The sequence below is a fragment of the Flavobacterium aquaticum genome, assembly GCF_003259835.1.
In the GTDB taxonomy this organism is placed as follows: domain Bacteria; phylum Bacteroidota; class Bacteroidia; order Flavobacteriales; family Flavobacteriaceae; genus Flavobacterium; species Flavobacterium aquaticum.
In genome coordinates, this window is sequence record NZ_QLMI01000007.1 from 1 (window position 1) to 57,671 (window position 57,671).

At 33.0% G+C, this 57,671-nt stretch carries 55 protein-coding genes; 20 read left to right on the plus strand and 35 right to left on the minus strand.

From position 1 onward, the window contains the following. Positions 1–94: 94 nt before the first annotated feature. From B0I03_RS10805 to B0I03_RS10825, 5 genes are all read right to left on the minus strand, one after another. On the minus strand, positions 95–1,135 hold the full coding sequence (locus B0I03_RS10805; RefSeq protein WP_111567457.1) for an ATP-grasp domain-containing protein: 1,041 nt from the start codon (positions 1,133–1,135) through the stop codon (positions 95–97). 2 nt (positions 1,136–1,137) lie between these two features. After that, a complete protein-coding gene (locus tag B0I03_RS10810; protein WP_111567458.1) occupies positions 1,138–1,812 on the minus strand; it encodes an NRDE family protein in 675 nt (224 codons plus the stop codon). Next, positions 1,800–2,288 carry a DinB family protein gene (locus B0I03_RS10815; RefSeq protein WP_111567613.1) on the minus strand — a complete coding sequence of 163 codons (489 nt, stop codon included), beginning with the start codon at positions 2,286–2,288 and terminating at the stop codon, positions 1,800–1,802. Before B0I03_RS10815 ends, B0I03_RS10810 begins: the two co-directional genes overlap by 13 nt. 4 nt (positions 2,289–2,292) lie before the next feature. After that, positions 2,293–2,769: a peptide-methionine (R)-S-oxide reductase MsrB gene (gene msrB / locus B0I03_RS10820; protein ID WP_111567614.1), complete on the minus strand. Its 477-nt coding sequence runs from the start codon at positions 2,767–2,769 to the stop codon at positions 2,293–2,295. Positions 2,770–2,839: 70 nt separating this feature from the next. Next, positions 2,840–3,283, minus strand: coding sequence for a DUF4268 domain-containing protein (locus tag B0I03_RS10825; RefSeq protein WP_111567459.1), 444 nt, complete (start codon positions 3,281–3,283; stop codon positions 2,840–2,842). Between the two features lie 70 nt (positions 3,284–3,353). On the opposite strand from B0I03_RS10825, the gene B0I03_RS10830 reads away from it, so the two are divergent. Together B0I03_RS10830 and B0I03_RS10835 are read left to right on the plus strand one after the other, a co-directional pair. Next, on the plus strand, positions 3,354–4,007 hold the full coding sequence (locus B0I03_RS10830) for an NUDIX hydrolase (RefSeq protein WP_111567460.1): 654 nt from the start codon (positions 3,354–3,356) through the stop codon (positions 4,005–4,007). Positions 4,008–4,112: 105 nt separating this feature from the next. Continuing rightward, positions 4,113–4,922 carry a lysophospholipid acyltransferase family protein gene (locus B0I03_RS10835; RefSeq protein WP_111567461.1) on the plus strand — a complete coding sequence of 270 codons (810 nt, stop codon included), beginning with the start codon at positions 4,113–4,115 and terminating at the stop codon, positions 4,920–4,922. Positions 4,923–4,964: 42 nt separating this feature from the next. Here the strand turns inward: B0I03_RS10835 and B0I03_RS10840 are convergent, their stop codons facing one another. From B0I03_RS10840 to B0I03_RS10850, 3 genes are read right to left on the minus strand one after another with little or no spacing between them, the layout of a single operon-like run. Continuing rightward, positions 4,965–5,819, minus strand: a complete 855-nt coding sequence (locus tag B0I03_RS10840) for a TraB/GumN family protein (protein ID WP_111567462.1) — start codon at positions 5,817–5,819, stop codon at positions 4,965–4,967. Beyond that, positions 5,819–6,460, minus strand: a complete 642-nt coding sequence (locus B0I03_RS10845; RefSeq protein ID WP_111567463.1) for an ABC transporter ATP-binding protein — start codon at positions 6,458–6,460, stop codon at positions 5,819–5,821. The genes B0I03_RS10840 and B0I03_RS10845 overlap by 1 nt, the downstream gene beginning before the upstream one ends. A gap of 2 nt (positions 6,461–6,462) precedes the next feature. Next, a complete protein-coding gene (locus B0I03_RS10850) occupies positions 6,463–6,957 on the minus strand; it encodes an RNA polymerase sigma factor (protein ID WP_111567464.1) in 495 nt (164 codons plus the stop codon). A gap of 131 nt (positions 6,958–7,088) precedes the next feature. Between B0I03_RS10850 and B0I03_RS10855 the strand changes: the two genes are divergently transcribed. After that, positions 7,089–8,393, plus strand: a complete 1,305-nt coding sequence (locus B0I03_RS10855) for an NAD(P)/FAD-dependent oxidoreductase (RefSeq protein ID WP_111567465.1) — start codon at positions 7,089–7,091, stop codon at positions 8,391–8,393. Positions 8,394–8,445: 52 nt separating this feature from the next. On the opposite strand, the gene B0I03_RS10860 is transcribed toward B0I03_RS10855, so the two are convergent. Then, a complete protein-coding gene (locus B0I03_RS10860; RefSeq protein WP_181452385.1) occupies positions 8,446–9,504 on the minus strand; it encodes a DUF3810 domain-containing protein in 1,059 nt (352 codons plus the stop codon). A 35-nt stretch (positions 9,505–9,539) separates the two neighbouring features. Here B0I03_RS10860 and B0I03_RS10865 point away from each other — a divergent pair, with 35 nt between their 5' ends. Genes B0I03_RS10865 through B0I03_RS10875 form a run of 3 tightly spaced genes read left to right on the plus strand, consistent with a single transcriptional unit; the run spans position 9,540 to position 11,649 of the window. Continuing rightward, positions 9,540–9,833 carry a nucleotidyltransferase family protein gene (locus tag B0I03_RS10865; protein WP_111567466.1) on the plus strand — a complete coding sequence of 98 codons (294 nt, stop codon included), beginning with the start codon at positions 9,540–9,542 and terminating at the stop codon, positions 9,831–9,833. After that, positions 9,823–10,131, plus strand: coding sequence for a HepT-like ribonuclease domain-containing protein (locus B0I03_RS10870; RefSeq protein WP_111567467.1), 309 nt, complete (start codon positions 9,823–9,825; stop codon positions 10,129–10,131). Before B0I03_RS10865 ends, B0I03_RS10870 begins: the two co-directional genes overlap by 11 nt. 51 nt (positions 10,132–10,182) lie before the next feature. After that, positions 10,183–11,649 (plus strand): aminoacyl-histidine dipeptidase, encoded by a 1,467-nt coding sequence (locus tag B0I03_RS10875; protein WP_111567468.1) that lies wholly within the window; start codon positions 10,183–10,185, stop codon positions 11,647–11,649. Positions 11,650–11,752: 103 nt separating this feature from the next. Here B0I03_RS10875 and B0I03_RS10880 read toward each other — a convergent pair whose 3' ends face one another. The 7 genes from B0I03_RS10880 to B0I03_RS10910 form a co-directional block, all read right to left on the minus strand. Further along, a complete protein-coding gene (locus B0I03_RS10880) occupies positions 11,753–12,742 on the minus strand; it encodes an AbiH family protein (protein WP_181452386.1) in 990 nt (329 codons plus the stop codon). A gap of 136 nt (positions 12,743–12,878) precedes the next feature. Further along, positions 12,879–13,430, minus strand: a complete 552-nt coding sequence (locus tag B0I03_RS10885) for a PepSY-associated TM helix domain-containing protein (protein ID WP_111567470.1) — start codon at positions 13,428–13,430, stop codon at positions 12,879–12,881. A gap of 17 nt (positions 13,431–13,447) precedes the next feature. After that, positions 13,448–15,682 (minus strand): TonB-dependent siderophore receptor, encoded by a 2,235-nt coding sequence (locus tag B0I03_RS10890; protein WP_111567471.1) that lies wholly within the window; start codon positions 15,680–15,682, stop codon positions 13,448–13,450. Positions 15,683–15,959: 277 nt separating this feature from the next. Next, positions 15,960–18,173 (minus strand): hypothetical protein, encoded by a 2,214-nt coding sequence (locus B0I03_RS10895; protein WP_111567472.1) that lies wholly within the window; start codon positions 18,171–18,173, stop codon positions 15,960–15,962. 207 nt (positions 18,174–18,380) lie between these two features. Beyond that, positions 18,381–18,728: a DUF6686 family protein gene (locus B0I03_RS10900; protein WP_073583815.1), complete on the minus strand. Its 348-nt coding sequence runs from the start codon at positions 18,726–18,728 to the stop codon at positions 18,381–18,383. A 4-nt stretch (positions 18,729–18,732) separates the two neighbouring features. Then, positions 18,733–19,905: a PepSY-associated TM helix domain-containing protein gene (locus B0I03_RS10905; protein WP_111567474.1), complete on the minus strand. Its 1,173-nt coding sequence runs from the start codon at positions 19,903–19,905 to the stop codon at positions 18,733–18,735. Between the two features lie 63 nt (positions 19,906–19,968). Beyond that, positions 19,969–22,143 carry a TonB-dependent siderophore receptor gene (locus B0I03_RS10910; RefSeq protein ID WP_111567475.1) on the minus strand — a complete coding sequence of 725 codons (2,175 nt, stop codon included), beginning with the start codon at positions 22,141–22,143 and terminating at the stop codon, positions 19,969–19,971. Between the two features lie 186 nt (positions 22,144–22,329). On the opposite strand from B0I03_RS10910, the gene prfA reads away from it, so the two are divergent. The 4 genes from prfA to B0I03_RS10930 all read left to right on the plus strand — a co-directional run bounded on the left by prfA (position 22,330) and on the right by B0I03_RS10930 (position 26,034). Then, a complete protein-coding gene (prfA, locus tag B0I03_RS10915; protein WP_026725104.1) occupies positions 22,330–23,403 on the plus strand; it encodes a peptide chain release factor 1 in 1,074 nt (357 codons plus the stop codon). Between the two features lie 138 nt (positions 23,404–23,541). Continuing rightward, a complete protein-coding gene (pyrF, locus tag B0I03_RS10920; protein ID WP_111567476.1) occupies positions 23,542–24,366 on the plus strand; it encodes an orotidine-5'-phosphate decarboxylase in 825 nt (274 codons plus the stop codon). Positions 24,367–24,404: 38 nt separating this feature from the next. Next, entirely contained in the window at positions 24,405–25,193 is a 789-nt protein-coding gene (locus B0I03_RS10925; protein ID WP_394338073.1) for an ABC transporter substrate-binding protein, read from the plus strand. Positions 25,194–25,251: 58 nt separating this feature from the next. Then, positions 25,252–26,034 carry an alpha/beta fold hydrolase gene (locus B0I03_RS10930; RefSeq protein ID WP_111567617.1) on the plus strand — a complete coding sequence of 261 codons (783 nt, stop codon included), beginning with the start codon at positions 25,252–25,254 and terminating at the stop codon, positions 26,032–26,034. A 10-nt stretch (positions 26,035–26,044) separates the two neighbouring features. On the opposite strand, the gene B0I03_RS10935 is transcribed toward B0I03_RS10930, so the two are convergent. Together B0I03_RS10935 and B0I03_RS10940 are read right to left on the minus strand one after the other, a co-directional pair. Beyond that, positions 26,045–26,407, minus strand: a complete 363-nt coding sequence (locus B0I03_RS10935; RefSeq protein ID WP_111567477.1) for a hypothetical protein — start codon at positions 26,405–26,407, stop codon at positions 26,045–26,047. A 110-nt stretch (positions 26,408–26,517) separates the two neighbouring features. Next, positions 26,518–26,967 carry a DUF1456 family protein gene (locus tag B0I03_RS10940; RefSeq protein ID WP_111567478.1) on the minus strand — a complete coding sequence of 150 codons (450 nt, stop codon included), beginning with the start codon at positions 26,965–26,967 and terminating at the stop codon, positions 26,518–26,520. 72 nt (positions 26,968–27,039) lie between these two features. Here B0I03_RS10940 and B0I03_RS10945 point away from each other — a divergent pair, with 72 nt between their 5' ends. Next, complete coding sequence (locus B0I03_RS10945; protein WP_111567479.1) at positions 27,040–27,441, plus strand: excinuclease ABC subunit B; 402 nt, start codon at positions 27,040–27,042, stop codon at positions 27,439–27,441. Here B0I03_RS10945 and B0I03_RS10950 read toward each other — a convergent pair. The 8 genes from B0I03_RS10950 to B0I03_RS10985 form a co-directional block, all read right to left on the minus strand. Further along, positions 27,438–27,875: a VOC family protein gene (locus B0I03_RS10950; RefSeq protein WP_111567480.1), complete on the minus strand. Its 438-nt coding sequence runs from the start codon at positions 27,873–27,875 to the stop codon at positions 27,438–27,440. The genes B0I03_RS10945 and B0I03_RS10950 overlap by 4 nt on opposite strands. A 107-nt stretch (positions 27,876–27,982) precedes the next feature. Beyond that, positions 27,983–28,876 carry a DUF6252 family protein gene (locus B0I03_RS10955; protein WP_111567481.1) on the minus strand — a complete coding sequence of 298 codons (894 nt, stop codon included), beginning with the start codon at positions 28,874–28,876 and terminating at the stop codon, positions 27,983–27,985. 100 nt (positions 28,877–28,976) lie between these two features. Next, entirely contained in the window at positions 28,977–29,450 is a 474-nt protein-coding gene (locus B0I03_RS10960; RefSeq protein WP_111567482.1) for a DMP19 family protein, read from the minus strand. A 117-nt stretch (positions 29,451–29,567) separates the two neighbouring features. After that, complete coding sequence (gene uvrB / locus B0I03_RS10965; protein ID WP_111567483.1) at positions 29,568–31,556, minus strand: excinuclease ABC subunit UvrB; 1,989 nt, start codon at positions 31,554–31,556, stop codon at positions 29,568–29,570. A 79-nt stretch (positions 31,557–31,635) separates the two neighbouring features. Next, the gene (locus B0I03_RS10970) at positions 31,636–31,992 is read right to left on the minus strand and encodes a four helix bundle protein (protein WP_111567484.1); all 357 of its coding nucleotides are present in this window, start codon (positions 31,990–31,992) and stop codon (positions 31,636–31,638) included. Positions 31,993–32,081: 89 nt separating this feature from the next. Further along, positions 32,082–32,744, minus strand: coding sequence for a thiamine diphosphokinase (locus B0I03_RS10975; protein WP_111567485.1), 663 nt, complete (start codon positions 32,742–32,744; stop codon positions 32,082–32,084). Positions 32,745–32,802: 58 nt separating this feature from the next. Further along, positions 32,803–33,627: a DUF4249 domain-containing protein gene (locus B0I03_RS10980; RefSeq protein WP_111567486.1), complete on the minus strand. Its 825-nt coding sequence runs from the start codon at positions 33,625–33,627 to the stop codon at positions 32,803–32,805. A 98-nt stretch (positions 33,628–33,725) separates the two neighbouring features. Then, positions 33,726–36,098: a TonB-dependent receptor gene (locus tag B0I03_RS10985; protein WP_111567487.1), complete on the minus strand. Its 2,373-nt coding sequence runs from the start codon at positions 36,096–36,098 to the stop codon at positions 33,726–33,728. A 121-nt stretch (positions 36,099–36,219) separates the two neighbouring features. On the opposite strand from B0I03_RS10985, the gene B0I03_RS10990 reads away from it, so the two are divergent. After that, the gene (locus B0I03_RS10990) at positions 36,220–36,882 is read left to right on the plus strand and encodes a hypothetical protein (RefSeq protein ID WP_111567488.1); all 663 of its coding nucleotides are present in this window, start codon (positions 36,220–36,222) and stop codon (positions 36,880–36,882) included. 48 nt (positions 36,883–36,930) lie between these two features. Here B0I03_RS10990 and B0I03_RS10995 read toward each other — a convergent pair whose 3' ends face one another. Then, on the minus strand, positions 36,931–39,153 hold the full coding sequence (locus B0I03_RS10995) for an NADP-dependent isocitrate dehydrogenase (RefSeq protein WP_111567489.1): 2,223 nt from the start codon (positions 39,151–39,153) through the stop codon (positions 36,931–36,933). A 197-nt stretch (positions 39,154–39,350) separates the two neighbouring features. Here B0I03_RS10995 and B0I03_RS11000 point away from each other — a divergent pair, with 197 nt between their 5' ends. After that, a complete protein-coding gene (locus tag B0I03_RS11000) occupies positions 39,351–43,559 on the plus strand; it encodes a CARDB domain-containing protein (protein ID WP_181452387.1) in 4,209 nt (1,402 codons plus the stop codon). Positions 43,560–43,758: 199 nt separating this feature from the next. Here the strand turns inward: B0I03_RS11000 and rplS are convergent, their stop codons facing one another. The 3 genes from rplS to B0I03_RS11015 all read right to left on the minus strand — a co-directional run bounded on the left by rplS (position 43,759) and on the right by B0I03_RS11015 (position 45,758). After that, the gene (gene rplS, locus B0I03_RS11005) at positions 43,759–44,115 is read right to left on the minus strand and encodes a 50S ribosomal protein L19 (protein ID WP_026725064.1); all 357 of its coding nucleotides are present in this window, start codon (positions 44,113–44,115) and stop codon (positions 43,759–43,761) included. A gap of 138 nt (positions 44,116–44,253) precedes the next feature. Beyond that, positions 44,254–44,931: a tRNA (guanosine(37)-N1)-methyltransferase TrmD gene (trmD, locus tag B0I03_RS11010; protein ID WP_111567491.1), complete on the minus strand. Its 678-nt coding sequence runs from the start codon at positions 44,929–44,931 to the stop codon at positions 44,254–44,256. A gap of 17 nt (positions 44,932–44,948) precedes the next feature. Next, positions 44,949–45,758 carry a class I SAM-dependent methyltransferase gene (locus B0I03_RS11015; RefSeq protein WP_111567492.1) on the minus strand — a complete coding sequence of 270 codons (810 nt, stop codon included), beginning with the start codon at positions 45,756–45,758 and terminating at the stop codon, positions 44,949–44,951. Positions 45,759–45,832: 74 nt separating this feature from the next. Here B0I03_RS11015 and B0I03_RS11020 point away from each other — a divergent pair, with 74 nt between their 5' ends. From B0I03_RS11020 to B0I03_RS11035, 4 genes are all read left to right on the plus strand, one after another. Further along, complete coding sequence (locus B0I03_RS11020; RefSeq protein ID WP_111567493.1) at positions 45,833–46,765, plus strand: peptidylprolyl isomerase; 933 nt, start codon at positions 45,833–45,835, stop codon at positions 46,763–46,765. 85 nt (positions 46,766–46,850) lie between these two features. Then, a complete protein-coding gene (locus B0I03_RS11025) occupies positions 46,851–47,135 on the plus strand; it encodes a c-type cytochrome (protein ID WP_111567494.1) in 285 nt (94 codons plus the stop codon). A 70-nt stretch (positions 47,136–47,205) separates the two neighbouring features. Next, positions 47,206–47,709: a hypothetical protein gene (locus tag B0I03_RS11030; RefSeq protein ID WP_111567495.1), complete on the plus strand. Its 504-nt coding sequence runs from the start codon at positions 47,206–47,208 to the stop codon at positions 47,707–47,709. 6 nt (positions 47,710–47,715) lie between these two features. After that, entirely contained in the window at positions 47,716–48,063 is a 348-nt protein-coding gene (locus B0I03_RS11035) for a hypothetical protein (RefSeq protein WP_111567496.1), read from the plus strand. A 30-nt stretch (positions 48,064–48,093) separates the two neighbouring features. On the opposite strand, the gene B0I03_RS11040 is transcribed toward B0I03_RS11035, so the two are convergent. The 3 genes from B0I03_RS11040 to B0I03_RS11050 form a co-directional block, all read right to left on the minus strand. Next, positions 48,094–48,477, minus strand: a complete 384-nt coding sequence (locus B0I03_RS11040) for a GreA/GreB family elongation factor (protein ID WP_111567497.1) — start codon at positions 48,475–48,477, stop codon at positions 48,094–48,096. A 6-nt stretch (positions 48,478–48,483) separates the two neighbouring features. Continuing rightward, the gene (locus tag B0I03_RS11045; RefSeq protein ID WP_111567498.1) at positions 48,484–50,049 is read right to left on the minus strand and encodes an FMN-binding glutamate synthase family protein; all 1,566 of its coding nucleotides are present in this window, start codon (positions 50,047–50,049) and stop codon (positions 48,484–48,486) included. A gap of 256 nt (positions 50,050–50,305) precedes the next feature. Continuing rightward, positions 50,306–50,860, minus strand: coding sequence for a thioredoxin family protein (locus B0I03_RS11050; RefSeq protein WP_111567499.1), 555 nt, complete (start codon positions 50,858–50,860; stop codon positions 50,306–50,308). A 159-nt stretch (positions 50,861–51,019) separates the two neighbouring features. Between B0I03_RS11050 and B0I03_RS11055 the strand changes: the two genes are divergently transcribed. Then, positions 51,020–52,039 (plus strand): quinone-dependent dihydroorotate dehydrogenase, encoded by a 1,020-nt coding sequence (locus tag B0I03_RS11055; RefSeq protein WP_111567500.1) that lies wholly within the window; start codon positions 51,020–51,022, stop codon positions 52,037–52,039. Between the two features lie 19 nt (positions 52,040–52,058). Beyond that, positions 52,059–52,922, plus strand: a complete 864-nt coding sequence (locus B0I03_RS11060) for a hydroxymethylglutaryl-CoA lyase (protein ID WP_111567501.1) — start codon at positions 52,059–52,061, stop codon at positions 52,920–52,922. Here B0I03_RS11060 and B0I03_RS11065 read toward each other — a convergent pair. Then, positions 52,919–55,420: a cation-translocating P-type ATPase gene (locus B0I03_RS11065; protein ID WP_111567502.1), complete on the minus strand. Its 2,502-nt coding sequence runs from the start codon at positions 55,418–55,420 to the stop codon at positions 52,919–52,921. The genes B0I03_RS11060 and B0I03_RS11065 overlap by 4 nt on opposite strands. Before the next feature lie 113 nt (positions 55,421–55,533). Between B0I03_RS11065 and guaB the strand changes: the two genes are divergently transcribed. Then, entirely contained in the window at positions 55,534–57,006 is a 1,473-nt protein-coding gene (gene guaB / locus B0I03_RS11070) for an IMP dehydrogenase (protein ID WP_111567503.1), read from the plus strand. Positions 57,007–57,136: 130 nt separating this feature from the next. On the opposite strand, the gene B0I03_RS11075 is transcribed toward guaB, so the two are convergent. Then, positions 57,137–57,646: a CAP domain-containing protein gene (locus B0I03_RS11075; protein WP_111567504.1), complete on the minus strand. Its 510-nt coding sequence runs from the start codon at positions 57,644–57,646 to the stop codon at positions 57,137–57,139. Positions 57,647–57,671 lie beyond the last annotated feature (25 nt).

Here is a 57,671-nt window from a genome sequence, read left to right on the forward strand (position 1 = left end):
AAGCTCGTGTGTAGCAATTGTTTGAGCTCTTACTTAAAATACCTCAGGATTTTAAGTAAAGCGAGTGCGGATAGCCCGACCCTTAGGGAACGCCCTAAAACTCAAGAATAGTATCGTAATGTTTGTGGTGATTTTTAAATTCTTCTACACCTTCTTTAAAAGTCAGGTATTTTGCACCACTTTTATGGTTGTTTTTACTGATTAAATACATGTAATGGAAATGACGAGTGAGTTCTTTCCAGCCGAATAAAAGCGAATGTTTTGGGTCGTACATGTGTGTGGGCTCGCTGATGGCACCGTTGATTTCTACGATTTGAAAGTTTTTTCCTTGTGCTAAATCTTCATAAGAATGGTACATAATGTCCATTCTTCCGAAATGAAAACCATTAATTTGACTACAAATAGTGTTGAAACTTTCCATCATTTCAGAGGTGATTTCGTGACTAGCATCGACAAATTTTGTACCGCGACAATGATTTCCATAAGGAACTAAATTTATGGTTTCTCCTTCGTTTAAAATTGTGTTTAGTTTGTCTTTGTATTCTTCTTCAAGTACTTCTAATTGTAGTAGATAGCGTTTGTCTTGATGAAGTAATTCGCGAAGGGTGTTTTTTCCGTTTCCAGTTAGAATCATGAATTCTTTGGAAACAATTCCGGTTATTTTTCCTGGTTGGTTTGGTAATTTTACGTAGAAAAGTCCGATTTCATTTTCGTACGGAATCAAATCTTGTATTAAAATAGCAAATTTTGCTTTTTTGAGATAATTTTCTAGTTCTTCTGTGTTGTGGATTTTTTTTACGGCAGTTCCTCTTAAACCAATATCGGGTTTAGCAATTAAAGGGAATTGAATATTTTCGGAGTTAATTCTTTCTAAAATAACTTCTAAATTTTCATTTGGGCTAACTAAAATAGTTTTTGGATAATATTGTGGCGGAATCAAATCGTAAATCTCTTTTTTCGATTCCATAAAAAATCCTCCGTTTTTAATTGTTGGATTTGAAGCATTAAAGAAAAAAAATGATCGTGTTCTAATCACATAATACAAGTATTGGAAATAAACAGGCAAATACACTACTTGATATGGCCAATATTCCCAATGGGTTAACTTATGTAGGAAAAGATTCAGTTTTGTCATTTTTATTCGAATAAATCAAGATAGTCCATTTTTATTGTATCGTTTGTAACCTTGCATTGCGTTATACTGATGGTTTTCAATACATCGTTGCGATTAATCTGTAATCCAAATTCTTTATTCTCTGATTCTGTAAATTGATGAAAATGTAAAATTTCTTCTGATGTTGGACAGTTTTTACTTTTTATAAAATCTTGAAACCATTCTTTTCTTTGTTCTCTAATTTCTTTAGAATATAGAGTAGAAGAGGACCAAATATGAAATTGCTTCGCATCAAATTCTGTTGTGCTTTTTTCAGCTTCGTTCCATTGCAATTGCGTTAATTTATTGTTTTCAATTAATACAATTGTGAACGGTTCAATGTCAGACAAATCAATTTTTTCCCAATAATCTATGGTCTTTTTAGCGGTCATCAAATCTAAGACGATTAAACCTCTACTTTTTCGGTATTTTACTTTTGGAATGTGTTTTTCTTGCGCTCCGTTAAGTAGAACAATAATTTTAGTTTTATTGTGCGCTACCCAAGTTCCGCCTGCTTTTGGATCTTTTGGGAAGATTATCTTTTTTCCATCAATTAAATATTCTTGTGGCGAAAGTGCTTTTTCGCGAGTAATTTTTTCATCTCTGTTGGATGTAATTATACAACCTTCAGAAGTTGGAATATATGTTACTGTGCACATTGTTTGCGATATTCTAGTGTTGAAGGCGCTATTCCGAAAGAATCGGATATTCTAATGTGAGGCAAACTATGTAACGCTACTTTTATCAAAGCTTGATGATGAATGCAGTGTTCTAAATTGTAAATCAATTCTCTAAAGTAGTTGGTTTCAAGCATTTCTGTATCACTGAAACAATTGTGTACTAGTGATAATTGTTTGTTCGGTTTATCAAGTTCAAAACAATATTTTTCTAAAATTTTTATGGCTTCTGTTTTATCGGTTTGAAGCATTATATCTCTTTTTCGTTTATCATAATTGATAAGACCATTTTCATAATTATCCAAGAGCGAACCCAAAAGTTCAATACTATGGCGCATGTGTTCACCAATCGTAGCATTGCCCAATTCTGGGAATGACAATGTTATTTCTTCATTAGTTAATTGATGAAGAAGGTTAATGTTTTCAGAGAGATTATTTCTTAAACTTTGTATCAGCATGCCTTTACTTTGTTTCTGGAACAAATTTTATAGAAACCGAATTCATACAATAGCGTTGACCAGTAGTTTCTTTTGGTCCATCATCAAAAATATGTCCTAAATGACCATCACATTTGGCACATAAGACTTCCGTTCTAACCATTCCGTAGCTCAAATCTTGTTTGTATACAACTGAGCCTTTTATTGATTTATCAAATGATGGCCAACCGCAGTGCGAATCAAATTTAGTGTCTGAAGTAAATAAATCATTTCCACAAGCAGCACAAACGTATTTTCCTTTTTCAAAATGATCCCAATATTCTCCCGTAAAGGCTCTTTCGGTTCCTTTGTTTCTTAAAACTTCATATTGCTCAGGTGTAAGCTCTGCTTTCCATTGCGCTTCGGTTTTTTTGGAATTTGAATTCATAGTTTTAGGTTCTTTAGTTTGTGATTGACACGACTGGAATGTGATTACTAAAAGTAATAAAAATAAGTTTTTCATAGCTAACATTTTTTCAAATTTAAGAGTAAGAATTCAAATAAAGTGTTAACAATGTTACAAAGTATTTGAATTAAGTATTGATTTCTAAATCTTTAATATAATCCTCATTTTCATAGAAGAATCGCTCAAAAGCATCCATTTTTTCGGCAAAGAAGTCAAAAATTTCAGGCCAAGTATTTTTGTTATTTATGCTAATTCCTGTTTTTTCTACCCAAACACGACTGATAATTTTTCCGGTTTCTAAATAAAAATTACGTTCAAAAATAACATCATCTAAATAGTCTTCTAAAAGAATGGTTTTTAACGATTCTACTTTCTCATAATATATCTTACGTTTTTCTTCGTCTTTTGGTTCTATATCAAGTAAAACTTGTGCTTTTTTATTGTCAACATAAAATTTGAAGGTTACATCTTTTATTTTTGTATTGTATAACAACCATTTACGCGGATATTCTTCGGCAAATGCTATCCAAAAATCTTTTTTTATCTGTAGTGCTTCTTCTTTACTGAACATATTATTGAATTAGAATGTTATTTTGTTTAAAAAAAAATAGCTACCTTTAAGTTTGCTAAATTGTAATGGTATGCTTTTTAATGATTTTATAAAATATATTCCAAAGATAGAAAAAGAAACCCTTCTTTCTACGGATGCGCATGCAAAAATGGCACCTTTAGAGCGTATTTCTTATTTAAAAGAGGAAAATTATATCGATAAAAATCCAAGGAAAGCAGCGGTCTTAATGCTGTTTTATCCTAAAAATTCGATTACACATTTGGCTTTAATTGTTCGGAATTCGTATCCAGGAGTTCATTCCTCGCAAATAGGTTTTCCTGGTGGAAAAGTAGAAGAATACGACGCTGATTTGGAAGAAACTGCGCTGAGAGAAACGCATGAAGAGGTTGGGATTCATCCAGAAAAAATTCAAATCATAAAGCCGTTTAGCGAAATTTACATTCCGCCAAGTAATTTTTTGGTAGCTCCATTTATGGGGATTTCGCATGAAGAATTAACTTTTATTCCTGATTTGGATGAAGTTAAGAGAGTGTTAGAATTTTCGATTGCCGATTTTTTAGATGAAAAAAGTATCACGAAAGTGAAGATGTCAACGTCTTACGCAACTGATATTGAAGTTCCTGCTTTTATGGTAGATAAATATGTAGTTTGGGGAGCTACTGCTATGATGATGAGTGAGTTAAAGGAGACGATTAAATGTGCTTTGGGTAAATGCAATTTTTAGCGATTTCAAATTATAACGTTATATTGTGATTTTAAGCTGTTTTTCTTTCTAAAATCACCTATTTTACTACTTTTGCGTTCTTGTTTTGTAAAAAATAAAAAAATTATGGGATTATTTAAGAGAAATCCTTTCGGACATATATTGTTTTTAAAGACTTGGTTAATTCGTATTGCGGGTTTTTTAACACACCGTCGTTATCGTTATTTTAACCAATTGCATATTGAAGGCTCTGAAATCATAAGAAGTTTGCCTGATACTAATGTTTTGTTTATTTCAAATCATCAAACATACTTTGCTGATGTTGTAGCTATGTTTCACGTTTTTAATGCAAGTTTAAAAGGAAGAGAAAACAACATTAAAAATGTAATGTATTTATGGAATCCTAAATTAAACTTGTATTATGTTGCTGCCAAAGAAACCATGCAAGAGGGATTATTACCTAGAATACTAGCTTATGCTGGCGCAATTACCGTTGAAAGAACTTGGAGAGCAAAAGGAAAAGACGTAACAGAAAAGAAAGAAGTTAATCCAAACGATACTGAAAATATTAAGATAGCCTTAGAAGACGGTTGGGTAATTACTTTTCCACAGGGAACAACACGTTCTTTTAAACCAGTACGAAAAGGAACAGCTCATATTATTTTACAGCACAAACCAGTTGTGGTGCCTATTGTAATTGATGGTTTCCGTCGTTCTTTTGACAGAAAAGGATTGATGATTAAGAAAAAAGGAATCTTACAATCGATGGTAATTAAAGAACCTTTAAAAATTGATTACGAAACAGCAACGGTTGATGAAGTAGTAGAAATGATCGAATTTGCAATAGAACAACATCCTTCTTTACTAAAAGTAATTCCTGCCGAAGTTCTAGAAGAACAGGCTAAATTAGATGTAGAAAGAAAATGGCGCTATTAAATAAAAAAAGGTTCTGAATTTCAGAACCTTTTTTTATTAGTTTTATTTTACAGCTTCAACTTTGTAACCTTGCTTTCTTAGAAGTTTAATAACTCCTTCTTCACCAGCTAAATGTCCGGCGCCAACACCAAAGAATGTTGGTTTGTCTTTTATAGTTTTAATGATAATTGGAATCCAGTTTTTATTTCTGTTGTTCAATAAAACATCTTGATTTTCAGAAGTTATTTTATTGTCTGAATCGTCCATCATTTTAAGCATACCCTCGATGTCTTTACTTTTATAAATTTCCATCATTTTAGCTAACTCTACTTTGTCTTTATCTAAACCGCTTTTTGCCGTTTTTACTAATTCCTCAGCTTGAATTTCATAGGAAATATTATCAAAAACTTTCATTTGGTCTTCTACTGTTTCTAAACCAAAAACCTCTTCGTTTTGTTCTTTGGTTACTTTCATCAATTCACTTTCAACCGATTGAAATGGACAATCCAGCATTTTTGGATACAACATGGTGGTAATCATAAAAGGCTTAAAGCTATCGAACATCTTCGCAGACATGTTCATATTTTTCTTTAAAAATTCATCTACGGTTTTAAAATCGTCAGCATTTAATAAAGTAGATAATTTTACACCATCTTTCATCATCATATACTTCATCATTTGCATTTGCATAGATTTCTCATCCATATCAAGCTCAAGATATAATTGCTTAGTATTTTCAAGCGCTTTTAAAGTATTTTCATCTAACGTTGCATCGCAAGTAATATGGATAGTTCCAAACAAATACGATTCGTGTTTTAATCCATTCCCAGAGATTTTCCATAACAGACTTTTCTCTAATTCTTGAGAAAAGGATAATCCGGTAACTAAAGTTAAAAGCGAAATAAAGAATTTTTTCATTAGTAGTCTATTTTTTTAAGTTCGTCGTAGTTTTTTTGAAGTCTTCTCATTAAAATGCCATAAAGTAATCTGTAGAATAACCAAATTAATCCAATAAAAACAACAATCACTACAGCATAAACCAAAAGCATGATGCAGTAAAATGTTTTTGGATCGATATTAGAAGATGCATTGTCTATCATTTTATTTATAGAAGGATCATATAAAAATTGAAATATAAAAACAATAATCATCGAAATTGCTGTCATTGCTAAATTATACCAAACATAATATTTCACCGTTTTACGAGTCTTTAAAATGTTTTGCATCAATTGTTTTACATTATCTGTAGTGTTAATGGCTTTGTAGTTTTTGAAAAATAAGAAGATAAAAAACAAGATAACACCATAGCTTATGATAGACATAATAGGCATAAATGTATCTAAATGATATAATTCTAAAGTTTTAAAATATTGATCATCTGCGGTTAAAAACGAAATGCTTAACCATAAAAGTAACTCTAAAACACTGATAATCATAATCCACTTCACAATAGAAGACGAACCTTTATGCAGCATTCCATAAATTTCTTTTTCACTTATTTGATGGAAAGAACCTTCTTGTTTTTTCCAGTCTTTTTTTAATAATTCTAATTCATCCATATTTACGGATTTAATATTTTTTTTAATTTTCCTTTAACACGATTCATTTTTACTCGTGCATTCACTTCACTAATCCCTAACGTTTCTGAAATTTCGGTATAATCTTTATCTTCTAAATACAAAAAAACTAAGGCTTTTTCAATATCATTTAATTCGCTAATTGCACTGTATAAAAGCTTTAATTTTTCTTCTTCCTCAAAGTTATAATCGTCTTGTGTTACTTTATGAAAAGTACTATCAAACTCAATGGTGTCAATACTTCGCTTCTTTTTTCGATAAAGTGTAATTGCTGTATTTAATCCTACGCGATACGCCCAAGTAGTAAATTTAGAATCGCCTCTAAAGTTTGGGAATGCTTTCCATAATTGTATCGTAATTTCTTGAAACAAATCGTTATGCGCATCCTCATCAGTAGTATATAATCGACAAATTTTGTGGATTATATTCTGATTCTCTTTGAGTTGTTTTACGAAAAGTGCTTCCGATTCTGATTTCATATTCAATAAGTAGTCTTTTGAACGAATTTGTTACAAGTTTACTATTTCAAATTTAAAGAATCATTAACTATTTTACGAAACATTCAATTCTTTTTCTTCTTATCTTTGAAGTGATTAATTTATAATGATAAATGAACATACCTCGTAGTAGTTTTCCAAGAATTGTCATCATAGGTGGTGGTTTTGCAGGAATTTCTTTAGCGAAAAGACTTCGCAATAAAAACGTACAAGTTGTTTTACTAGACAAGCACAATTATCATAATTTCCAACCTTTAATGTATCAAGTAGCAACAGGCGGTTTAGAACCTGATTCGATTGCTTATCCAATAAGGAAAATCGTTCAAGAATATAAAGATTTTTATTTCCGATTGGCCGAAGTTCGCGATATTGATGCAGAAAACAATACCATTTACTCCGATATTGGCGAATTAAAATTTGATTATTTAGTTATTGCTACCGGTTCGAAAACCAATTATTTTGGTAATAAAGAAATCGAACGCAATAGTATGGCGATGAAAACGATTCCACAATCGTTGAATATTCGCAGTTTGATTTTAGAGAATTTCGAACAAGCGTTGCTTACCAATGATATCGACGAACGTCATAGTTTGATGAATTTCGTATTAGTAGGTGGTGGTCCAACAGGAGTAGAGCTAGCAGGTGCTTTAGCCGAAATGAAAAAAGCAATTCTTCCAAAAGATTATCCCGATTTGGATGTTCGAAAAATGGAAATCAATCTAATTCAAGGAAGCGACAGAGTTTTAGATTCGATGAGTGAAAATGCTTCCGAGAAAGCAGAAAAATTTCTGTTAGATTTAGGAGTAAGCGTTTGGAAAAACGTTCGTGTAACAGGTTACGATGGAAAAACGGTTACTACCAATTCCGATTTGTCTTTTGATTCGGCAACGGTGATTTGGACAGCCGGAGTGCAAGGTGCTTTGCCTCATGGTTTAAAAGCCGATAGTTTTATCAAAAATGTAAACCGAATCAAGGTGAACCAATTCAATCAAGTAGAAGGTTATGAACATTTATTTGCAATTGGCGATATTGCCGTAATGGCTCTAGAAAATTACCCACAAGGACATCCTATGATGGCGCAACCTGCGATGCAACAAGGACGATTATTAGCCGATAATTTAATTAAAATCATTAATAAAAAAGCACCTAAACCATTCGAATACAAAGACAAAGGCTCGATGGCAACGATAGGAAGAAACAAAGCGGTTGTCGATTTGCCAAAATTCAAATTCAGTGGTGTTTTTGCTTGGTTTGTTTGGATGTTTGTGCATTTGTTTTCGCTAATAGGATTCAAAAATAAAGCCGTAGTTTTCTTAAATTGGGTTTACAATTACATTCGCTTTGATAGAGAAGCAAGGTTAATTATGCGTCCATATAAAAAGAGAAATCAAGTTAGTTTTACGAGTGATGAAGTTTGATTTTAGTGATAAGTGAAAAGTAATTAGTAATTAGTAAAAAGCTTATCACTATTTACTTTTTACTTATCACTTCTCCATACCCAATCGCCAATCCCACAAATTTATTATACCCTTCCATGCCGTCTTTTTGTTGGTTTGCTTTTAAGAAATTGTCGTAGAAATATTCGAAAAAGGTATTGATTGGTGTTTGGTATTGGTTCCAAAAGATTTTATTTTCATCAAAGTTTTTCAAAACTCCTTTGTTGATTTTTTTTATGTAAACATCCGAACTTCCTTCTTGCATCATCTCCAAATTATGTAATGCATAGCGCAACGCAAAACTGTATGCCGAATATTGGAAATACAAGTCATCATTTTTGGAAGCCGTTACAAATCCGATGAAATTGCATTCACTTTCGCTTCCAATTCCCGTTTGATGTGCCATTTCGTGGCAAGTGGTTAAAGGTGAAGTATATTTTGGTTTTAAATAATTCACTTGTGCTTCATTGGTAAACGGATTCAAATACCCACCAAATCCCATATAACTCAACGGATAACTAAATAACGATGATTTGATACTTTTTACTTCGTAACGGAATTCTTCTAAATCTGTTGGGATGTTTTGGTATCCTTTCAAAGCCAAATTATAAATTTCTTCATCCGAATACGGAATCACAACGGCAACCGAATCATTTTTAGTGATTTGCAATTGTAGAGCATTGGTTTTTACCAACGTTTTTTCAATAAAAACTTTCAATTGATCTACCGAATATTCTTTTTCAATCTGTAATTTTTCATGCAACGGAATTCTGTAATAGTTCATTCCCCAAAGCAAATGAAAGAAAAAATAAAACACCGAAACCCAACTCAATATCGCTAATCCGTTATTTTTCCATTCTTTAAAAAATCCGATTCGATGTTTCCAAATCCAACGCAATAAAAGTAAAATCAGTATGAAATAGATGACATCGCCAACCGAAAACGGCAACCAACCGAATACTTTTCTCGATACAAAAGCCAATTTCGGATAAAAACCTTTGCTGTACCAATTTTCTACAAAATCAGGAAACAAACCAATCGTTTTCACTACGATGATTTGGATAATTAGGCTAAAAGCAATAATTTTTTTCATATCGTAAATATAAAAACTCTTCTTATATTTGTAGTATGCAATTAGGAAAATCTCAAATATTAAAAATCTCAAACTATTTCAAAACAAAACCCGTTTTGAAAGCGTATCTTTTTGGCTCTTATGTAAGAAATGAGGCTGAAAATGATAGCGATGTAGATTTGTTAGTTGAATTAGATTATTCTGAAAGAATTGGACTTCAATTTGTTCAAATGAAATTCGATTTAGAACAATTATTAGGTAAAAAAGTCGATTTGGTTTCTTCAAATGCTGTTTCTAAATATATAAAACCCATCATTGACAGCGAAAAAACATTGATTTATGCCAAGTAATCCCAAAGATTTTATAAGATTACAGCATATTTTTGATGCAATTGAAGAAATTGAAAAATACACTTCAGATGTTAGCTTTTCTGATTTTGAACAAAATTCAATGATGTTACATGCTTCTGTTAGACAACTTGAAATTATTGGAGAAGCTTCAAATCATTTATCAAAAGAAATAATAGCTACTTATCAAACTATTGAATGGAAACAAATTATCGGTTTTCGAAATTTACTAATTCACGAATATTTTGGAGTAGATATTGCCGTAGTTTGGAATGTAATTCAATTTGATTTACACATTTGAAAAACGAGATTATCATAATTATATCAGATTTAAAAAATAATAAATAAAACAATGAGCCAAGAAATAAGAAATTTAGAGCCAAAAGCACTTTGGAACAAATTTGCCGATTTGAATGCCGTACCGCGTCCATCTAAGAAAGAAGAGCGTGTGATTGCGTTCATTATGGAATTCGGTCAAAAATTAGGATTGCCAACTGTGAAAGATCATGTGGGGAATGTGATTATCAAAAAACCAGCGACTCCAGGAATGGAAAATCGCAAAACCATCGTAATGCAATCGCATTTGGATATGGTACACCAAAAAAACAACGACACGAATTTCGATTTCGATACACAAGGAATTGAAATGTATGTTGATGGTGATTGGGTTCGTGCTAAAGGAACTACACTTGGTGCTGATAACGGTTTAGGAGTAGCAACCATTATGGCTATTTTAGAAAGTACTGATATTCCACATCCAGCAATTGAAGCGTTGTTTACGATTGATGAAGAAACGGGAATGACAGGAGCAATGGGCTTACAAGGTGGCATGCTTGACGGAGAAATTTTATTGAATTTAGATACAGAAGAAGACGATGAAATCGATATCGGATGCGCGGGTGGAGTAGATGTAACAGCTACAAGAAGCTATAATGAGGAAGAAACTCCAGAAGGTTCAGTTGGTTATACCATTACAGTGAAAGGCTTAAAAGGCGGTCACTCGGGAATGGATATTCACAAAGGATTAGGAAATGCAAACAAAATCATGAACCGTTTGTTATTTGACGGATTTGAGAATTTTGGTCTGCAAATTGCTGAAATTTCTGGTGGAAGTTTACGTAATGCGATTCCAAGAGAAAGTGTTGCGAAAGTAATCATCGCTGCGATTTATGACGAAGCTTTTGTTTTTGATATGCAAGAAATCATCAACGAAATCAAAGCCGAGTTCAAAACAATGGAGCCGAATTTAACGATTGAAATTGTTAAAAGTGATTCAACTCCAGCAAAAGTGATGGATTTAGGCGTGCAAGAAGGCTTGTTACGAGCGATTTATGCAGCACACAACGGCGTTTACAGAATGTCAGCTGATATGGCTGATTTAGTAGAGACATCAAATAATATTGCCAGAGTAATTGTAAAAGATGGCGAAATTTCGATTCAGAATTTAACGCGTTCCTCTGTGGAGAGTTCTAAATTTGATTTAGCGAATGCGTTGCGTTCGGCTTACGAATTGTTTGGTTGCGAAGTTGAATTTGGAGGAAGTTACCCAGGTTGGACACCAAATGTAAAATCAGAAATTTTAGATGTATTAACTTCTATTTACGAAAAACAAAACGGTGCTAAACCAAATGTAGTAGCTTGTCACGCAGGATTAGAATGTGGTATCTTAGGAACGAATTATCCAAACATGGACATGATTTCTTTTGGACCAACGATTCACGGAGCACACAGCCCAGATGAAAGAGCATCGATTAAATCGTCTCAGAAATTTTGGAAGTTTGTTTTGGAAATTTTAGAGAATATTCCGGTTAAGAAATAAGAATATAGCATAAAGATGAAATCCCGAGTTAGCTCGGGATTTTTTTTGTTTTTATTAGCTTTACTTTGTGATCACGAGCGTGACGCTTGCACTAGCTAGGGAATTACTTTTTTAATATTTCTCTAAACATTCCAGTGTCTATGGCTACAAAAATATTATTACTTATTTTTTCAATTTCTTCATTTGACAAATTTGTTTTTTTTAAAAAGTAGTTTGTCATTTTTCTTTTCGTTCTATTGTTTTTATAACCAATTCTTGGAGAAATTACTTCTTCCCCTTTTGTGAAAATAATAATTGGTATATTTCTTTCCTTTAATATATTTCCAATTGATTCCCACCAAATATTGTCTGTATCACCTAATGAGGAACCAAAAATACAAATCATATCTGCTTGTTTAATTTTTGTTTTGAACTGACTATCTATAGTGTGTCCATAGGCAATATTACATTGCTCTTTGATAATAGCTTCCAATACATCAACATTTTTATGAAATTCTTTGTTTTTTAATTGTGAAACATCATTTATTCCTAAAACCATTCTATTATCAACATAGCCATGAATATGTTCTACACTTCTTAAAGTGACCGCATGAGTTTCTTTAACATGATTACCAATTCTAATGTTTTTCTTTTCTTCAATTATTTTTTCAATAATTGTTGTGTAATTGAACGTGAATATGTCAACTGTCCATGCATTGCTAGAAAAATTACTTTTAAATGTATTTATTTTATTTGTATCTGCTACTGGAAGGTAAATTTCCGGTTTTACAAGATTTTCAAAAAATTTTTCTTTATCAACCTCAGTAACGTTAAATTTTGCTTCTTCGTTTTTCAAAAATTCAGCAAGTTGTTCTCCAATATCTTCTATAACTTCATCAAATTCATCGACTGTTTTAAATTCTTCTGTATATTGTCCCAAAGCAAGCTCTAAATCAGACCAATTTTTGTAATTATTTGAAATATTTGTTTTTAATTTATTGACGCTATTCTTTGTTGATTCAAGATTTTTATAAAAATCATAGAAATCTTTATAACTTGTTTTTAAACCAAGATTCAAGTCAAATCCATTTCCGATTATATGTAGTATTTTCAATATTCTATTTTTTTGTCTTATTATGAATTATTCCCATTTCAAACAAAATAGGATTTAATTTTGATTTCCAAATATAATAAAATAGTTACAATTTTCTAAAACAAAAAAGGCTCACTTTCGTGAACCTTTTCGTTTATTAACTCAAAATAATTAAAACTAAGATGGGGAAAATAATTCCGGCTACGGCTAATTTCCAACCTCGGCGTTTAAAAGTGTTTTTGCCGTGGGTTACCATTAAAGTTCCCGTGATGGCAATAAGTATTAAGGAGATTCCAAAAATATCAGAGTAATAAATCCACCAGTTAGAAGTAGTTTTGTGCAACTTCATTGTTTGGCTGATAATTGGTGTTTTATTGAAAGCAACAATTTCACCTTTTCCGGTTTTCATGTCGATTTCTACATCGTGCTTTTCAAACGAAATTTTAAATGTGCCTTTTTTTACGTTATGGCGGCGCATTTTATCATCGATGCCTAATTGTTTTCCTAAGTTTTCAGCGAATTCCTCAGTAATTTGGCTTTCTTCTGGTAATTGTACTTTGATGTTTTTGGTTTCAATCGTGTATTTTTCAGGATGCCAATGTTCTCTGTGGTTCATTAAAATTCCCGAAAAAGCAAACGAAATAATTAATCCTACGTAGAAGTAACCAAAATCGCGGTGAATGTCTCTAACTAATTTTTGTTGTTTCATTTTTTTTAATTGAATTCTTAAAATTTATAACGTAACGAAGTTAAAATTTGTCTTGGAGCAATTGGATTTACACTGTAATTTTCGTGCATCGTATAATTTAACTCGTTGGTAATATTAGATAATTTGCAAAGTAATGAAAATTGCTTCCAATTGTAACCCAATGATACATCAATAGTTGTGTAACCATTAACTGGAATTTCTCTATCCCAAACGTTGTTTGGATATGCAGGATTTACCTGATTGTTCCATCCTCCAACTCGGTCTCCAATGTAGTTTCCAATCGCTCCAACAGATACATTTTTAAACATTCCTGTAGGAACAGTATAGAAGAAACTTAAGTTAGCAGTATGTTGAGGCGTTCTTACTAAACGATCACCTTCTATAAAACTTCCAGTTAATCCAGTTGTTTCTGTATAACGCATATCGTTGTAGCTGTAACCTGCCATAATATTGAAATCGTCAATAGGTTTGTAGGTAATATCCAATTCGATTCCTTTACTAGTAGTTTCACCGCTTAACGCTTTAAGATTTGGATTTGTATTGATGTTTCCGTTTGCGTCAAATTCTGCCGTTTGTACTAAATTGCTGTTTACAATTTGGTATAAAGTAACGTTTGTAGTTAATTTTCCTTTCCAGAATTCGTTTTTAATTCCGGCTTCAGTTTGGTCAATAATCGAAGGTTTTAAAGCTTCGTTATTAATATCTATTCCAGTATTTGGTGTAAACGAGTTGGAATAACTAGAGAATAAAGTAATGCTTTTTGTAGGTTGGTAAATTAATCCCACTTTAGGTGAGAAAGCTCTGTCGTTGCGAATTTTTTCTTCAGTAATTGTGTTGTTAACTTTATTATGAGTTTCTGGTTTTGCTTCTTGGTACGAATAACGAATACCTAATAATGCTTTGAATTTGTCAGAGAACGAAATCAAATCTTGTGCATAAACTCCTAAACGAGTAGTTTCTGTTTTTACGATTCTTGTTACTTCAGATGGCATAATTGGACCATCGTAAGTTGCATCATATAAAACAGGATCAAAGATGTTTACAGGATTAGTTGGATCTCCATAAATAGTTACAGTTACTGGATCGCCATTCACATCTAACACATCAGGATTGAAAAATCTAAACGTATACGCATCGGCATACGAAATTTCTGTATCGATTCCTGTGAACAATTGGTGTTTGATTTTACCTGTTTTAAAGTTTCCTTGTAAACTAATTTGGTTAGCCAAAATTTGTTCTACTGCTTTATTTCTTCCATACGGACGATTCCAATCGCCATTTGCAGCGGGTTGAATACGTTCTGTACCTATAGATTCTCTGTCGTAATCTTGGAAAGAAGAATTAAAATTTAGTTTCCAATTTTTATTGAATTCATGGTTTACCAATATCGAAGCGGTTGCTTGTTTTGTGTTTCCGTTTGACCATTTTGCTCCTAAATAGGCGTTTCTTGGTACATCGGCAATTTCTTTTCCAATAGAACCTGTTCCAAAATCAGGTGTCCAATCGTCGCTTAAATAATCCGCTTGTAAGGTGATTTCGGTTTTATCACTCACTTTAAAAAGTAGGGAAGGGTTTACGTAGTAACGTTCTTTAGTAACATAATCTCTAAAGCTTTCCGAGTTTTCATACGAACCATTGAAGCGATACGCAATCGAATTATTAAAAGCACCATACACATCAGCCGAAGGTTTGTAGAAATTATAGCTTCCAGCTTGCATAGTGAATTCGCCACCGGTTTTAAAGTTAGGTGTTTTGGTTACCATGTTCATAATTCCTCCAGGCGCTACATTTCCGTATAAAAGTGCGGCACTTCCTTTTAAAATTTCTACTTTTTCTAATGAAGAAACTTCTGGAATAGAACCGCTGTTAAAACGGAAACCATTTTTAAACATGTTGTTTGCCGACATATCATAACCTCTTGACCAAAACGATTCTTGTGCGCCACCGCGAGCCGAACCCACATACACACCATTGGCATTTTTAACCACATCACTCAAACGAACCGATTGTTGTTGTTGGATAATTTCTGTTCCAATAACTTGAACCGCTTGAGGTAAATCTTTTTCTTTGATTCCTGCTCTGTTTACTGAAGATTTTGATGGATTGTTTTTTGCGGTAACCACTACTTCTTTTAGTTTTTTTACGGTATCGTTTACGGTAAAATAGTTTTCGCTAACATCATTAGGGTTTTCTTGGGCAATTGCCTGTAGTGAAGACAATAGGACTATAGTTTTTAAAATGTTTTTATACATCTTATTTAGATTTAATTAAAATAATGATGCAAAAATATAAAGTCAAAATGAATTCACAAAGTTTATTTAGATTTATTTTAAATAAAATTTATAACGAATTGAAATTCAAATGGTAGGTTGAAAAGTTTTTTTTAAGAGGTAGGAGATTGGAGAATAGAATAAAGAAGAAATCCCGAGGGAACTCGGGATTCTATTTGTTTATGATTTATAAATTTGCGAGTAGTAATAAACAGTTTTTTGATTTGGTTATTAAGGTCACGCCGGCTTTGTGCTGGTTTTAAACTTTCTTTTGTTTAATTGAAAAAGCACTTCCATCTTTTACTTGATCCCAATTAACTAGACTTATTACTCCAATTCCACTTTCGTTAATCATGATGTAAACTTCCTTTTCAGGGTCATCAATTGGTTTAGTATATTGATATTCTTTGGGAAGAATTCCTATTGCTAAGTTACCATTTGAATCAAGGATTATTGCTCCATAACGATGTCCTTCATTATATCTTTTAATAAGTTGTAATTTTAATTTTTTCCAATCTTTGGTAATAAATGAGACATCATTAAAAGACACTAAGGGATGAAATACTTCAAAATAAACATTGTCAAGAAGTAATAGAAAGGCATTGTCAAAGTAGTTTAATATTTTTTCTTCCTCTATGGATTCGATAAGATTAAATAACTCTTTTCTAGATTCCACATTTTTTAATTTTTCAACAGAATTAAAATAGACAGAAATAATATCAAAAATTTTATCACCAAAGAATGATGATTTTGAAATTATTTCTCCTTCTAAAATAGCAAACATGATAGTTTTACAATATCCAACTATTTCTTTTTTGATCTTTGATTCAACTACAGAATCTATAATCATTTCAGAATCCATATAAATTGAACACCAGTTTATTGAATTAGAAAAAAATTCCTGATGTATAGGGTTGTTTTTTAAGAAATGGGAAGTAAACCATCTTATGTTTTCGGTAATATTATCAACGGTATCTTCATAAGCTTCATAAAGATCGATTCGTAATGGTGTGGGTTTTTCAAGTTCTACATCAATATAATTTAATCTATATTGTATCTCTCTTGAAGAGGCAAGTACATCAAGAGTTGCAAAGTATAATCTAGGCTCTAATAGTTCCTTTTTTTGATTTCCTTTTTTTGTTTCTATGTACCAATTGGAAATATTCAATAATTCTCTAAGTTGCTTTGCATATTCAAATAGTGATGTGAAATTATAAACTCCATTTTCAAATAACGTATTTCCTGATATTCTGTTAATTAATTCTATACCGAACACAGGATCTTTATAGAATAAAGGAGAATTAAGTTGTTTATCTGAATAAAAGCCATTTTTTAAGGATGGATGAAAGAAATAATATCTAACATAATCCCCAATATTTCCCCAAGAATTAAATGTCATTGGAAGTGCTTGGCTTCTGAAATTAGAGCCACGATAAATGTGGTCAGTCCAACTCGAAAAATCTTCGTAACTAGTATCGAAGTATTGGTCTAAAAATTTCTTAACTTCTTTAGCAACATTCATTAAACTTTCAGGATGATAATATTCATTATCACTATAATTATCTAATATATATTTGCACAAAGGTTCATTTGTATTTAGAGTGAAGTTGTTTTCTAATGAAGCTTTTAAAAACACAAATGGGTTTATTTGGTATAAAGAAATACAGAAGCTTGCAGGACTTTCAAAATGTGTAATGTTTTTCCATATAACAAAGAAACCGTGTGAATTATTCTTTGCTCCATTGAAAGAGATCAAATCATCTATTATTTCGAACAAAAAAATCTCTGGTGGAGTTTCTTTCTTTTTGTCATATTGATATGGAACTAAGGAAACACTTGAAAATGCGTACTCTGGCAAAGTATTTTGCCAGATATCTGTCCAACTATCTGGAATATGGATTTTTAGTGCTAGTTTCTTATCAACGAAGTCGGCCTTTAATGCTAAAATGTTGAATTTTGTGCCTAAAATTAAAGAGCTAATTGAGTGGTCTAAAAGTGTATTGAATTTTGTAGAAATTATTACAAGATTTATATCCGAATCAGCAATGTTAGGTAGGTGGTTTTTTACTTCTATTGCATAAGCAAAAAGTTCAGTAATTGCTTCTCTTTCAGTTTGATAATCTTTTTTCAACTCTAATATGGAAAAATTACTTCTCTCAGAGTTAGCAATTAATGCATCTGGATATAATCGCTCTTTTTTTGCTTTTGTGTCTTTCTGTATTGATATGTTTTTAATTTCTTCACCAGAAATTATTTCATAAAAAGTAAATGAGTCTAAAACCTCTTTTGCTTTTTTACAATATAGTGTTCTTAACTGAAAATCTATTTGAAATCCTGGAATAAATTTATCATTAATTTCTCTATTTAAATGATCATCTAATTCATCAATTCCTGCTATAGTTTCTAAAATTTTATCTTTTTTTAATGTGTCAATTATTAAATTTTGGAGATGACTTTCTGATTTAAAATCCATAATTTTTTATTTTAGAAGATTTAGTTAGATAAACTTGCACATAACTTGTTTATATGCGAAAATTTCTGATAAGTTTTATAACATTTGGGCAAGATTGTCGAAAGTTTCGAGCATTTTATTTCACTTATTTTTAAATGAAATCAAATATAATAAAATATTTACAAATTCGTAAAAATCTACAAATAAAAAAGCCCACCTAAGTGAGCTTTAATTCCAAAATATTCCATTTTTTAAATCGTTATAACTTAACATTTCGTTTGTGTTTTCGAAGTTGATGAGTACGAGTAATTCATACAATTCTAATCGATTAATGAGAATAATGAAATTGCTTTGCAACGTTGGTATGGGAATTTTCTTTTTATAAATGGAGTGTTCGTATTCCTTTTCCCAATAGTCGATATCAATACGTTTTAGGTAATTTGCAAACGCAATTAATTCGTCTTCGGTAAGGCTAAAGTTGAGGTTATTGAAGGTTAATTGGTAATTGCCACAACCTTTCAAGAAAATCAGCATGCCGTTTTGGGTTTGTTTTAAAATGGAATAATTGCAACACATAGTTTTACTTTTTATTTCGTTTTCCCCACCAAATAAAGAACCCTGTAACCGGTAATGACGCGCAAACTAAACTAATAATCAACGCTAAAATCTTGCTCCAAATGCCAAAAATAGCTCCAATGTGAATATCATAATTCGCAGCAACCGCTTTTTCGCCCAAGTTCTTGTCGTGATGTGAATGTTGGTGCAATAATTCTCCCGAATTTTCATCAAAAATCAAACTGTGATTCACATGATACGAGTAGGAGAGTTGCTTCACAAACACATCATAATTTGGATGTTCGTGGTCGTCTAAATGTTCGTAACCAAAATCCAAACTGTATTGAAACGCATTTGGATATAATTCCTCGACTTTTTTTCCAATTTTATCCAACGTGTGTTCATCTCGCATTTCGATTGGTGCTTTGGTTTGAATGTGCGAAAAATCAGGATACGTAGTGCTTCCACCAGAAAATACGAAGTATAAAATCGCTTGAATGAAGAAAAACGCATAAAACAATCCCGTAAAGGCAACCACAAAAGCTAAAGACGAAACATAAAATCCTAAAATGTTATGCAAATCGTAGTTTTTGCGTTTCCAACTTTTTACGTTTTTCCAATTAAAAGCAAAACGTTGTTTTCTGGCGTTTTTGTTTTTGGGCCACCACAAAATAATACCCGAAATCAGCATGAAAACAAAAATCAATGTAGGAATTCCGCAAACATAAGTTCCCCAATCGGTTTTCAGCATAAAACTATAGTGAATCGATTTGATGATGTTGAAAAAATCTGTCGTTTCATCATAAACACCACGAATTTCACCCGTAAACGGATTCACATAAACCGATTTGTAAACGAAATATTCTTCGTAAAAATTCCAACCCTCTGGATTTCTTTCATAGTAATAGAAAATGTAGCTTCGGCTTTTATCGATAGGAACCGTTACCCAATGAATCGGATATTTTTCATTGGTAAACGCATCTACTTTTTGTTCTAACACTTTAAGTGAAAGCGGTTGTTTGTTGGCAATATTTGCTTCGTGATGATAAATGGCATCTTTTCGAAGGTAATTGGTAATTTCTTCCTGAAAAACATAAATCGCACCTGTAATCGAAATGATAAAAACGATTAAACCGGTAGATAAACCCAACCAAAGATGTAATTTTCGAATGCCTTTTTTGAAACTTGATTTTTGCATGTGATTACGATAAAAACTCCCCACCGAAATGAGGAGCTTACTTTAAACTAAACAGAAAATAAACTAAAATTTATAAGTAACACCAGCGGTAATGCTGCGTAAACGTTGTGGTGTAACCGTTGACCAACCCGAATAATATTTTTCGTTCAACATATTATTCAATTTTAAGGATACGTTAAACTTGTCGTTGTCATACGATAAAGCCGAATTTAAAACCGTGTAATCAGGTAAAGCGAAAGTTCCTGTATTGGCTCTGTTCAAAGTTTTGTATTCGCTAGCGTAGTTACCACCAAAACCAATTCCGAAACCTTTCAATTGTCCTTCTGTTACCGTATAATTTGCCCATAAATTCACTAAAGTTTCAGGTCCAGCTTCTTCTGGACGTAATCCTAAATAACCATCGCCAGGAGATTCTTTTGTAACTTCAGCATCATTATGACTAAAACCTGCAATAAGGTTTAATCCTTTAATTGGATTGGCAACGATGCTTACTTCAACACCTTTGCTTTCAACTTCACCACCTTGAATCGAGTTATTGATATTGTTTGGATCAGTAATTACGCGGTCTTTCACACGAATGTCATAATAACTCACCGAAGCTGAAATAATGTCTTTGTATAAGCTTGTTTTTAAACCCACTTCAAATTGATTTGCTTGTTCTGGATCGAATTCTTTAGTTCTTGGATTGCTTCCGTCGATATCAGCAACGGTTGTTGGAGCAACATTTTTAAATCCGTTCATGTAATTTCCAAAAACAGAAACTTTGTTTTCTACGATTTGATACACGGCACCAAATTTTGGAGATAAAGCCACTTGACCTTTTGTTTCTACGCCATCATATTGCGAAGTTTTTCCGTCAAAATAATCCAAACGTAAACTTGCCATTACTGATAATTTGTTGGTAACATTCAACACATCAGAAACGTATGCACTCATGATTTCTTGGTTGGCTTCTGTATTTCCTGCAAAACTTCCAATGGCATTATCTACACCCGCTTGTGTTAAAACTGTTGGGATTGGATTACCACCTAAATCAACTCCGTTTGTATCGGTTCCATTAACTAACGATACAACTCCATAACCTGCCCAGCCCGTTCCTCCATTCAATAATCTCGAATTGTAATAATCCAATCCAGCTACTAAACGATTTCTCATGTTTTCGATTTTGAAATCTCCAATGAAATTTTGTTGGATATCGGTAGTGTAGAAGGTTCCATCTGCTTTAGAAATATAACGTGTGAATTCATCGCCATTAGCAGAATCCCATAAATACTGATAGTAACCGTTTGTTTTGGTTGAACTTTTAGATAAAACCGTTTGCGAAGTCCAATTGTTTGATAATTTGTACAACGCCTGCATTTGCATGTTGAACGAATTGTTGTTCATAGTTAAATCATTTGAAGTAAAAGATTTTTTGTAGTTTTTGTCAAACAATTCCATTGAATCAAATGAAAGCGGTGAGTAGCGACTCAAGAAAATCATACTCGCTTTTGCTGAGGTATTTTTGTAAAATTCCGTGTTTACTAAGAAAGTCAATTTGTCGTTAACTTCATATTTTAAAGAAGGCGCTAAAAAGAATGAATTTGAAAATCCAGCATCTTGAAACGATTCTTCGGTAGTGTAAGCCGAGTTAATTCGAACGGCAGCTTTCTCATTAAGCGGAAGGTTAACATCAGCAGTTACGCGATTGCTTCCATAGGTTCCGTTGTTGTAGCTGATTTCTCCACCAAATTGTTGATGAGGTTTTTTAGTTACTACGTTGATTAATCCACCATACGAAATCACACTACTTCCAAACAATGTTCCTGAAGGACCTTTGATGACTTCGATGTTGTCGATGTTAATTGGGTCAATTGTAGTATTCGTTAAAGCAGGTAAGCCATTTACCATAGATGGTTGAACTGCAAAACCACGCATTGAGTAATATTCTGCTCCATCTCCATTACGACCAGTAGATTCCCAAAGTCTAGTTACACCTGTTGCATTTTTAAGCGCATCGTTAAAGTTGGTTACCACTTGTTCTTTCAAAAGATTAGCTGGAATAGAATTGTACACTTGCGGATTTTCAATATCCTTCAAAGGCATTTTAGAAACGGTTGTACTGCTTTCCTTTTTGTACTTGTTTTCTCTTGTGCCTTCAACGGTAACCTCTTTTAAGACTTTAGTTGAATCCGCTTTTTCTTGACTAAAACAAAGTAGCGATGACAACAAAAGTGTTGATAATACTATTTTATTCATGTTATTTAGATTTAATTAAAATAATAAAGCAAAAATATTAAGTCGAAATGAAACGACAAAATTTATTTAGACTTATTTTAAATAATATTTTCAATGCATTGATTTTGAAGGCAAAACTTTTAAACACAGAAACTTTTAAACTTTCAACTAAAATTGTAACTTTGCACTCCAAAATAAATAACAGCTATGTTAGATAGATTACAATATGTAAAACAACGTTTTGACGAAGTATCAGATTTGATTATTCAGCCTGATGTAATTGCCGATCAAAAGCGTTATGTACAATTAAATAAAGAATACAAAGACCTTAAAGCTTTAGTAGATAAACGTGAAGAATACATTAATCTTGACGGAAATATTAAAGAAGCTAACGAAATTATTGCTGATGGTTCGGATGCCGAAATGGTAGAAATGGCTAAAATGCAATTAGACGAAGCTAAAGAACGTTTGCCTCAGCTAGAAGACGAAATCAAATATATGTTGATTCCTAAAGATCCTGAAGATGCGAAAAACGTAATGGTGGAAATCCGTGCTGGAACTGGAGGAGATGAAGCTTCTATCTTTGCTGGTGATTTGTACCGTATGTACACTAAATATTGCGATTCTAAAGGTTGGAGAACATCTGTAGTAGATGTAAGTGAAGGAACTTCTGGAGGTTTCAAAGAGGTAATTTTTGAAGTAACAGGAGAAGATGTTTACGGAACTTTAAAATACGAAGCAGGAGTGCACCGTGTACAACGTGTTCCACAAACGGAAACGCAAGGACGTGTTCACACTTCAGCAGCAACTGTAATGGTGTTGCCAGAAGCAGAGGAATTTGACGTACAAATCGACATGAACGACGTTCGTATCGACTTTTTCTGTTCGTCTGGTCCTGGAGGTCAATCGGTAAATACTACGAAATCAGCGGTTCGTATGACGCACATTCCAACAGGTTTGGTCGCGCAATGTCAGGACGAGAAATCGCAACATAAAAACAAAGACAAAGCGTTAACAGTTTTACGTTCGCGTTTGTACGAAATGGAATTGGCCAAAAAACAAGAAGAAGATGCGAAAAAACGTAATTCTCAGGTAAGTTCGGGTGATCGTTCGGCTAAAATTCGTACTTACAACTATGCACAAGGTAGAATTACCGATCATAGAATTGGTTTAAGTATTTTCGATTTAGATGGTTTCATGAACGGAAATCTTCATAAAATGATTGAAGAATTACAATTGGTAGCCAACACCGAAAAACTAAAAGAAAGCGAAGTTTTCTAAATGAAAGAAAATAGAAGATAGAATAAGAGAAAAGATGCTGAACAATAATTTGTTTGGCATTTTTTTTAAAACTTTGCGTCCCGAAACTTCGGGATTGCGAAAAACTTTGCGAACTTTGCATTTAAATAAAACAACACAATGACTACTGAACAACTAATTACACAAATCCGAACTAAAAAATCATTTCTATGTATTGGTTTGGATGTCGATTTGAATAAAATTCCAGAGCATTTACTCCAAACCGAAGATCCAATTTTCGAATTCAATAAAGCGATTATTGATGCTACGCACGATTTATGTGTTTCTTATAAACCAAACACGGCGTTTTACGAAGCTTACGGCATTAAAGGTTGGCAATCGTTAGAAAAAACAATCAATTACATCAACGAGAAATATCCGGAAATCTTTACCATTGCAGATGCAAAACGTGGCGATATTGGTAATACGTCGTCTATGTATGCTCGTGCTTTTTTCAATGATTTGGATTTTGATTCGGTAACGGTGGCGCCTTATATGGGAAAAGATTCGGTAGAACCTTTCTTAGCATTTGAGGATAAGCACACGATTATGTTGGCGTTGACTTCAAACGAAGGAGCTTTCGATTTTCAAATGCAAAATGATCCCGAAACTTCGGGAGGAAAAGAATTGTATAAAGTGGTTTTAGAAACCTCAAAATCTTGGAAAAACGCGCATAATTTAATGTATGTAGTTGGTGCAACCAAAGCGGAGTATTTCACTGAAATTAGAAAAATAGTTCCTGATAGTTTCTTATTAGTTCCTGGAGTTGGCGCTCAAGGCGGAAGTTTAGCTGAGGTTTGCAAATACGGAATGAACCAAAACGTAGGCTTGTTAATCAATTCTTCTAGAGGCATTATTTACGCTTCAAACGGAATGGATTTCGCTAAAAAGGCTAGGGAAGAAGCGTTGAAGTTGCAACAAGAGATGGATGAGATTTTAGGGTAATTTTGAATATTGAATGCTGAATTTTGAATATTGAACCAATGCAAGATCAATTAGGAACCCAACACACTTTCGAAAAAACACCTTTGCGAATCGTTTCTTTAGTGCCTTCTCAAACCGAATTGTTGTACGATTTAGGTTTAGAAGATAACATTGTTGGAATTACTAAATTCTGTGTGCATCCGTTTCATTTTAAAGCAACGAAGGCGATTGTTGGTGGAACTAAAACCATCAAATTCGACAAAATAAAATCGCTTCAGCCCGATATTATCATTTGTAACAAAGAAGAAAATACCAAAGAAATCGTAGAAGAATTATCGCAAATTTGTCCCGTTTGGGTAACCGATATTCTCACGATTGATGATAATTTACAAATGATTCACGATTTTGGTCAATTGTTTAATAAACGTACAAATGCGCAAAAATGGATAGACAAAATCAATTTTGCGTATCAAGATTTTCAGCAATTCATCAAAAATAAACCAATAAAGAAAGCGGCGTATTTTATTTGGGCAAATCCTCACATGGTGGCTGGAAATCATACTTTTATTAATGAATTATTGAAATTAAATCATTTCGAGAATATTTACGAAGCTAAAGAAGGACGATATCCCGAAATTGAGTTAAAGAAAATCCGTTTAGAAGGTGATCCTGATTATGTTTTTTTGTCATCCGAACCATTTCCGTTTAAAGACGAACATGCGTTTGAAATTGGAAGACTTACGCATCATGCCAAAACGGTTTTTGTGGATGGCGAAATGTTTTCTTGGTACGGTAGTCGGTTGTTGAAAGCGTTTGATTATTTTAAATTATTGCATTCCAAAATTTAAAATTTGTTCAACAATGTAGTTGTTTTAAAAACAGTACATTTGACAAAAATTGAAACATTTGATTTCCTACACAATTTATAAAAACGAAACCAGTACCGAATGGGTGACTTTTGTTCATGGAGCAGGAGGAAGTTCGTCTATTTGGTTCAAGCAAATTCGTGATTTTCAGAAGCATTTTAATGTATTGTTATTGGATTTGCGCGGTCATGGAAATTCAAAAGACCAATTAAAATCTGCACTCAAACAGCAATATACATTCAAAGCTATTGCGGAAGATATTGTTGAGGTAATCGATTTTTTAAAGATTGAATCTTCGCATTTTGTTGGGATTTCTTTAGGTTCCATCGTTATTCGTCAATTAGCAGAAATGCATCCCGAACGTGTGAAAAGCATGATTTTAGGCGGCGCGATTTTAAAAATGAATTTCCGTTCGCAAGTATTAATGCGATTGGGAAATATGTTTAAATATGTGTTGCCGTATTTGGTTTTGTATAAGTTTTTTGCTTTTGTAATTATGCCGAAAAAGAATCATAAACAATCGCGTTTGCTTTTTATCAACGAAGCCAAGAAATTGTATCAAAAAGAATTCATCAAATGGTTCAAACTTACTGCCGAAATTAATCCAGTTTTACGCTGGTTCCGTCAAAAAGAATTGAATATACCAACTTTATATGTTATGGGCGAAGAAGATTATATGTTTTTACCTTCAGTAAAGCAAGTCGTTGCCAATCATGTTAAAACCGCTGAACTTTTTATCATCCAAAATTGTGGACATGTGGTAAATGTTGAACAACCCGTTATTTTTAATGAAACGGTGATTGGGTATTTGAAGAGGAGGTAAGTTGAATTTTTTAAAATCCTTTAAACTTAAGTCTTTTTCGTTTGAAAATTTTATCATTGTGATAATACTCAATTCTCCTTTTATCAATATTGATTATTATTTTTTCAGTCTTTTCAGGAATTTTGAACCTTACAATTGGCCCTGTAAAAGTTAATTCAAATTCAGAGTTGTAATTACTAATTATTAGCTGTGCTTTACCGTTAAAATCAGTAGTAGTTCCATTTAAAATATTTAAATTTTTCTCAACTAAATTCCCACCTGCTAAAGGATAATCTTTTTCATAATATACTTCAAAATTTATCGACTTTGAACTTATTTGTGAAAATAGATTTACGAAAATGAATATGAAAATAAAGGCAATGAAGTTTTTCATTTTTCTGAAAAGTTAGCATGTGCCAAATTAATAAATTCAATTTGAAATATATTGAAGAGCATTGATTTTGTTTCAAAAAAAATGAAATCCTCAGTAATTGAGGATTTCATTTACTTTTTATTCTTACCTGAGTTAAACTTAAAACGTTCCACAGGGCTTTCGGGTTTTTGTTTTTTGTCGGAAGGTTTGCCTTGTCCAAATGGTTTTTTAGCAGGAGCGCCTTTTGGTTTAAAAGGTTTTTTTTCGCCTTCTTTTTTAAAATCGGGCTTTTTGTCTTCTTTGTAAAGTGGTGCTTTGTTTTTTGCTATTTGGTCTAAAACTTCTTTTGGGTTTTTAGGATCTTCTTTAGTTCCTCGCAAATGAATAACTAATCCGTTTAAGAAATTACGCAATAATTGGTCGCCACATTCCATAAAGTTGGGATGGTCTTCGCTTCTAAATACGTTTGCTAATTCGCCTTTTGAAACTCTAAAATTAACCAAGTTTAAAATTTCAATAATTTGGTCATCACGTAATTGCAACGCTACGCGTAACTTTTTAAAAATATCGTTGTTATTCATTTGTATAAAATATTAGGTCAAAGATATCCATTTAAATTAAGATTTCTTATTTTTACCGCAAAGAAATAATGTATGGATAGTTACCAAGAAAAATTAAGTCTGTTACAAGAGATGATTGCTTTTGCTTTAATCGATGGCGAATTGCACGATAGAGAGTATGATTTTTTAGAAATGGTAGCCATGGAATTGGAAATAGAAAAGCCTATTTTTCATAAATTATTTGAAAAGAGAGGAGAAGTTACCGTAATAAAAGATGAGTTTCATAGAATTTGTCAGTTTTATCGTTTGGCGTTATTAATGCATTGCGATGGCGTTTTACACGAAGCTGAACAAATTAAAATCAACGAAATTGGAATCAACATGGGATTGAATCCGTATGCGATGAAACGCGTATTGAATTTAATGAAAAACTCCCCAAACCGAATGGTCGAGGGAGATGTTTTATTATCGGTTTTTACCGAGCAGCATAATTAGTTTGCAGGAACTTCGTCGAAATTTACCATCCAATTTACACCAAATTTATCGGTAAACATTCCAAAATAAGCACCCCAGAATGTTTTTTCCATTGGCATAATAATGTTTCCGCCAGCAGAAAGTCCGTTGAACAATTTATCGGCTTCTTCTTTGCTGTCTGTATTGATAGATACAGAGAAATTATTTCCAAAAGTAACATCGCCACTAAACGAAGTACTATCACTAGCCATTAAAATGGTTTCTTTACTAATTGGTAAACTTACATGCATAATGCGATTGCCTTCTTCTTCGCTAGGAGGTGGACAATTTTCATCGGCAGGCATGTCTTTAAACCTACCCATATAGGTAAATTCGCCACCAAAAACCGATTTGTAAAAATTAAAAGCTTCTTCTGTATTACCATTAAAGGTAAGATATACGTTTACTGTTGCCATACTTTTTTGTTTAATGATTGATTACTTAAAAGTACAAAAAATATTTGAACTATATTTTCACCACATTGAAATATAAAAAAAGAGAGTGAACTAGCACTCTCTTTTTTTTAGTTGTAGGTAATGCTAAAATTACCTTGCGAAATAGTCATGGTTTGAGAATTTCCTGTTGCAGTAAAATTAAAAGTACCTACAATTGTATTTCCAGAATGAGATGTAATGTTTATAGTACCACCAGTTGTTGTATAGTCAATATTAGAGTTATTATTGAATCCAGCATCATAATTGTTCCCATCAATAGTATGTGAGCCAACGGTTGCATTTTCAGGAATCATTATAGAATAAATACCGTAATCAGCACCTAGATTTGTATTGTATCCGTATACCACTATTTTATTAGCTTCGCTAACTTGTTGAATCATCAAGTACTTTCCATCACTATTATCTGTATCCATATTGAAAACACTGCCACTATTTAATTTCAATGACATGCTTCCGTTAGAATATAATTGTTGGCTAATAACTGTAATGTTACTAAAAGTACCGTTAGTAACGGATACTTCTGTTGCAGTGTCAAAACCAATTAAAGTTCCGCTAAAAGTTCCTGAAATTGTTCCATTGGAAATGTTATAAGAACTGATTGTTAATGTAAATGTTCCATCTGTTTCATCAGAACTATACAAGTCATCCATGGTGTTATAACTCAAATTTCCTTCAGCATCAAATCCATTATAAGTATAAGTTCCTACTGATAAATTCTGTAAAGGAATATTAATTGCTAACGATGAAGCGTTTGAAGCTGTACCCATAATTTGAAGTACACTACCGTTGATTTCATCAAAGTTAACAGATTGAACTGCTGCAATTGCTATGTTAGAGCGCCAATTTTGTCCATCAATTGTAGCGGTAATAGAACCAGTTAATGAATTTTCTTCAGAAGAAGAGTCGCTTGAGCATGAGGTAAGTATTATAAAACAAGCGATAAGAGAAATAATTTTTTTCATTTTGTAATTTGTAATAATTGATTTTGATAAAAGTAAAAAATTAGGATTTATCTTGCAAATTTTTAATTCAAGTAACCTTTTTTACTATTTCATTTAGGATTTAATTTCCAAACTGATTTTCGTTGGCTTTAATGTAATCTACGATTAATGTAACGATGTCTTCTTCGGTTTCGTCTTCAAAGAATAATTCGTCAAGGTCTTCCCAACCAGAAATGATGTTTTCGTCTGCTTTTTCAATGAATGCTATTCTTTTTTCTACGTCAGGCGAATAGGTTTTAGCAGGAAATAAACCTAATGCTTTCGAAATCAATTCCGCTGTTTTAAAAGCTTTAATTTCTTTGTATGAAGTGATAACTTCTTCAGCAAAATCTCCCGCTTCTGAACTAAAGAAAAATTGAAAACCGCCTTCTCCCATAGCGCCTTCAAATAAATCTACAAAAACGAATACTTTTTCTTCATCGGTTAATGAAGAGAAATCTTCTGTTTCTTCTTTTTTCTGCCAAATGATTTCTCCTATAGCTTCAATGATTTTGATTTCGTCTTCTAATTTTAGAATGTTTTCAATTTTGCTCATGTGTTTCTTGATTAACGTTTTATATTCTTGTCATTCTGAACTTGTTTCAGAATCTAAATTCCTAATTTATTAACAGAGAAGCCGAAACGAGTTCAGCTTGACAAAGTATAGATTAAATTACAATTTTTCTTGTAATGCCTTTATATCATCACGTAATTTGGCTGCTTGCATAAAGTCTAATTCTTTAGCTGCTTTTTCCATTAATTTACGCATGTCTCTTATTTTCTTTTCTATTTCTGGTTTCGATAAGTACAAACTTTCAGGTTCGGCTGCTTTTAATGCTTCTTTTTCAAAATAACCTGTTGAAACCGAATTTCCTGTTAAAGCACTTCCTAAACTTTTATTCAATGCTTTTGGTTGCAGATTGTTTTCAGTATTATAGCGTGTTTGTTTTTCTCTTCGGTATGTGGTTTCATCAATAGTTTTTTGCATGGAAGCTGTGATTTTATCCGCATACATAATGGCTTTTCCATTCACATTTCTAGCGGCACGACCAACGGTTTGCGTTAAGGAACGATGACTTCTTAAAAAACCTTCTTTATCGGCATCTAAAATCGCAACTAATGAAACTTCAGGTAAATCTAAACCTTCACGAAGTAAATTCACACCAATTAACACATCAAAAATTCCTTTTCGTAAATCTTGCATGATTTCCACACGTTCTAAAGTATCCACATCGGAGTGAATATAACGACAACGAATCGAAACTTTGGTTAAATATTTCGCTAATTCTTCTGCCATTCTTTTGGTTAATGTGGTAACCAAAACACGTTCATCTGCTTCGCATCGCAACTGAATTTCTTCAATTAAATCATCAATTTGATTGGCGCTTGGTCTAACTTCTATAATTGGGTCAAGCAATCCTGTTGGACGGATAACTTGTTCTACATAAACACCTTCTGTTTTCTGTAATTCATAATCAGCAGGAGTTGCCGAAACATAAACGACTTGGTTTTGCAACGCTTCAAATTCTTCAAACTTTAACGGACGATTGTCCATTGCAGCTGGTAATCTGAAACCATATTCTACTAAGTTTTCTTTACGACTTCTATCGCCACCATACATAGCATGCACTTGCGAAATCGTAACGTGACTTTCATCAACCACCATCAAATAATCATCTGGAAAATAATCTAGCAAACAGAAAGGTCTGGTTCCAGGCTCACGACCATCTAAATAGCGCGAATAATTTTCAATTCCGGAGCAATAGCCTAATTCTCGAATCATTTCTAAATCGAAATTAGTGCGTTCTTCTAATCGTTTTGCTTCTAAATGTTTGCCAATTTCTTTGAAATAATCCACTTGTTTCACCAAATCTTCTTGGATGGCCCAAATAGCGTTTTGCAATACATCAGGTGAAGTCACGAACATATTGGCTGGATAAATCGTTAGTTTTTCATAACGTTCTAAAACCTGAGCTGTTCTTGCGTCAAATGCTTCAATTTCTTCGATTTCATCACCAAAAAAGTGAATTCTAAACGGTTCATCTCCATAACTTGGGAAAATTTCCACGATGTCGCCTTTGATTCTGAAATTTCCAGGATTAAATTCGGCTTCGGTTCTCGAATACAAACTTTGGACTAATTGATGTAATAATTTGGTACGCGAAATTTGTTGACCTGCTTCTAAATTGATGACGTTTTTTTGGAATTCAACTGGATTTCCAATTCCGTACAAACACGAAACGGATGAAATCACAATAATATCACGACGACCCGAAAGTAGGGCAGAAGTTGTGCTTAAACGAAGTTTTTCTAATTCATCATTAATTGATAAATCTTTTTCAATGTAAGTTCCCGTAACAGGAATAAAAGCTTCGGGTTGGTAATAGTCGTAGTAAGAAACGAAATATTGCACCGAATTATTTGGAAAAAACTGCTTAAATTCCGAGTATAATTGAGCTGCAAGCGTTTTGTTATGCGCTAAAACTAAAGTCGGTTTTTGTACTTCTTGTACCACATTTGCTACGGTAAACGTTTTTCCAGAACCCGTAACTCCTAATAAAGTTTGGTATTTTTCACCATTTAAAATACCTTTTGAAAGTTTTTCAATGGCTTGTGGTTGGTCACCCGTAGGTTTATAATCAGATACGACTTGGAATTTCATTTAAAGTACAAAGTGTAAAGTGTAAAGTACAAAGTTAGTTAAAGTGATAAGACAAAAGAGTAAATTAGAAAGTAAAAAACTAGCTATTTGCTTTTTTTGTTTTGATACTAGCAATGGTAATTGCCAAAAGTTCTTTAGATTCTTTTAAAAGAGGTTCGAAAATGGTGATATCTTCATTTTGAATTTTTGAAACTTCTTGAAGTAAATCTAGAAAGTAATTGCTTTCATCTACTTCTTCAACTATTTTTAATTTATTGATGAAATCTGGAGTAGATTTAGCTCTTTGAGAAGCTCTGTAATTAGCTCCGACAGACGCAGAACATCTTATCAATTGGTTTACATAGGCATTATATTCTCTTGTTTTTGGTAATTTTGAACATAAAATCATACAATCAATAGCAAATTTACGAGTTCTTGCAACTAAGTTATTTTCCATGTTGTTGAAGTTAAAAGTGTAATTCAAAAATACTAATTAACTCATTTTTTTCATACTTTATACTTAGTATTTTTGACTTTGTACTTTGCTTAATCCCAACATTCCATTAACAACAAGTCGCCTTCTTTGTGTTTGATAGAAACAATACCATCTTCAGCAACATGATTGCTACTTCCTGTTCGGTAACCTATGGTTAATTCTTCATTGTTTAATGAATAAAATAAGTTTTTAGTGATAATGCCTGATACTTTTCCTATAGGGATAAGTGATAACGTGGTGTTTGCTGTATACCATTTTTCGTATTTATTTGGTAGTAAAAAAACTTTTGAATGATCGTCTAATACCACAATTTTCAATTGATTTCGATAGGCTACTATATTGGTTATATTGGTAATAGTATGATCGGCACGTTTTCCGGTTGCCCAAATTACATTCACCGCTTTATGTCCTTTTTCAATAAGATAATCAAAGGCTTTCTCTAAATCGGTTTTGTCTTGATTAGGTGTGTGAACAATTTCTAATGGATATTGTTTATCTAAATAATATTCCGGATTAAAACCTCTGTCAAAATCACCTAATAGAACATCTACTTTAATTCCAAGTTCTAAAACGCGTTCGATGGCTGAATCTAAAACAATAACTAGAGGCGACCATTCTAGTAATTGCCCAATAAGTTCTTCGCTACAAGAAGCACCATTAGCTATAATTAAAGCCGGTTCTTGGTCGTCGCGAACGATGTGGTGTGATGACATTTTATTTTTTGTTTCAGGTTTCAAGTTTCAAGTTTAGGTTTGAATCTGTTCTTGTCTTTTATTGTACTAAATAATTTACGGTGTCAATTTCGGATAAATGAAAATAACCAAGTGGAAAATTATTACTATCTGTAACATTAATAATATTTCCTCTAACAGTTGCTGGAGGAGTTGCAAATGGATTTCCAGAACCACTTCCTGCTATAGAGATTAATTTGTTCATATAATCGTGATAGCCTCTTGAAATTCCTTGAACACTTAAGTCTAATGTAATTCCGGGTTCTGTTTCACTACTTCCATAAAATCCAAACATTAGATTGCCTTGAAAGAATTCATCACTTACAGCACCAAATTCTGGAATTTGTTTGTTAGGATTTTTAACTCGCAACAAATAATAGTTTTCTACTGCACCATTATCTTGATAAAAATATTTTATTTGGATTTCATCCTCACCACTTATTCCGTCAACGGTTTCTTGTGTTACATTTAGAATATCGGGCGTTGGAAAAAGAGTATTTGATGCCGTGTAGATTTCACCATCATATAGAATTTCTAAACGATAGGTTTCACCAATTACAGGTTGAAAGTTGTTGCAAACATAATTTTCAGTATTTGGAACTTGAACGAAATCGAAAACTACATCAGCACTATTCGTAACTGTAACGATTGCTCCATTTGCAGGAAGAACATCATTGGTATAAAAATCATTTGTTAAGCTTAATTTTATGGTCTGATTTTCTCCAGTAGTTCCTTTTTCCCACTTAATAATGGCTTCAATTACTAGTTTAGGTTCAGCATTTGATAAATCTACATTTACGACTTCTTCGCAACTTGTAAATAAGGTTGTAGATAGTAAAAGAATGTATAAATAAATCTTTTTCATATGTTTAAGTTTTATTTTTTATTGGTAAAATATGGTATCGCCTTTTTAATCATTGGTGTTTGCTTGGGCAAACTTTTTTTAGAGGCGATTTCATAGTCTTAAAATTTAAAATTATAAGAAACCGATGGAACAATTCCAAAGATAGATAGTTTTACAGCTTCATTAACTCCTGTTTCATCATTTTGTCTGAAAGTGATAGAAGCTGCATTATAACGGCTGTAAAGATTGTATATTCCGAAAACCCATTCGCCTTTGAATTTTCTATTTTCATATTTTTTAGGAGTAAGCGTCGCCGATATATCCAAACGATGGTACGCAGGAAGTCGGTCTTCGTTTCTCGAATTATAACTAGGAACGGTTACGCCTTCAAATACGTATTTTCCTGTTGGGAATGTCACAGGTTGCCCAGATTGTAGGGTAAAACTAGCACCAAAACTCCATTTTTTATTTAATTTATAGTTTCCTGTAACCGCTAAATTATGTGTTTTATCATAAGCCGAACGATACCAATTTCCGTTGTTGATACCAATTTCTGTAGGAGTTCTTCCTGGAGTTTGTTGTTCTGAACGCGATAAGGTGTATGCTATCCAACCGTTTAAACGGCTTTCGTTTTTACGAAACATCATTTCTAAACCATACGAGCGCATTCTTCCGTTTAGAATTACTTGTTCAATGGCTTCATTAGCAATTAAGTCGGCGCCATCAATATAATCGATTCGGTTTTTTACTTTTTTATAATAGGTTTCCACTTCTAAAGTATAATCTCCGTCTTTAAAATTTTTGAAATATCCAATTGCAATTTGGTCTGCTAGTTGAGGTTTAATGTAATTATCACTAGGAGTCCAAACATCTAGTGGAGTAGGAGATTGAGTATTAGAAATTAATTGCATGTATTGTACCATTCTATTGTAACCCGCTTTTACAGATTGGTTTTCATCAATTTCGTACGAGATGGTAAATCGAGGTTCAAAATTAGAGTAATCGGCAATTTTTTTATTTGAACCAAAATATTCGCTACTTATTGGAGTTGCTTTTTCATAGATTTTTAAATCTTCATTATACAAAACCGGTTGGTTGTTATCGTAGTAATTTATAGTTGATGCTCCAACGCGATAAAACGAACTAAAACGCAAACCTGCCATTACTGAAATTTTATCAGTTAAGTTGTGTTCTACATCGGCATACAAGCCATTTTCAAAAGCATATTTTTTATCTAATTGTCTGTAATTGATTGAAGAATTCTCATCTAAAGGTTCGATTGTTCCTGGATTGATGTCGTATTTTGTAACATTGACTCCAAAATTGAACTTTGTTTTTTCGGAAGCGTAATATTTAAAATCATATTTCAAATTGTAATTTTCGATAGTAGATTCCCAATTAAACCCAATGAAATCCAATTCTAATCCGTAAAAGTAGTTACTGTAAATAAGTGATAAGTTAGAAAATAGTTTATCTGAAAACAGATGATTCCATCTCATATTCAATGTAGAATTTCCGTAAATATTTCTAAAAGACTCGCTCAAATTGAAAATATCACGTCCAAAATAACCTGATAGGTAAAAGTTGTTGTTTTCGTTAAGTTTGTAATTTAATTTGGTATTCAAATCATAAAAGTATGCCGAATTTTTATTGTCAGTTAATTTTAAAAACAGATGGGCATACGAACCTCTTCCAGCAACAAGGAAAGAACCTTTATCTTTTACAATTGGACCTTCAGCTAATAAACGGCTTGAAATCAATCCAATTCCTCCGTTCATGCTAAATTTATTACTATTTCCGTCTTTTTGATACACATCTAAAACGGATGCTGCTCTTCCTCCAAAACGAGAAGGAATTCCGCCTTTATATAATTTTAAATCTTTAATCGCATCCGCATTAAAAACCGAAAACAGTCCGAAAACATGTGAAGTATTGTAAAGCGTAGCTTCATCTAACAAAACCAAATTCTGGTCGGCACCACCGCCACGAACATTAAAACCAGATTGCCCTTCGCCAGCATTCGTAACTCCAGGTAAAAATAAAAGCGATTTGATAATATCAACTTCGCCCATTAAAACTGGCATTTGTTTAATGGTGCTAATGGCTAGTTTATTAACACTCATTTCGGGTTTTTTAATGTTGGTTTTATAAGCGTTTTCAGTAATTACAACTTCTTTTAGTTCTTGTTTGCTTTCTTTTAAACTGAAATTTTTCTTCGAATTTTGATTAATTTCAATTTTTTCAGAAATGGTTTCAAATCCAACATAACTAATTTGAATCGTGTAATTTCCTTTTGGTAAAGTAATGGAATAAAAACCGTATTCATTTGTGTAAGCGCCAATATTTAACTCAGAAACATAAACGGAAACGCCAATTAAAGTCTCGTTATTACTGACATCAGAAACAGTTCCACTAAGGGTTACTTTTTCTTGCCCGAATCCTAAAAGTGAAAAAAAGAATAAAAACAGATAAAGTTTTAGTTGTAGCCTCATTTCGGTATAGATTTTGTACAACAAATTTCACAAAAAAAAAGGGTAATAGTTTAAAACAAATGTTAATTTGTAAACAAAAATCATTAATTGTTTTAAATTTACCTTTTCCAAATTAAAACTAATGAAAAATAGAATACTAATTTTAATTTTTCTTCTACAAGTAACTACGATTTTAGCTCAAAAAGAGAATCCTTTTAAGAGTGCTAAATTAAAGTTGAATTGGGATGAACCTTCAAAGGTAGAAACGAATCAAAATACCATTAGCCTACCCTATAAAAGTATTTTTGATAAAAATGATGATTATTTAAAAAGATATTCAATTTTGAATCAAAAGAAAGGCGAAGAAAGTGTAATGGTTCAAAAAAGTGAATTTAAAAATCCTGGAGATGAAGTAAAGGAAAAATTAAATAAAGAAACGCAACAAGGAAGTTGGGAGAATGTTTTCTTTGGAAAGTTTAAAGTAAGCACATCTGTTTTAAAAATTAGGACTAGAGATCACATGGATCCTGATGGTGATAAAGTAAGAATCATTTTAAATGATGTTACTGTAGTTAATGTTATTAACTTGGATTCAGATTTTAAAACTAGCTATATTGATTTAAGAGAAGGTGATAATTTGATGGATATTGTAGCCCTTAATCAAGGTTTGTCTGGGCCAAATACAGCAACATTTGCCATTTATGATGAAAACGATAATTTGATAACCACAAATGATTGGAATTTGAATACAGGCGTTGCAGCAAAATTTATTATCGAATACGTAAAACCAATAGATAAAAAATAAAAAAAGCGACTTAAATTTTAAGTCGCTTTTTTATTTAGTTTAAAAATCTTAGTTCAATTTCGCTAAGATTGTATTTAATGTTTCACTTGGACGCATTGCTTTCTCAGTTAACTCAAAACTTGGATGATAATAACCTTCAATTTTTTGTGCTTTACCTTGAGCTGCAATTAATTCTGCATCTATTTTAGCTTCGTTAGCCGTCATTGCTTCTGCAATAGGAGCGAATGTTGCTTTTAATTCCGCATCTTTAGTTTGGTTTGCTAAAGCTTGTGCCCAGTAGAAAGCTAAATAGAAATGAGAACCTCTGTTATCAATTCCACCTACTTTTCTTGCTGGCGATTTGTCTTCTGCTAAGAATTTTGCATTTGCTTCATCTAAAGTATCTGCTAAAACTTGTGCTTTTGCATTGTTTTGTGTTTGTGCTAAATGTTCTAAAGAAGCTTGTAATGCTAAGAATTCACCTAATGAATCCCAACGTAAATACCCTTCTTCAATAAATTGCTCTACGTGTTTTGGAGCAGAACCACCAGCGCCTGTTTCGAACAATCCACCACCGTTCATTAATGGAACAATTGATAACATTTTAGCCGAAGTTCCTAATTCTAAAATTGGGAATAAATCCGTTAAATAATCACGTAAAACGTTTCCAGAAACTGAAATTACATCTTTTCCTTGACGGATGATTCGTAATGTTTCTTTCATAGCATCTTTTACATCCATAATACGAATGTCTAAGCCCGTTGTATCGTAATCTTTTAAGTATTTCTCAACTTTTTTGATGATTTCTCTATCGTGCGCTCTGCCTTTGTCTAACCAGAAAATAGCTGGAGTATCTGACAATCTAGCTCTGTTTACCGCTAATTTAACCCAATCCTGAATAGGAGCATCTTTTACCTGGCACATTCTAAAAATGTCACCTGCTTCTACTTTTTGAGATAATAAAACGTTTCCGTTTTCGTCTTCCACGTTAACTGTTCCGTTTTCTTTTAATTGAAATGTTTTATCGTGAGAGCCATATTCTTCTGCTTTTTGAGCCATTAATCCAACGTTTGGAACAGAACCAATTGTTTTAGGATCTAAAGCGCCATTTTGTTTCATTTCATCAATACAAGCCGAATAGAAACCAGCGTAAGAACGGTCTGGAATAATAGCGATTGTGTCTTCTTCTTTTCCTTCTGCATTCCACATTTTTCCTCCACTTCTTGCTAAAGCAGCCATAGAAGCATCTACAATTACATCAGAAGAAACGTGAAAGTTCGTAATTCCTTTTTCTGAATTCACCATAGCTACTCTTGGTCCGTTAGCTAAAGCATCAGCAATTGCTTGTTTGATTTCAGCTTCTTGAGGAATTCCAGCAATTTTATTGTATAAATCTTGTAATCCGTTGTTTGGATTGATATCTAATGAATTGAATAAGTCTGCATATTTTGTATACACATCAGCAAAGAACGTTTCAACGATAGCTCCAAAAATAATTGGATCAGAAACCTTCATCATCGTTGCTTTTAAATGCGCAGAAAGCATAACGTTTTTCGCTTTAGCATCAGCAATTGTAGCTGCTGCGAATTGTTTTAAAGCATTTAAGTTCATAACCGAACTATCAATAACTTCTCCCGCTTTTAAATTTGAGAAATCTTTTAAAACCGTAGTTGCTCCATTATCTGAATTGAAAACGATTCTGAATTTTCCATCTTTTTCAACAGTTGTAGAGTTTTCTGTTCCGTAGAAATCTCCTGAATTCATGTGAGCTACTTCAGTTTTACTATCTGAAGCCCAAGTTCCCATGCGGTGAGGATTAGCCTTTGCGTAGTTTTTAACTGCTTTTGGCGCTCTTCTGTCTGAGTTTCCTTCACGTAATACTGGATTTACAGCCGAGCCTAAAACTTTAGCATATTTAGCTTTGATTTCTTTTTCAGTGTCATTTTGAGGCTCTTCTGGATAGCTAGGAATATTGAATCCTTGAGATTGTAATTCAGCAATCGCTTCTTTTAATTGAATTACCGAAGCCGAAATGTTTGGTAATTTGATAATGTTAGCTTCTGGAGTATTCGCTAATTGTCCTAGTTCGGTAAGCGCGTCACCTACTTTTTGGTCTTCTTTTAAGAATTCTGGAAAGTTAGCTAAAATTCTGCCTGCTAATGAAATATCTCTAGTTTCGATAGTAATATCTGCAGGTTTAGTAAAGGCTTTTACAATAGGTAAAAACGAATGTGTTGCCAACATAGGCGCCTCATCCGTAATGGTATACATTATTTTAGATTGATTGGACATGAATGTTATGTGTTTGTTTGAATATAATTTGTAAAATCTGCCAAATATAGGAAATTTGAAAGAAATAATTTAGGATAAAGGCTTAAATCTTGAATAAAATTCAATAAAAAATATCTAATATATTTGTTTGTAAAATATTACAAATAAAATAATTATAATTATTTTTGCTAACTTATAAAATGCATATTTCAATTATTATGAAAAGAATTTTACTCCTTTTCCTGCTTATTAGCTTTACATCCCATTCGCAAGAAACACTCCCTTATGTGAATAATTTCAATAATGTCAATACGTTGACAGGTTGGAGTCATTATGCAATTTCAGGAACTGATGATTGGGAACATGGTTTCGCGTCTTTAGAAACCAACCTTAATAATCTAGCTTGGGAAACTAAACTTCGGGGCACACCAACAACTAGTTCTGTTAGGGTTTTGGAATCGCCTTCGTTTGATTTAACAAATGCAGGGCTTCCTTATGTGCTTTCGTTTAAGCATACCAGTAATATAAATTCATCTAATTTTTATTTGGATTACTCTATTAATAATGGAGTAACTTGGCAATTGTTTAACCCAACGACAACTTTAAAAAAGAACTGGCAATTTGGTAGCGGTTTTTCCTATTCATCGTCTGGTTATAGTACTGTTTCGGCAATTGACCTTTCTTCTTTACAAGGTAATCCAAATGTGAAATTTAGATTTCGTTTTGTAACCAATTCGTATTGCAATGGTTTTGGTTGGGTTATTGATGACTTTTCTATTGCACCAGAATATTATAATATTTGGGCTTCTCAGGGTAATACTATTGAGATTTCTCCGCTTTGTCCAGAAATTAAAGTTGTTAGTTCACTTAATTTTAGTAACCAATATACTTCCTTTTTTAATGTAACTACTAAATATTATCTGTCTACAGATACTGTCTTGGATGCAGGTGATACATATTTGGATGAAAAAGCTTCAAATATAGCAGGAACTATTTCGGGCTGGGAAAAAATTATACCAACTCCGTCTTCTTTAACTCCAGGACAATATTATATTTTATATGTTCACGATTTTAATAATACAGTTAATGAGAATAATGAATCTGATAATGTATCATATGCATCATTAATAGTAAAACCAATTTATAACCTTCCATTTTTTGATGATTTTGAATCTAATCAACAAAACTGGATAGCTAAACAACATTCAGCAAGTACAATTCCTATGATTTGGGGACTTGGAAAAGGAACTAGACATCATTTAGAAGGAACACATTCGGGTAATTATGCATGGCACACAAGTGGAACTATTAATGAAAATATACCTGAGTATACAAATCAATGGGTAGAGTCTTCTTATTTTAATTTAAGTTCCTTAACAGATCAGTTGTATTTGAGTTTTTGGTTTAAGGATCATTATGATAGTGGAGTTGGGTACTATGATAATTTCTATAAAGTGCAATATATTTCAGGATGTGGAGATTATTGGCAAGATTTGTTCACTATTCCAGAAAACTCTTCGGACGAGTGGGAATTTGTAAATATTCCAATACCTGCCGCAATGGCTTCCTCACAAAACATTCGATTCCGAATAACATTCCAATCAAATTATTTAAAGCCAGAAGGTATTATTTTTGATGATTTATATATTGGTCCTGCAAAAGCTGATTTAACGATTGAAAGAATTGAATTTAATAATAGATTTACTTCTTCTCAACAAGTTTCAGGAGAAATCAAATATTATCTTACTAATAGTGGAAAAGTAAATACTGGGGTTTCTTCTACATCTTTTTATTGGTCTAACGATCAGAATCTTGATGCTTCTGATGTTTTATTAGGACAGCAGGCATACACAGATGTAACGGCAGAAACAGGTCAGTGGGAACAATTTACATTTACTAAGCCGACACAACAAACAGGCGAGTATTATATCATTTACAGCTTAGATGCGGGTAATCAAGTTGATGAGATTTTTGAGACTAATAATATTGGTTTTATTAAAATTGAACAAACTCCAACTCAAGATTTTCCATATTTCAATGATTTTGAAACCCATGCTCAGCATTGGAACCATGATAAAAGTTTAGGAAATGATGATTGGGCTTTAGCTATTCCTAATGGTCAAAATTTAAGTACTGCATTTTCTGGAACTAAGGCATGGATTACTAATGCAAATGGAATTCTTTCTAGTTTAAGTAGAATGCATCTTTATACACCAGTTTTTGATTTATCACAAAGTGTTAATCCCGTATTAGAGTTCGATATGGATACTCATGCAAGACATTACAGAACTGGAGCGATTAATTTAAGTTACTCTATAGATAATGGTGCTACTTGGCAAGTCCTCATGCCAATAAATGAATCATATACTAAATGGTCAAAATCTATGAAGTATGACGAAAATTCTGGTTTAGATGTTAATTATATGCAATTTGGCACAGAGCTTATGTTTAGTAGTGGCGAAAGTGTTTTAAGTACGCAATTAGATTATAATTCTAGAGATGTTGACAGGAATACACATTATGCTATTAATATTCCTCAACTTAAAGACTATGAAAATATAAGGTTTAGATTTAATGTTACTAAGTTTGATAATGCTAATGATAATTATCCAGATTATGCAAGTGAAGGTTTTTTGTTGGACAATTTTTCAATATCCGAAGCAAGAATTGATTTAGCAGTGCCTTACAGTAAAGATTTGTACGTGAGTTTATTGTCTGATTATATTAATTTTTCTATTGATATTAAAAATAATGGTAATTATATAAGTAATGCTACAGATATTAAGTTTTATTTGTCTTCTGATGCTAACTTGGATGCTAGTGATTACTTATTGGGAACTTCTCAAGTTCCTCAAATTCGTCCTGAGTTTAAACACTACAAGAGTTTGGAATATTCAGTTCCTGCAAATTTTAGTACTTATTCTTATTTATTTTATGTAATAGATGGAGACAATCTTAATCCAGAATCAATAGAAACAAATAATATAGGTTTTTGGGATTTAAAACTAAGCGGAGTAAATGTTTTTCCTTATCAAGAAAATTTTGAAGGAGCTGTTATAAATGGGTGGCATGGATATTCTTATGAGGATAGATATTCACAGTTTTTAGATAATTACCGAACTACTACAAGAATCCCACAAGCAATAGAAGAGGATTTATACAGACGTATATATAATGGAGTTTTAAGAACAGAATACGTTCCTTACGGTTCGTGGCAGAGTTCTCAGACACCTATGTATTATATTCAGAGTCCTGTTTTTGATTTTACAGGACAAACTCAACCGTTGTTCATGGCTTTTGATTATATGTGTATAGGAAGATCATATTACAATGGAGGGAATATGGAATATTCAACAGATGGTGGTACAACGTGGAATCTGATTACAACGGCTAGTGGCCCATCTATAAACTGGTATCCTAATTTTCAGACGATGTCTGAGTTAAATAATGAGCCGGGTTGGTTTGATTTGTCAGGTAAAATTGTGACAGCGAAGATGGATATTTCTTTTCTTCAAAATCTTTCAAATGTTGTTTTCCGATTCAAGTATTATAGTAATATGGCTAGTTCAGCGAATGCCAACAGGGGTTTTAGATTGGATAATTTTGTTATTGGCGATGAAACAGCAGTTGATGGATTTAGTTGTTTAGAAGAAGCTCCTTATGTGTTTAACTTTGAAATGTTTGATCAGACTTGTTGGGAAATTACGGATAATGATCTTACAATTTTAACCGAAAGATCTGGAAGCATGAATTGGGAGATTGTTGATAATTTTGCAAATGTACTAAACAATAAATCTGCTAAAATTGATATTATTGGTTCAGGTGATACCGAAGGCGTTTGGATGATTTCACCTAAATTTCAAATGATTGCCGATAATAAGTTAAAATTTAGAATTGCACTCACACAAGTAGGAAATACTAATGCAGCAACTATGGATGCTGATGATAGAGTTGTTCTTTATTATTCTACTAATAATGGGTTAACTTGGTCTTTTTTCCAAGAATGGAATAGTTATACACCGATTTCGAACTTAGGTCAAATGATAAATTTCGATTACTTGCCAAGTTCAGGACATGTTCGTTTTGCTTTTTGGGCAACAAATGGTACTATGAATGATAATATGTCAACAACTTTTTATGTTGATGACTTTGAACTTTATAATGATACTTTAGGAGTAAATGATTTTAATCAAACAGGTCTAAACTATTATCCAAATCCGGTTACTGATGTTTTAAATATTAAGTCTGTGACAGGAAGTCTTTTGACTAAAATTGAAGTTTATAATGTTTCTGGGCAATTATTGATGACCGAACTTCCAAATGCTGCTGATTTTGGTATGAATATGTCAGGTTTAAGTGCTGGTGTATACTTTGTAACTGTTAAATCGGAAGAAGGTATTAAGCGATTTAAAGTAGTGAAGAAATAATTAGAATGATTTATTACAAAAAAAGCCTTGAATTATCAAGGCTTTTTTTGTAACTACTATTGTTGTTTGAATTCTATTTTCATATAAAAAAATTAGCTTAGCTATTAATACAATTCGTTTAAAGTAATTAAAAAAAGTATAAAAGACATAAAAAAAGCCACAACAATGTTGCGGCTTTTTATACTTGAGAAAGTACAAATTAGTTTTTGTATCTTCTTTCTTTGATTTTTGCTTTTTTACCAGTAAGATCTCTAAAGTAGAAGATACGAGCTCTACGTACTTTACCTCTTTGGTTCACTTCAATTTTTTGTAAAGCTGGCATGTTAACTGGGAAGATACGCTCAACACCAACAGCACCAGACATTTTACGAATTGTAAAAGTTTCAGTAGCTCCAGCTCCTCTTCTTTGGATTACAACTCCTTTGAAGAACTGAGTTCTAGTTTTTTCACCCTCTTTAATTTCGTAGTACACAGTGATTGTATCACCAGCACCAAACTCAGGGAAATCATTTTTTGCAACTAATTCGTTATTTACGAAATCAACTAAATTTGACATAGTTTTAATTATAAATGTTTGATTCAAAGCAACATACACGTCTATCGCCAGAGGTTGATTCAAAGTGGGTGCAAATTTAAGAAAATAAATTAAATAATTAACAAATTATACTTGATAATTTTCTTTCAGATACTAATTTTACTCTTCTAATAAATCAGGTCTTCTGTTTTTAGTATGTTCATACGCCATGTCTTCACGCCATTTTTCAATTTTTCCGAAATTCCCACTCAATAACACATCTGGAACTTTCAATCCTTTGTATTCGGCAGGACGAGTATAAATAGGTGGCGACAATAAATTATCTTGAAAGCTATCCGTCAAAGCCGAAGTTTCATCACTTAAAACACCTGGAATTAATCGAATAATCGCATCGCAAAAAACAATAGCGCCAATTTCTCCGCCACTCAACACATAATCGCCAATCGAAATTTCTCGTGTAATGTGCATATCACGCACACGTTGGTCCACTCCTTTATAATGTCCACACAAAATCATGATGTTTTCGTACATCGAAATGGAATTCGCCATTTTTTGATTCAGCGTTTCCCCGTCAGGTGTCATATAAATAATTTCGTCGTAAGTTCTCTCGCTTTTTAACTTCGAAATACAATCGTCAATGGGTTGCACCATCATTACCATACCAGCACCACCACCAAACTGATAATCGTCTACACTTCGCTGTTTGTTCGTCGTGTAATCTCTTAAGTTGTGAAAATGGACTTCGACCAATCCTTTTTGGATGGCACGTTTCATGATGGAAGCCTCAAACGGACTTCGCATTAATTCGGGTAAAACGGTAATAATATCAATTCGCATGCTGCAAAGATAGTAGATTATTTTTTAGTTGCCGAAAGCGAATACACCATTGGAATTTTGTTTTCTAAATGTTTGATTCGGAATTTTTTTTCCGATCCTTCGGAATCAAATTCTTCGGTTTGATTGAAACAATTATAAGGAGAATAATCAAACTCGTTAAAACAATTAATCTCTAATCCGTTTGAAATCAAAGCGTTTAAAACTTCCGAAATAGGATGATTCCATGTAATAGTTGTTGTGTTGAGAGCTGCTTCTTTATTAGCGTAAGTTCCTTCAGCTTCCTCTAAAATAGGTTCTATATTAAAATAATTGTAAAAAACTTCTTTAAAATCATTGTCAAACATCCAAACCACAGGATGAAATTCGGCAAAGACAAATTTTCCTTCAGGTTTTAAGAAATGTGAAACTATTTTTGCCCATTTGTCTAAATCGGGAAACCAACCAATCGTACCATAACTTGTAAAAACAATATCAAATTTTTCGTCTAAATGATTTGGTAAATCATAAATATCGCAACAAACAAAAGTAGCATCTAAGCCTATTTTTTTATTGATTTCTCTTGCTCTTTCAATTGCTTTATCCGATAAATCTACACCTGTTGCTTTTGCGCCCATTCTCGAAAAAGTTATCGTGTCTTGACCAAAATGACATTGCAAATGCAATACTTTTTTGCCAGAAACATCGCCAAGTAAATCCAGTTCAATCGAATTTAAGGTTGATTTTCCTTTCAGAAAACCTTCCATATTATAAAAATCAGAGTCAATGTGCACATCAACTTTGTTGTTCCAAGTTTCTTTATTGATGTTGATATAATCTTTCGCTTCCACAGTATTCGATTTTAGTATATCAAATCTACCAAATTATTTTGTAATTTTGCACTTTCAAATTTAAAAACAAAAGTATGGAAAACGGTATATACGCTAAATTTAATACTTCAAGAGGTACTATTTTAGTAAAATTAACGCACGATTTAACACCAGGAACGGTTGGAAATTTCGTAGGGTTAGCAGAAGGTCAATTAGAAAATTCGGCACGTCCAATGGGAAAACCTTATTATGATGGATTAAAATTTCACCGTGTAATTCCTGATTTTATGATACAAGGTGGTTGTCCTCAAGGGCAAGGAACGGGTGGTCCTGGTTACAACTTTGACGATGAGTTTCACCCAACTTTACGTCACGATGGACCTGGAGTTTTATCGATGGCTAATGCTGGACCTGGAACTAACGGTTCTCAATTCTTTATTACACACATTGAAACGGCTTGGTTAGACGGAAAACACACCGTTTTTGGTCACGTTGTTGAAGGACAAGATGTGGTAGATGCAATTGCGCAAGGAGATACAATTGATTCATTAGAAATTGTAAGAGTAGGAGAAGAAGCACAAAAATGGAATGCAATTGAAGCATTTAGAACATTTGAAGGTTCAAGAGAGAAAAGAATTGCGGAGCAAAAAAAAATGGCAGAGGAGGCTTTGGAAAAATTAGCCGCTGGTTTTCAAAAAACTGAAAGTGGTTTACGTTACCAAATCATCCAAAAAGGAAGTGGTAAACAAGCTGAAAAAGGTAAAAAAGTATCAGTTCACTACCAAGGAGCATTAGAAAACGGACAAGTTTTTGATTCTTCATACAAAAGAAAACAACCAATTGATTTTCAATTAGGTGTTGGTCAAGTTATTGAAGGTTGGGACGAAGGTATCGCTTTATTACAAGTAGGAGACAAAGCTCGTTTTGTGATTCCTTCTTATTTAGGATATGGTTCTAGAGGTGCAGGAGGAGTAATTCCACCAGATGCAACTTTAGTATTTGATGTAGAATTAATGGATGTTAAGTAATTAGTATTCAAAATCAATATAAAATCCCAAAAACATTGTTTTTGGGATTTTTTTTTATATTTACCTCATTAAACAAATCTTAAATATGAAAACTAAAATTATTGCAATAGTATTATTAGGAACACTAATTTATTCTTGTTCTCCAAAAGTTATCCAAACTGAAGCGCCAAAAGTTGACGAAGTGCCATTGACACCAGAATTAGCAGAAGGTAAAGCATTGTATGAAAATAATTGTGCAAATTGTCATAAATTATATGATCCCAATAAATTTTCAGCGGAACAATGGACTCCTATTGTTTTAAGAATGCAAAAGAAAGCTAAAATTTCTGATGAAGAAAGAGACAAGATTTATGCTTATCTAACAAAATAATTAAAGTATCCGTCAATTGGCGGATATTTTTTTGGTATCATTTTTGTATTTTTACCCATAATTCTAAGCTATGAAAACCAAATTATCATTTTTCTTTCTATTATTCACTTTGTTCTCCTTTGGGCAAGTACCGCATTGTGGCTTTGATTTTACATCTTATTTAGTAGTAAAAGCTCATGAAGAAGGAAAATCAGATAATATTCCCGATTTAAAAATTACTTTGGTCAACGAAAAAGGAGAAGAAGTTATCAACGAGAATAACAAATACAGTTGGAAATACGGTAACCAAGCTTTAGTTTTTACTCGAAATCATTTAATAAGTAAACCAAACGAATCTGAAAAATGGTTTTTCCCTTATGCAGGTGATACGTATTTACTTTCGGTAACGAATACGTTTCCTGCGGAAGAATTTTACATCAAAATTCAAGATACAAAAGGAAAATACAAAGAGCAATTTGTCCAATTACAAGCTTTTAATATGTACATTTTGTGTTCGAGTGAAAACGAACGTCAAGCCAGAAGCTTCGGACCAAGAAGTAATAATCCTATTGAAGTGATTTTGGAGAGAAAGTAATTGATTATGGCAAATTCAGCAGAAGTAAAATTTCAAGAACATTTTAAACTTAATGTTTTGTTCAAAGATTATATACTCTTTGAAAATTTGTTACTTGAATACAATATAGATTACTACCATAATAATAATGAGAATTCCGATATTAGTGACGGAACCCGTTTCTTTTTGTTGGATAAAGATAGGGCTATTATTGATCAACTACTCATTGATAATGAAATTATAGCAAGTACCGAAACTATTATGATTTCCGATTATAGAGAAGAGAGAAAGGTTCAGAAATTTCATTTTTTAGTTTACTTATTTGTAGTTGGATTAATTATTCTTATAATTTTTATTATCGATTTTTTTAAATAAAAAAACACCTCAAAAAAGGTGTTTACTAAATTAATTACCGTTGTTAACAGCAATAACTTTTAATGTTTTGTTACCAGCAGGCAATTCCCAATCTACTTGATCGTTTACTTTAAACCCAATAATCGCCACACTAAGCGGAACTAAAACGGAATATTTGCTTTCTTTTATATTCGCCTGAGAAGGTAAAACAATTTGAAATTTCATTTGTTTTTGGGTGCTTATGTCTTCAATAATTACCTCGGAATTAATTCGAATAATATCGTTTTCCAGGGCATTATCTTCTACGATGTTGCCTCTGTCTAATTCTTCCATTAGTAATTTTATTTCTCTTGCACTTGTTGCCGAAAGATTGGTTTTGGTAATCTTTTTTAGCAGTTTATGATCGCTTGACGTAAATGTTGGTATTGGTTTCATATTATTTTAATTTAAATTCATGAATTCTTCTCGGTTGTACTTTATAGAATCTTTATAGTAAATCTCTGTGAAATTTTGATTGGAATTGTGTTCCACTCTTTTGTACAAAAAATCAGGTGTTATTTCTTTCGGATTTTCAAATCCACAAGCACCAATAAATTCCCCAAAGGCTTTTAAGGTGTTTTTATGAAAATTTGCTACTCTGACTCTTTTATCAGTTACATCTAATCCTTTGTATAACGATTTATCTTGCGTTGCAATTCCCACCGGACATTTTCCGCTATCACATTGTAAGGCTTGAATACATCCAAGGGCAAACATCATTCCACGAGCACTATAACAAGCATCAGCACCTAACGCCAATGTTTTTGCAATATCAAAAGCCGAAATGATTTTCCCAGAAGCTAAAATTTTAATTTCGTCACTCAATCCATATTCTTTTAAGGTTTGGTTTACAAACACAATTGCGTCAGATAACGCCATTCCCATATAATCAATAAATTCAAGTGGTGCCGCACCTGTTCCGCCTTCGGCACCATCAATGGTAATAAAATCGGGATAAATTTTAGTGTGTAACATTGCTTTTACAATATCAATAAATTCATCCTTTCGACCAATACAAATTTTGAAACCTACTGGTTTAAAGTTGGAAAGTTCTCGCAATTGTCCAATAAAATACAACAACTCGGTAGCATTTGAAAAAGCAGTATGACCAGATGGCGAATGTACCGTTGTAAAAGGTTGTATACTTCTAATCTTTGCAATTTCTGGTGTGTTCTTTTCTGCAGGAAGTAATCCACCATGTCCTGGTTTTGCTCCTTGTGATAATTTTAATTCAATCATCTTTACTTGTTCGTAATTCGCTTTTTCTGCAAATAATTCACTAGAAAAGTTTCCTTTTTCATCCCTACAACCGAAATATCCTGTTCCAATTTGCCAAATCAAATCGCCTCCCATCAAATGGTAATCACTGATTCCACCTTCGCCTGTATTATGAGCAAAATTACCAAGTTTAGCTCCTTCGTTTAAAGAAGTAATGGCAGTTTTACTCAAAGCGCCATAACTCATAGCACTAATATTATAAATACTAGCATTATAAGGCTGTAAACAATTTGAGCCACCAATTAGCGTTCTAAATTTTTTCTCGTCCGCTTTTTTAGGATAAACTGAATGTGCCGCCCATTCATAACCAATACGATTAGGGTCATCTTGCATTCCAAAGGAAATGGTTTGTTTTTCGTTTTTAGCTCTTTGATATACGATAGAACGTTGTCTTCTGTTAAAAGGTTTTCCATCCAATTCGCCTTCAAAAAAGTATTGGCGAAATTCAGGGCGAACCGATTCAAACAAATAGCGTAAACGGCCTATTAATGGATAATTTCTTCGTACCGAATGTTTGGATTGAAAGCTGTCGATGGTAACTAAAATTAACATAAGTAAAGGAGCAGATAGAAAAATAGGATGCACTTTATAGTATGCAACCAAAAAAAGAGTTCCCATCAAAAATGATAATGTGATTAACCAAATTATATGGCGTGCATATAATTTTCCCAAAAGTTTTTTTTGCGACATGATGTTAGAATTAAAAAAAAATAATGATTACAGAAGGTACTTCTGAAATGAATAGAAAATGATGTAAGTAAAAATCCTCCGTCTGAGAATTAGGAATAGGGTAGACGGAGGCCTAATTGATAAAGGCCTTGCTGTGTGTAAATGCTACTACTTTTGTAATTGCATTTGAAATTAAAAGAATATTTGAAACTGGGTATTTCAAAATGAAAGTATTTAATTTGAGTACAAAGTTAAGTAAACTAATGAGATAAAAAAATTACTTCCACTTAATATTACACCCAATACTCGGCTTCTGTTCTGGATTAATTAATCGATTCATAACCACACCATCAATTGCACTTCGTAAATCAGAACCACTTAATGGAATACCGTTGGCAGGTCGGCTGTCGTCTAATTGTCCTCGGTAAACTAGTTTGTTTTGATTGTCGAAAAGATAAAAATCAGGTGTACAAGCGGCATCGTAGGTTTTGGCTACTTCTTGTGTTTCGTCATATAAATATGGGAATTCAAATCCGTTTTCAAAAGCAAATTCAGTCATTAACTCAGGAGAATCTTGCGGATATTTTACTATATCGTTACTCGAAATCGCTACAAAACCAATTCCTTGTACACGATAATCATTCACCACTTTTAGTACTTCTTTCATCACATGATGCACAAACGGACAATGATTGCAAATGAACATTACGACCGTTCCTTTTTCACCTTTACAGTCAGCAAAAGTTTTAAAATCGGTGGCGTTGGTGTCTTTCAAATTGAAATCAGGAGCAATTGTACCTAATGGTAACATGTTAGAAGGAGTTTGTGCCATTTTGAAATTAGAATTTTGAAATTAGAATTTTGAACTTGTTCTTGCAATTGAATTTGTTCTTGCTAATTATACGCACCAAATCTTTTATTGTTACAAAATGCGGCAATACTTTTTTTTGGAATAGCATTTTCTTACTTTTGCAGAACAACACAACACACTATGTACAAATTATTCATTCGTCCGTTACTTTTCTGTTTCGATCCAGAAAAAGTGCATTATTTTACCTTTTCATTAATTCGTTTTCTGAATAAAATTCTAGGTTTTTCAAGTTTGTTTCAAGCGCTTTATGAAGTTAAAGATGCTCGTTTAGAACGCGAAGTTTTCGGAATTAAATTCAAAAATCCCGTTGGATTAGCGGCAGGTTTTGATAAAGATGCGAAGTTATATCAAGAGTTATCGAATTTCGGTTTCGGATTTATTGAAATTGGAACGTTGACACCTGTTGGACAAGAAGGAAATCCTAAAAAACGTTTGTTCCGCCTAAAAGAAGACAATGCGATTATCAACCGAATGGGTTTCAATAACGGAGGTGTAAAAGAAGCCGTTGAACGTTTGAAAAAGAATAAAGGTGTTTTGATTGGTGGAAACATTGGAAAAAATAAAGTCACGCCAAACGAAGAAGCGGTAAAAGATTATGAAATCTGTTTTGAAGCTTTGTTTCCGTATGTCGATTATTTTGTAGTAAATGTGAGTTCTCCAAACACGCCAAATCTTCGCGAATTACAAGATAAAAAGCCTTTGACCGAGTTACTACAAACACTTCAAAATCAAAACAATTCAAAACCAAAACAAAAACCAATTTTACTAAAAATTGCTCCCGATTTAACCGATGAGCAACTTTTAGATATCATTGATATTGTAAACGAAACTAAAATTGCAGGAGTAATTGCTACAAATACTACGATTTCTCGTCAAGGTTTACAATCAGAAAACAAATCAGAAATGGGCGGATTATCTGGAAAACCATTAACCAAACGTTCTACCGAAGTGATTCGTTTTCTTTCGGAAAAAAGTAATCAATCGTTCCCAATCATTGGAGTAGGAGGCATTCACACTGCGGAAGATGCCATTCAAAAATTAAATGCTGGTGCCAGTTTGGTGCAATTGTACACTGGATTTATTTACGAAGGTCCGGCTTTGGTGAAAGCAATCAATAAAAAGATTTTGGAAAACAGCTAAAATTTCTATCTTTGAAGCTATGAACGAAATCAAAATTATCGAGTGTCCGCGCGATGCCATGCAAGGCATTAAACCGTTTATTCCAACCGAAAGAAAGGTAAAATACATCCAATCGTTATTGCGTGTAGGCTTTGATACTATTGATTTTGGAAGTTTTGTTTCGCCAAAAGCGATTCCTCAAATGCAAGATACTGTTGAGGTATTAGCGCAATTGGATTTGTCTGCTACCAATAGCAAATTATTAGCGATTATTGCGAATACACAAGGTGCTCAAAATGCTTCGATTCATAAGGAAATTCAATATTTAGGTTTTCCATTTTCGATTTCGGAGAATTTTCAAATGCGAAATACGCACAAAACTATTGCGGAAAGTTTGGTGACATTACAAGAGATTTTAGAAATCGCTGATAAATCCAACAAAGAAGTAGTCACTTATATTTCAATGGGTTTTGGAAATCCGTATGGAGATCCATGGAATGTTGAAATTGTGGGGGAATGGACCGGAAAATTAGCGAATATGGGTGTTAAAATCCTTTCGCTTTCGGATACAGTTGGAAGTTCAACTCCAGAAGTAATTGATTATTTGTTTTCTAATTTAATTCCGAAATATCCAAACATTGAATTTGGAGCACATTTACACACTACGCCAGACAAATGGTTTGAAAAAATTGATGCGGCTTACAACGCGGGTTGTCGTCGTTATGATGGCGCGATTCAAGGTTTTGGTGGTTGTCCAATGGCAAAAGACGATTTAACAGGAAACATGCCTACGGAGAAATTATTATCGTATTTCACTACCAAAAGAGAAAATACGAACACGAGTCCAATGAGTTTTGAAAGTGCTTATAATGAAGCGACTAAGTTGTTTGGTGAATTTCATTAATCAGTTTTTCTTCGTTTAAACGCTTTGTAAATTTCGACCCAAAGTACCGAAATACTTCCTACTAAAACACATAATCCTATTTGGGAAAAGCTTACCATTTCAAACAAGAAGAAGTTAGAAAATGCAGGAATAAACAACAATAATCCTGTCAATACAATGGTGACTCCAATAATCAATCCTACCAAATTATTTTTGTACTGAATTGTTTTGAAAATAGAATAATAGAACGAACGATTCGCTAAGGTTAATACTATGTTAGAAGTAATTAATGTTAAGAAAATCAAGGTTCTAGTGCCGTTTTCGGACATGTTTTCTCCAATGGCGTATTGATAAATGAATAACAATCCTAATGTAATGACTAATCCTTGAATGATACTTATCAATACTTCTTTTAAGTTAAAGAAAGTGGTTGTTAGCGGTCTTGGTTTTTGTAGCATCAGATTGTCTTCCATAGGTTCATTTTCGTAGATGATGGAGCAAGTTGGACCCATAATAATTTCTAAGAAAATAATGTGAACTGGAGTGAAAATATTCGGATATATCCAGCCCAAAGCCAATGGAATAAACACAATTAATATAATCGGAATATGAATTGAAATTATATATTGAATTGCTTTTTTGAGATTAATGTAGATTTTTCTTCCCATAGCGATGGCATCCGTCATTTTTTCGAAATTATCATCTATAAGAATTAAATTAGCGGCTTGTTTGGCGATTTCAGTTCCTTTTTTGCCCATTGCAATGCCTATATGTGCCGATTTCAAAGCTGGTCCGTCATTAACACCATCACCTGTCATGGCAACGATTTGATTGTTTGATTTTAAAGCTTGAATAATTTTAAGCTTCGCTTCTGGAAACATTCTGGTGAAAATAGCGGTTTCCATTACTTTCTCTTTTAAAGTAGCTTCATCCATTGCCATTAATTCATCGCCATTCAAGACTTTATCAGCGTTTTTAAATCCGACTTGTTTTGCGATGGTTGAAGTAGTTTCAGCATTATCACCTGTTACGATTTTTACTTGAATTCCGGCTCTGTAAAACGTTTCAAAAACCGCTTGAATATTCTGTTTTGGTGGATCATAAAACCCTACTAATCCTTTAAAATGAAACTTTAATTCTTGTTGGGTTGCTGGATAATCCGTTCCTTCAAAGTCGGATACGCCCACACCTAAAACTCGAAATCCTTTTTGCATCATGGCTTTCATTGCCTCAAAAATCTGATTTTTTTCAGTTTCAGTTAAATGACTAACAGCTATTAAAGCTTCAGGAGCACCTTTAGCAGCGATGATTTTTTTACCCGATTCGTTTTCAAAAACATGTGTCATCATTGGTGGTTTTCCGCCTAATGGATATTCGTGAACCAATTTGAAATATGGTCGCTCGTCTTCACTCTCAAAATTAGAATACGCTTCGTGAATGGCAATTTCCATCGCATCAAACGGAATGGGTTCGCTTGACCACATGGCGAAATTCAATACTTCTTCTGCTTCGGGATTTAGTTTTTGAGAGGTTTCTATTATCGAATTGGATTTAAAAAGATACAATTCGGCTAAACTCATTCGGTTTTCGGTAATCGTTCCGGTTTTATCGGTGCAAATTACGGTAGCACTTCCAAGAGTTTCTACGGTTTTTGTTTGTTTGGTAATGATGCCCATTTTCATCAAGCGCCAAGCTCCTAAGGCCATAAACGTGGTAAATGCAACTGGAATTTCCTCCGGAATAACACTCATAGCTAAGGTTAATGCTTTCAATAAACTATCCAAAACTAATCCAGAGTTGTAGTAATTAATCGCCCAAACTATAGCAAATATCACTAAACCAATAATCGACATTTTGGTGACGAAATTACCGATTTGAATTTGCAAAGGCGTTTTTTCTTCTTCGATTGCATTCAAGCTGGAACCAATTTTTCCTAGTTGCGTTTTATTTCCAATTGCAGTTACTTCACAAATCGCTAGACCAGAAGCAACAATCGTTCCTTGAAAGACTTGTTTATTTTCGGATTCATTTGATTTGAATACGGCTAAAGATTCACCCGTTAAAATAGATTCGTTGACCGAAAAATCGTTGGATGAAAGAATAATTCCATCAGCAGGAATAAAAGCGCCTTCTTCCAATTGAACACAATCACCAATTACAATTTCTTCGGTTGGAATTTCAATTAGTTGACTATTTCTAATGACTTTACATTTTGGTTGGGTTAGTTTTTTTAAAGCTTCAATTGCATTACGACTTCTAGATTCTTGAAAAACTGAAATTGCCATAACAAAAACAATTGCAAAAGCCATGAAAATACCATCGCCGTAATCTCCTGTTATAAAATAGATGCTGGTGGCGGTCAACAATAAAAGAAACATGGGTTCTTTTACGATATCTAAAATGGAGTTCAGAAAATGATTTTTTTTCTGATGTTCGACAGAGTTGGTGCCGAATTTTTTTGCGGATTCTACTACTTCTAAATCGGTTAGGCCTGTACTTATTTTTTTAGAATCGCTCATTGGAAATGAAAAATTAATATGCAAGTTACATAATTTATTCTTAAAAGAAATAGATTATTTGGCTAAGTTTTACTATATTTGCACGCAATTTAACAACAACTACAAATTGCACCATGAAAGCACACACAACTAAAATCGTTGGCGAAGGTCTTACTTACGACGATGTTTTGCTTATTCCAAATTATTCAGAAATTTTACCACGCGAAGTTAGTATTCAATCGAAGTTTTCGAGAAATATTACGTTGAATGTTCCTATCGTTTCCGCAGCAATGGATACGGTTACCGAAAGTTCTATGGCAATAGCTATGGCTCAAGAAGGAGGAATTGGCGTTTTACACAAAAACATGACAATTGAGCAACAAGCAGCGAAAGTAAAGAAAGTAAAACGTGCAGAAAGCGGTATGATTATCGATCCAGTAACGTTGCCTTTAACTGCAAATGTTGGTGATGCGAAAATGGCAATGAAAGAATTTAGCATTGGCGGAATTCCAGTAGTTGATGAAAACGGAATTCTAAAAGGAATCGTAACGAATAGAGATTTACGTTTCGAAAAAGTAAATTCACGTTCTATTTTGGAAGTTATGACTTCAGAAAATTTAGTAACGGCTGCTCAAGGAACTACTTTACAAGAAGCAGAAGGAATTTTACAAGAAAATAAAATTGAAAAATTACCTGTAGTTGACAACAATAATAAATTAGTTGGTTTAATTACGTTTAGAGATATTACCAAATTAACGCAAAAACCAATTGCCAATAAAGATAAATTCGGTCGTTTACGCGTGGCTGCGGCTTTAGGAGTTACGGCTGATGCAGTAGATAGAGCAACGGCTTTAGTAAATGCTGGAGTTGATGCTGTAATCATTGATACGGCTCACGGACATACAAAAGGTGTGGTAGATGTATTAAAAGCAGTAAAAGCAAAATTCCCAGAATTAGATGTAGTAGTTGGAAACATTGCTACACCAGAAGCAGCTTTATATTTGGCTCAAAATGGAGCTGATGCTGTGAAAGTTGGAATTGGTCCAGGTTCTATTTGTACAACGCGAGTTGTTGCAGGAGTTGGATTTCCACAATTTTCAGCTGTTTTAGAAGTAGCTGCAGCGTTAAAAGGTTCAGGAGTTCCAGTTATTGCTGATGGTGGAATTCGTTACACAGGAGATATTCCAAAAGCGATTGCTGCGGGTGCCGATTGTGTGATGTTAGGTTCGTTATTAGCAGGAACAAAAGAATCACCAGGTGAAACGATTATTTTTGAAGGAAGAAAATTCAAATCGTATCGAGGAATGGGTTCTGTTGAAGCGATGCAAGAAGGTTCTAAAGACCGTTATTTCCAAGATGTAGAAGATGATGTTAAGAAATTAGTTCCAGAAGGAATTGTAGGTCGTGTGCCTTACAAAGGAGAATTAAACGAAAGCATGCAACAATTCATTGGTGGTTTAAGAGCCGGAATGGGTTATTGTGGAGCAAAAGATATTCCAACGTTACAAGAAAACGGTCGATTCATTAGAATTACAGCAAGTGGCATCGGCGAAAGTCACCCACACAATGTAACGATTACGAAAGAAGCTCCGAATTATTCGAGATAATTTATTGATTTATAAATACAAACCTGACAGGTTTCAAAAACCTGTCAGGTTTTTTTGTAATTAAAAATGAACACGAATTTCACTAATTTACACCAATTAATTTGTGCTAATTCGTAAAATTCGTGTTTAATTACTTCGTTCCAAACAATTGCACTGCATAAATTTTCTTGTTTTCCCAATCAATACTAAAACCGATTTCAGTATAAAAGTATTGATGATCTAAAATATTATTCAAATGATTGTGTGATTTCTTCCATAGATTGAACATTTTTAAGGCTAAAGTGTCTAAATCAGTTTCAGAGTAAACTAGGTCTTTAATTCCTGTAAATAATAAGTTTTCACCCACCAGAACAAACGAATTTCCGCCATAAAAATACACGCGTTCTTTTGGACTTTGCTTTTTAGCATCAGTCTGTTCGTGCGATAAGGTTTGAGCTTTTGCAATATATTTAGCATGGTCATCTGCGGCTTTTTTTAAATAAGCATCCAAACCAAGAACTTTTCTGTCGTTATTGGAACGTTCTTCGTTTACCAATTGATATACTTTTGATTTCAGTTTTTCTAAATCAATTTTGTTTTGATTTTGACTGAAACTTAAAGCTGAAATGAAGAGCAGAAGTAAGGTGAAATGGGTTTTCATATTGTATGTTTTTCAATACTTTATA

Coding starts and splice junctions, on each gene's coding strand:
- B0I03_RS10805 (WP_111567457.1), bottom strand. CDS start 1,135: ATGACAAAACTGAATCTTTTCCTACATAAGTTAACCCATTGGGAATAT.
- B0I03_RS10810 (WP_111567458.1), bottom strand. CDS start 1,812: ATGTGCACAGTAACATATATTCCAACTTCTGAAGGTTGTATAATTACA.
- B0I03_RS10815 (WP_111567613.1), bottom strand. CDS start 2,288: ATGCTGATACAAAGTTTAAGAAATAATCTCTCTGAAAACATTAACCTT.
- msrB (WP_111567614.1), bottom strand. CDS start 2,769: ATGAAAAACTTATTTTTATTACTTTTAGTAATCACATTCCAGTCGTGT.
- B0I03_RS10825 (WP_111567459.1), bottom strand. CDS start 3,283: ATGTTCAGTAAAGAAGAAGCACTACAGATAAAAAAAGATTTTTGGATA.
- B0I03_RS10830 (WP_111567460.1), top strand. CDS start 3,354: ATGCTTTTTAATGATTTTATAAAATATATTCCAAAGATAGAAAAAGAA.
- B0I03_RS10835 (WP_111567461.1), top strand. CDS start 4,113: ATGGGATTATTTAAGAGAAATCCTTTCGGACATATATTGTTTTTAAAG.
- B0I03_RS10840 (WP_111567462.1), bottom strand. CDS start 5,819: ATGAAAAAATTCTTTATTTCGCTTTTAACTTTAGTTACCGGATTATCC.
- B0I03_RS10845 (WP_111567463.1), bottom strand. CDS start 6,460: ATGGATGAATTAGAATTATTAAAAAAAGACTGGAAAAAACAAGAAGGT.
- B0I03_RS10850 (WP_111567464.1), bottom strand. CDS start 6,957: ATGAAATCAGAATCGGAAGCACTTTTCGTAAAACAACTCAAAGAGAAT.
- B0I03_RS10855 (WP_111567465.1), top strand. CDS start 7,089: ATGAACATACCTCGTAGTAGTTTTCCAAGAATTGTCATCATAGGTGGT.
- B0I03_RS10860 (WP_181452385.1), bottom strand. CDS start 9,504: ATGAAAAAAATTATTGCTTTTAGCCTAATTATCCAAATCATCGTAGTG.
- B0I03_RS10865 (WP_111567466.1), top strand. CDS start 9,540: ATGCAATTAGGAAAATCTCAAATATTAAAAATCTCAAACTATTTCAAA.
- B0I03_RS10870 (WP_111567467.1), top strand. CDS start 9,823: ATGCCAAGTAATCCCAAAGATTTTATAAGATTACAGCATATTTTTGAT.
- B0I03_RS10875 (WP_111567468.1), top strand. CDS start 10,183: ATGAGCCAAGAAATAAGAAATTTAGAGCCAAAAGCACTTTGGAACAAA.
- B0I03_RS10885 (WP_111567470.1), bottom strand. CDS start 13,430: ATGAAACAACAAAAATTAGTTAGAGACATTCACCGCGATTTTGGTTAC.
- B0I03_RS10890 (WP_111567471.1), bottom strand. CDS start 15,682: ATGTATAAAAACATTTTAAAAACTATAGTCCTATTGTCTTCACTACAG.
- B0I03_RS10895 (WP_111567472.1), bottom strand. CDS start 18,173: ATGGATTTTAAATCAGAAAGTCATCTCCAAAATTTAATAATTGACACA.
- B0I03_RS10900 (WP_073583815.1), bottom strand. CDS start 18,728: ATGTGTTGCAATTATTCCATTTTAAAACAAACCCAAAACGGCATGCTG.
- B0I03_RS10905 (WP_111567474.1), bottom strand. CDS start 19,905: ATGCAAAAATCAAGTTTCAAAAAAGGCATTCGAAAATTACATCTTTGG.
- B0I03_RS10910 (WP_111567475.1), bottom strand. CDS start 22,143: ATGAATAAAATAGTATTATCAACACTTTTGTTGTCATCGCTACTTTGT.
- prfA (WP_026725104.1), top strand. CDS start 22,330: ATGTTAGATAGATTACAATATGTAAAACAACGTTTTGACGAAGTATCA.
- pyrF (WP_111567476.1), top strand. CDS start 23,542: ATGACTACTGAACAACTAATTACACAAATCCGAACTAAAAAATCATTT.
- B0I03_RS10925 (WP_394338073.1), top strand. CDS start 24,405: ATGCAAGATCAATTAGGAACCCAACACACTTTCGAAAAAACACCTTTG.
- B0I03_RS10935 (WP_111567477.1), bottom strand. CDS start 26,407: ATGAAAAACTTCATTGCCTTTATTTTCATATTCATTTTCGTAAATCTA.
- B0I03_RS10940 (WP_111567478.1), bottom strand. CDS start 26,967: ATGAATAACAACGATATTTTTAAAAAGTTACGCGTAGCGTTGCAATTA.
- B0I03_RS10945 (WP_111567479.1), top strand. CDS start 27,040: ATGGATAGTTACCAAGAAAAATTAAGTCTGTTACAAGAGATGATTGCT.
- B0I03_RS10950 (WP_111567480.1), bottom strand. CDS start 27,875: ATGGCAACAGTAAACGTATATCTTACCTTTAATGGTAATACAGAAGAA.
- B0I03_RS10955 (WP_111567481.1), bottom strand. CDS start 28,876: ATGAAAAAAATTATTTCTCTTATCGCTTGTTTTATAATACTTACCTCA.
- B0I03_RS10960 (WP_111567482.1), bottom strand. CDS start 29,450: ATGAGCAAAATTGAAAACATTCTAAAATTAGAAGACGAAATCAAAATC.
- uvrB (WP_111567483.1), bottom strand. CDS start 31,556: ATGAAATTCCAAGTCGTATCTGATTATAAACCTACGGGTGACCAACCA.
- B0I03_RS10970 (WP_111567484.1), bottom strand. CDS start 31,992: ATGGAAAATAACTTAGTTGCAAGAACTCGTAAATTTGCTATTGATTGT.
- B0I03_RS10975 (WP_111567485.1), bottom strand. CDS start 32,744: ATGTCATCACACCACATCGTTCGCGACGACCAAGAACCGGCTTTAATT.
- B0I03_RS10980 (WP_111567486.1), bottom strand. CDS start 33,627: ATGAAAAAGATTTATTTATACATTCTTTTACTATCTACAACCTTATTT.
- B0I03_RS10985 (WP_111567487.1), bottom strand. CDS start 36,098: ATGAGGCTACAACTAAAACTTTATCTGTTTTTATTCTTTTTTTCACTT.
- B0I03_RS10990 (WP_111567488.1), top strand. CDS start 36,220: ATGAAAAATAGAATACTAATTTTAATTTTTCTTCTACAAGTAACTACG.
- B0I03_RS10995 (WP_111567489.1), bottom strand. CDS start 39,153: ATGTCCAATCAATCTAAAATAATGTATACCATTACGGATGAGGCGCCT.
- B0I03_RS11000 (WP_181452387.1), top strand. CDS start 39,351: ATGAAAAGAATTTTACTCCTTTTCCTGCTTATTAGCTTTACATCCCAT.
- rplS (WP_026725064.1), bottom strand. CDS start 44,115: ATGTCAAATTTAGTTGATTTCGTAAATAACGAATTAGTTGCAAAAAAT.
- trmD (WP_111567491.1), bottom strand. CDS start 44,931: ATGCGAATTGATATTATTACCGTTTTACCCGAATTAATGCGAAGTCCG.
- B0I03_RS11020 (WP_111567493.1), top strand. CDS start 45,833: ATGGAAAACGGTATATACGCTAAATTTAATACTTCAAGAGGTACTATT.
- B0I03_RS11025 (WP_111567494.1), top strand. CDS start 46,851: ATGAAAACTAAAATTATTGCAATAGTATTATTAGGAACACTAATTTAT.
- B0I03_RS11030 (WP_111567495.1), top strand. CDS start 47,206: ATGAAAACCAAATTATCATTTTTCTTTCTATTATTCACTTTGTTCTCC.
- B0I03_RS11035 (WP_111567496.1), top strand. CDS start 47,716: ATGGCAAATTCAGCAGAAGTAAAATTTCAAGAACATTTTAAACTTAAT.
- B0I03_RS11040 (WP_111567497.1), bottom strand. CDS start 48,477: ATGAAACCAATACCAACATTTACGTCAAGCGATCATAAACTGCTAAAA.
- B0I03_RS11045 (WP_111567498.1), bottom strand. CDS start 50,049: ATGTCGCAAAAAAAACTTTTGGGAAAATTATATGCACGCCATATAATT.
- B0I03_RS11050 (WP_111567499.1), bottom strand. CDS start 50,860: ATGGCACAAACTCCTTCTAACATGTTACCATTAGGTACAATTGCTCCT.
- B0I03_RS11055 (WP_111567500.1), top strand. CDS start 51,020: ATGTACAAATTATTCATTCGTCCGTTACTTTTCTGTTTCGATCCAGAA.
- B0I03_RS11060 (WP_111567501.1), top strand. CDS start 52,059: ATGAACGAAATCAAAATTATCGAGTGTCCGCGCGATGCCATGCAAGGC.
- B0I03_RS11065 (WP_111567502.1), bottom strand. CDS start 55,420: ATGAGCGATTCTAAAAAAATAAGTACAGGCCTAACCGATTTAGAAGTA.
- guaB (WP_111567503.1), top strand. CDS start 55,534: ATGAAAGCACACACAACTAAAATCGTTGGCGAAGGTCTTACTTACGAC.
- B0I03_RS11075 (WP_111567504.1), bottom strand. CDS start 57,646: ATGAAAACCCATTTCACCTTACTTCTGCTCTTCATTTCAGCTTTAAGT.